The sequence below is a fragment of the Marinobacter sp. LM1 genome, assembly GCF_042763285.1.
In the GTDB taxonomy this organism is placed as follows: Bacteria; Pseudomonadota; Gammaproteobacteria; order Pseudomonadales; family Oleiphilaceae; genus Marinobacter; species Marinobacter nauticus.
In genome coordinates this window covers 459,676-517,346 of the sequence record NZ_CP114373.1, presented here as the reverse complement: position 1 = coordinate 517,346, position 57,671 = coordinate 459,676, and the positions used below count along the sequence as shown (strand labels likewise).

At 59.1% G+C, this 57,671-nt stretch carries 48 protein-coding genes and 1 pseudogene (2 of these 49 only partly in view); 24 read left to right on the top strand and 25 right to left on the bottom strand.

The window, feature by feature from the left end; translation table 11 throughout:
* From OZ656_RS02320 to OZ656_RS02310, 3 genes and pseudogenes are all read right to left on the bottom strand, one after another.
* Nucleotides 1-986, bottom strand: partial view of a hypothetical protein gene (locus OZ656_RS02320; protein ID WP_278350085.1) — the 5' portion only. 844 nt of this gene lie to the left of the window's left edge; only the first 986 of its 1,830 coding nucleotides appear in the window; the start codon lies at nucleotides 984-986; the stop codon falls past the left edge of the window.
* Between the two features lie 127 nt (nucleotides 987-1,113).
* Nucleotides 1,114-1,968, bottom strand: a pseudogene (locus tag OZ656_RS02315) (YifB family Mg chelatase-like AAA ATPase); the annotation flags it as partial.
* A gap of 66 nt (nucleotides 1,969-2,034) precedes the next feature.
* A complete protein-coding gene (locus tag OZ656_RS02310) occupies nucleotides 2,035-2,286 on the bottom strand; it encodes an accessory factor UbiK family protein (protein ID WP_011784069.1) in 252 nt (83 codons plus the stop codon).
* Nucleotides 2,287-2,664: 378 nt separating this feature from the next.
* Here OZ656_RS02310 and glnK point away from each other — a divergent pair, with 378 nt between their 5' ends.
* Nucleotides 2,665-3,003: a P-II family nitrogen regulator gene (gene glnK / locus OZ656_RS02305; RefSeq protein WP_011784068.1), complete on the top strand. Its 339-nt coding sequence runs from the start codon at nucleotides 2,665-2,667 to the stop codon at nucleotides 3,001-3,003.
* A gap of 66 nt (nucleotides 3,004-3,069) precedes the next feature.
* A complete protein-coding gene (locus tag OZ656_RS02300; protein WP_011784067.1) occupies nucleotides 3,070-4,341 on the top strand; it encodes an ammonium transporter in 1,272 nt (423 codons plus the stop codon).
* A gap of 63 nt (nucleotides 4,342-4,404) precedes the next feature.
* On the opposite strand, the gene speE is transcribed toward OZ656_RS02300, so the two are convergent.
* Complete coding sequence (gene speE, locus OZ656_RS02295) at nucleotides 4,405-5,286, bottom strand: polyamine aminopropyltransferase (protein WP_011784066.1); 882 nt, start codon at nucleotides 5,284-5,286, stop codon at nucleotides 4,405-4,407.
* Nucleotides 5,287-5,424: 138 nt separating this feature from the next.
* Between speE and speA the strand changes: the two genes are divergently transcribed.
* The gene (gene speA / locus OZ656_RS02290) at nucleotides 5,425-7,338 is read left to right on the top strand and encodes a biosynthetic arginine decarboxylase (protein ID WP_278350084.1); all 1,914 of its coding nucleotides are present in this window, start codon (nucleotides 5,425-5,427) and stop codon (nucleotides 7,336-7,338) included.
* Nucleotides 7,339-7,365: 27 nt separating this feature from the next.
* Here speA and OZ656_RS02285 read toward each other — a convergent pair whose 3' ends face one another.
* Nucleotides 7,366-8,403, bottom strand: coding sequence for an AraC family transcriptional regulator (locus OZ656_RS02285; RefSeq protein ID WP_278350083.1), 1,038 nt, complete (start codon nucleotides 8,401-8,403; stop codon nucleotides 7,366-7,368).
* A gap of 235 nt (nucleotides 8,404-8,638) precedes the next feature.
* Between OZ656_RS02285 and OZ656_RS02280 the strand changes: the two genes are divergently transcribed.
* Nucleotides 8,639-9,238 (top strand): sigma-70 family RNA polymerase sigma factor, encoded by a 600-nt coding sequence (locus OZ656_RS02280; RefSeq protein ID WP_014420382.1) that lies wholly within the window; start codon nucleotides 8,639-8,641, stop codon nucleotides 9,236-9,238.
* A complete protein-coding gene (locus tag OZ656_RS02275; protein WP_153740804.1) occupies nucleotides 9,235-9,873 on the top strand; it encodes a ChrR family anti-sigma-E factor in 639 nt (212 codons plus the stop codon). Before OZ656_RS02280 ends, OZ656_RS02275 begins: the two co-directional genes overlap by 4 nt.
* 34 nt (nucleotides 9,874-9,907) lie before the next feature.
* Here OZ656_RS02275 and OZ656_RS02270 read toward each other — a convergent pair whose 3' ends face one another.
* Entirely contained in the window at nucleotides 9,908-10,642 is a 735-nt protein-coding gene (locus OZ656_RS02270) for an SDR family NAD(P)-dependent oxidoreductase (RefSeq protein WP_153740805.1), read from the bottom strand.
* Between the two features lie 176 nt (nucleotides 10,643-10,818).
* Between OZ656_RS02270 and OZ656_RS02265 the strand changes: the two genes are divergently transcribed.
* Nucleotides 10,819-12,594 carry an acyl-CoA dehydrogenase C-terminal domain-containing protein gene (locus tag OZ656_RS02265; protein WP_278350082.1) on the top strand — a complete coding sequence of 592 codons (1,776 nt, stop codon included), beginning with the start codon at nucleotides 10,819-10,821 and terminating at the stop codon, nucleotides 12,592-12,594.
* 198 nt (nucleotides 12,595-12,792) lie between these two features.
* Here the strand turns inward: OZ656_RS02265 and OZ656_RS02260 are convergent, their stop codons facing one another.
* Nucleotides 12,793-13,950, bottom strand: coding sequence for a helix-turn-helix transcriptional regulator (locus tag OZ656_RS02260; protein ID WP_153740807.1), 1,158 nt, complete (start codon nucleotides 13,948-13,950; stop codon nucleotides 12,793-12,795).
* Nucleotides 13,951-14,183: 233 nt separating this feature from the next.
* Between OZ656_RS02260 and OZ656_RS02255 the strand changes: the two genes are divergently transcribed.
* The 3 genes from OZ656_RS02255 to OZ656_RS02245 all read left to right on the top strand — a co-directional run bounded on the left by OZ656_RS02255 (nucleotide 14,184) and on the right by OZ656_RS02245 (nucleotide 19,012).
* Entirely contained in the window at nucleotides 14,184-16,166 is a 1,983-nt protein-coding gene (locus tag OZ656_RS02255; protein ID WP_153740808.1) for a hypothetical protein, read from the top strand.
* Between the two features lie 149 nt (nucleotides 16,167-16,315).
* A complete protein-coding gene (gene tcdA, locus OZ656_RS02250) occupies nucleotides 16,316-17,122 on the top strand; it encodes a tRNA cyclic N6-threonylcarbamoyladenosine(37) synthase TcdA (protein WP_278350081.1) in 807 nt (268 codons plus the stop codon).
* A gap of 21 nt (nucleotides 17,123-17,143) precedes the next feature.
* Nucleotides 17,144-19,012, top strand: a complete 1,869-nt coding sequence (locus OZ656_RS02245; protein WP_011784056.1) for a sodium:proton antiporter — start codon at nucleotides 17,144-17,146, stop codon at nucleotides 19,010-19,012.
* A 15-nt stretch (nucleotides 19,013-19,027) separates the two neighbouring features.
* Here the strand turns inward: OZ656_RS02245 and OZ656_RS02240 are convergent, their stop codons facing one another.
* The 4 genes from OZ656_RS02240 to OZ656_RS02225 form a co-directional block, all read right to left on the bottom strand.
* The gene (locus OZ656_RS02240; RefSeq protein WP_379944910.1) at nucleotides 19,028-20,008 is read right to left on the bottom strand and encodes an NADP-dependent oxidoreductase; all 981 of its coding nucleotides are present in this window, start codon (nucleotides 20,006-20,008) and stop codon (nucleotides 19,028-19,030) included.
* Nucleotides 20,009-20,089: 81 nt separating this feature from the next.
* Entirely contained in the window at nucleotides 20,090-20,560 is a 471-nt protein-coding gene (locus tag OZ656_RS02235) for a thioesterase family protein (RefSeq protein ID WP_278350079.1), read from the bottom strand.
* Nucleotides 20,557-21,648 (bottom strand): SMP-30/gluconolactonase/LRE family protein, encoded by a 1,092-nt coding sequence (locus OZ656_RS02230; RefSeq protein WP_278350078.1) that lies wholly within the window; start codon nucleotides 21,646-21,648, stop codon nucleotides 20,557-20,559. Before OZ656_RS02230 ends, OZ656_RS02235 begins: the two co-directional genes overlap by 4 nt.
* A gap of 98 nt (nucleotides 21,649-21,746) precedes the next feature.
* Nucleotides 21,747-22,541, bottom strand: a complete 795-nt coding sequence (locus OZ656_RS02225; protein ID WP_278350077.1) for an alpha/beta fold hydrolase — start codon at nucleotides 22,539-22,541, stop codon at nucleotides 21,747-21,749.
* A 384-nt stretch (nucleotides 22,542-22,925) separates the two neighbouring features.
* Here OZ656_RS02225 and OZ656_RS02220 point away from each other — a divergent pair, with 384 nt between their 5' ends.
* From OZ656_RS02220 to OZ656_RS02210, 3 genes are all read left to right on the top strand, one after another.
* On the top strand, nucleotides 22,926-23,966 hold the full coding sequence (locus OZ656_RS02220) for an AraC family transcriptional regulator (RefSeq protein ID WP_278350076.1): 1,041 nt from the start codon (nucleotides 22,926-22,928) through the stop codon (nucleotides 23,964-23,966).
* Nucleotides 23,963-25,399 (top strand): cardiolipin synthase, encoded by a 1,437-nt coding sequence (cls, locus tag OZ656_RS02215; RefSeq protein WP_278350075.1) that lies wholly within the window; start codon nucleotides 23,963-23,965, stop codon nucleotides 25,397-25,399. The genes OZ656_RS02220 and cls overlap by 4 nt, the downstream gene beginning before the upstream one ends.
* 64 nt (nucleotides 25,400-25,463) lie before the next feature.
* Nucleotides 25,464-26,123, top strand: a complete 660-nt coding sequence (locus OZ656_RS02210; RefSeq protein WP_278350074.1) for a GntR family transcriptional regulator — start codon at nucleotides 25,464-25,466, stop codon at nucleotides 26,121-26,123.
* A gap of 12 nt (nucleotides 26,124-26,135) precedes the next feature.
* On the opposite strand, the gene OZ656_RS02205 is transcribed toward OZ656_RS02210, so the two are convergent.
* Both OZ656_RS02205 and OZ656_RS02200 read right to left on the bottom strand, forming a co-directional pair.
* Complete coding sequence (locus OZ656_RS02205; RefSeq protein WP_278350073.1) at nucleotides 26,136-28,382, bottom strand: patatin-like phospholipase family protein; 2,247 nt, start codon at nucleotides 28,380-28,382, stop codon at nucleotides 26,136-26,138.
* Nucleotides 28,360-28,968 carry a hypothetical protein gene (locus OZ656_RS02200; RefSeq protein WP_278350072.1) on the bottom strand — a complete coding sequence of 203 codons (609 nt, stop codon included), beginning with the start codon at nucleotides 28,966-28,968 and terminating at the stop codon, nucleotides 28,360-28,362. The genes OZ656_RS02205 and OZ656_RS02200 overlap by 23 nt, the downstream gene beginning before the upstream one ends.
* Before the next feature lie 239 nt (nucleotides 28,969-29,207).
* Between OZ656_RS02200 and OZ656_RS02195 the strand changes: the two genes are divergently transcribed.
* Complete coding sequence (locus tag OZ656_RS02195; RefSeq protein WP_278350071.1) at nucleotides 29,208-29,573, top strand: hypothetical protein; 366 nt, start codon at nucleotides 29,208-29,210, stop codon at nucleotides 29,571-29,573.
* Nucleotides 29,574-29,587: 14 nt separating this feature from the next.
* On the opposite strand, the gene OZ656_RS02190 is transcribed toward OZ656_RS02195, so the two are convergent.
* Nucleotides 29,588-32,335 (bottom strand): ATP-binding protein, encoded by a 2,748-nt coding sequence (locus OZ656_RS02190; protein ID WP_266100775.1) that lies wholly within the window; start codon nucleotides 32,333-32,335, stop codon nucleotides 29,588-29,590.
* A gap of 117 nt (nucleotides 32,336-32,452) precedes the next feature.
* On the opposite strand from OZ656_RS02190, the gene OZ656_RS02185 reads away from it, so the two are divergent.
* Nucleotides 32,453-32,686: a DUF2789 domain-containing protein gene (locus OZ656_RS02185; protein ID WP_011784044.1), complete on the top strand. Its 234-nt coding sequence runs from the start codon at nucleotides 32,453-32,455 to the stop codon at nucleotides 32,684-32,686.
* A gap of 9 nt (nucleotides 32,687-32,695) precedes the next feature.
* Here OZ656_RS02185 and OZ656_RS02180 read toward each other — a convergent pair whose 3' ends face one another.
* From OZ656_RS02180 to OZ656_RS02150, 7 genes are all read right to left on the bottom strand, one after another.
* Nucleotides 32,696-34,081, bottom strand: a complete 1,386-nt coding sequence (locus OZ656_RS02180; RefSeq protein WP_014420365.1) for a GGDEF domain-containing protein — start codon at nucleotides 34,079-34,081, stop codon at nucleotides 32,696-32,698.
* Nucleotides 34,082-34,092: 11 nt separating this feature from the next.
* Nucleotides 34,093-35,067 carry a tyrosine recombinase XerC gene (gene xerC / locus OZ656_RS02175; RefSeq protein WP_272999122.1) on the bottom strand — a complete coding sequence of 325 codons (975 nt, stop codon included), beginning with the start codon at nucleotides 35,065-35,067 and terminating at the stop codon, nucleotides 34,093-34,095.
* Nucleotides 35,064-35,813, bottom strand: a complete 750-nt coding sequence (locus tag OZ656_RS02170) for a DUF484 family protein (RefSeq protein ID WP_011784041.1) — start codon at nucleotides 35,811-35,813, stop codon at nucleotides 35,064-35,066. The genes xerC and OZ656_RS02170 overlap by 4 nt, the downstream gene beginning before the upstream one ends.
* Before the next feature lie 18 nt (nucleotides 35,814-35,831).
* On the bottom strand, nucleotides 35,832-36,758 hold the full coding sequence (dapF, locus tag OZ656_RS02165) for a diaminopimelate epimerase (protein WP_272999123.1): 927 nt from the start codon (nucleotides 36,756-36,758) through the stop codon (nucleotides 35,832-35,834).
* A 14-nt stretch (nucleotides 36,759-36,772) separates the two neighbouring features.
* Complete coding sequence (gene lysA, locus OZ656_RS02160; RefSeq protein ID WP_272999124.1) at nucleotides 36,773-38,023, bottom strand: diaminopimelate decarboxylase; 1,251 nt, start codon at nucleotides 38,021-38,023, stop codon at nucleotides 36,773-36,775.
* Nucleotides 38,024-38,058: 35 nt separating this feature from the next.
* Nucleotides 38,059-38,253, bottom strand: coding sequence for a lipoprotein (locus OZ656_RS02155; protein ID WP_272999125.1), 195 nt, complete (start codon nucleotides 38,251-38,253; stop codon nucleotides 38,059-38,061).
* A 71-nt stretch (nucleotides 38,254-38,324) separates the two neighbouring features.
* Nucleotides 38,325-41,174, bottom strand: coding sequence for a class I adenylate cyclase (locus OZ656_RS02150; RefSeq protein ID WP_278350070.1), 2,850 nt, complete (start codon nucleotides 41,172-41,174; stop codon nucleotides 38,325-38,327).
* Nucleotides 41,175-41,301: 127 nt separating this feature from the next.
* Here OZ656_RS02150 and OZ656_RS02145 point away from each other — a divergent pair, with 127 nt between their 5' ends.
* Nucleotides 41,302-43,746 (top strand): EAL domain-containing protein, encoded by a 2,445-nt coding sequence (locus OZ656_RS02145; RefSeq protein ID WP_278350069.1) that lies wholly within the window; start codon nucleotides 41,302-41,304, stop codon nucleotides 43,744-43,746.
* Nucleotides 43,747-43,796: 50 nt separating this feature from the next.
* On the opposite strand, the gene argH is transcribed toward OZ656_RS02145, so the two are convergent.
* On the bottom strand, nucleotides 43,797-45,206 hold the full coding sequence (gene argH, locus OZ656_RS02140; protein ID WP_011784035.1) for an argininosuccinate lyase: 1,410 nt from the start codon (nucleotides 45,204-45,206) through the stop codon (nucleotides 43,797-43,799).
* Nucleotides 45,207-45,325: 119 nt separating this feature from the next.
* Between argH and OZ656_RS02135 the strand changes: the two genes are divergently transcribed.
* The 6 genes from OZ656_RS02135 to OZ656_RS02110 all read left to right on the top strand — a co-directional run bounded on the left by OZ656_RS02135 (nucleotide 45,326) and on the right by OZ656_RS02110 (nucleotide 51,317).
* Nucleotides 45,326-46,384 carry a sensor histidine kinase gene (locus tag OZ656_RS02135; protein ID WP_023008376.1) on the top strand — a complete coding sequence of 353 codons (1,059 nt, stop codon included), beginning with the start codon at nucleotides 45,326-45,328 and terminating at the stop codon, nucleotides 46,382-46,384.
* Nucleotides 46,381-47,139 carry a LytTR family DNA-binding domain-containing protein gene (locus OZ656_RS02130; RefSeq protein ID WP_278350067.1) on the top strand — a complete coding sequence of 253 codons (759 nt, stop codon included), beginning with the start codon at nucleotides 46,381-46,383 and terminating at the stop codon, nucleotides 47,137-47,139. Before OZ656_RS02135 ends, OZ656_RS02130 begins: the two co-directional genes overlap by 4 nt.
* A gap of 85 nt (nucleotides 47,140-47,224) precedes the next feature.
* The gene (gene hemC / locus OZ656_RS02125; RefSeq protein ID WP_278350066.1) at nucleotides 47,225-48,166 is read left to right on the top strand and encodes a hydroxymethylbilane synthase; all 942 of its coding nucleotides are present in this window, start codon (nucleotides 47,225-47,227) and stop codon (nucleotides 48,164-48,166) included.
* Nucleotides 48,147-48,959 (top strand): uroporphyrinogen-III synthase, encoded by an 813-nt coding sequence (locus OZ656_RS02120; RefSeq protein ID WP_379944909.1) that lies wholly within the window; start codon nucleotides 48,147-48,149, stop codon nucleotides 48,957-48,959. Before hemC ends, OZ656_RS02120 begins: the two co-directional genes overlap by 20 nt.
* A 10-nt stretch (nucleotides 48,960-48,969) precedes the next feature.
* Complete coding sequence (locus tag OZ656_RS02115; RefSeq protein WP_278351193.1) at nucleotides 48,970-50,079, top strand: uroporphyrinogen-III C-methyltransferase; 1,110 nt, start codon at nucleotides 48,970-48,972, stop codon at nucleotides 50,077-50,079.
* On the top strand, nucleotides 50,076-51,317 hold the full coding sequence (locus OZ656_RS02110; protein WP_278351192.1) for a heme biosynthesis HemY N-terminal domain-containing protein: 1,242 nt from the start codon (nucleotides 50,076-50,078) through the stop codon (nucleotides 51,315-51,317). Before OZ656_RS02115 ends, OZ656_RS02110 begins: the two co-directional genes overlap by 4 nt.
* Nucleotides 51,318-51,398: 81 nt before the next feature.
* Here OZ656_RS02110 and OZ656_RS02105 read toward each other — a convergent pair whose 3' ends face one another.
* The 3 genes from OZ656_RS02105 to rho all read right to left on the bottom strand — a co-directional run bounded on the left by OZ656_RS02105 (nucleotide 51,399) and on the right by rho (nucleotide 55,319).
* Nucleotides 51,399-52,391 carry a 2Fe-2S iron-sulfur cluster-binding protein gene (locus OZ656_RS02105; RefSeq protein ID WP_278351191.1) on the bottom strand — a complete coding sequence of 331 codons (993 nt, stop codon included), beginning with the start codon at nucleotides 52,389-52,391 and terminating at the stop codon, nucleotides 51,399-51,401.
* A 12-nt stretch (nucleotides 52,392-52,403) separates the two neighbouring features.
* Entirely contained in the window at nucleotides 52,404-53,891 is a 1,488-nt protein-coding gene (gene ubiD / locus OZ656_RS02100) for a 4-hydroxy-3-polyprenylbenzoate decarboxylase (RefSeq protein ID WP_278351190.1), read from the bottom strand.
* A gap of 165 nt (nucleotides 53,892-54,056) precedes the next feature.
* Nucleotides 54,057-55,319: a transcription termination factor Rho gene (gene rho, locus OZ656_RS02095; RefSeq protein WP_014420346.1), complete on the bottom strand. Its 1,263-nt coding sequence runs from the start codon at nucleotides 55,317-55,319 to the stop codon at nucleotides 54,057-54,059.
* Between the two features lie 355 nt (nucleotides 55,320-55,674).
* Here rho and moaB point away from each other — a divergent pair, with 355 nt between their 5' ends.
* The 3 genes in view from moaB to moaD are tightly spaced (at most 12 nt apart) and all read left to right on the top strand, a layout consistent with a single transcriptional unit that may run on beyond the window.
* Nucleotides 55,675-56,247, top strand: coding sequence for a molybdenum cofactor biosynthesis protein B (gene moaB, locus OZ656_RS02090; protein ID WP_014420345.1), 573 nt, complete (start codon nucleotides 55,675-55,677; stop codon nucleotides 56,245-56,247).
* A 12-nt stretch (nucleotides 56,248-56,259) separates the two neighbouring features.
* Nucleotides 56,260-57,474, top strand: coding sequence for a gephyrin-like molybdotransferase Glp (glp, locus tag OZ656_RS02085; protein ID WP_228224354.1), 1,215 nt, complete (start codon nucleotides 56,260-56,262; stop codon nucleotides 57,472-57,474).
* 2 nt (nucleotides 57,475-57,476) lie between these two features.
* A protein-coding gene (gene moaD, locus OZ656_RS02080) for a molybdopterin converting factor subunit 1 (protein WP_222447609.1) crosses the window boundary here: on the top strand, nucleotides 57,477-57,671 show its 5' portion. 66 nt of this gene lie beyond the right edge of the window; only the first 195 of its 261 coding nucleotides appear in the window; it begins with the start codon at nucleotides 57,477-57,479; its stop codon lies beyond the right edge, outside the window.

The following is a 57,671-nucleotide window of genomic DNA, read 5'->3' as shown; positions in this document are numbered from 1 at the left end:
CGCTTTCCTCGGCCAGGATAAGATGCAGGTATTGTCTCAGCGCTCTCTGTCGCTTTCGCTCCAGAACCCCTTATCAACCTATGAAGTTTAATTTCCGGGCCTGCAGGTGGACTACATCCCAAAATATTCAATGCCAAGAACGAACGACCACTATCGAATGAAATCCCTTGAACCCGGATTCGGGCCCTTTGCTCGTGCCATGGCCGTACTTTAAGATGAACCAGTGGATACTTTCCAGACACGGATATACCTTCGATAGCCAAATCCATTTGCGCATAAATGTCTTTTGCTGATACCTTGGCGTACTTATTATATTTTAGCCACGCCAAAAACCTAGCATCTGCCTCTACAAGCTTTGAATTCCCCTTTATTGAAATATTCCAAACACCATCTGATTCAGACTCCAAAAAGTTTGAGAGCATATAATTGTATGGGTCATCCCAATCTCTAAACAGGTGCTTTGCCAATATCCTCTTTATTTCTTGGGAGGATCCATAACACCGGGAAAAGAATTCTAGGCACGGAACCAGAAGAGTTCGTTTTTCTCCATCTTTTAACTTAATAAAATAGTTCTTGTCTTTTGTGTACTTTAATGGATAAACATGGAGGGGATATGGAGCGTCGCAAATTCCATGGTAGTAGTCGTAAAAGGATACATGGTGCCATCCATCCCTATCAAAGCTTACTTCAAACTCTGCTGTTTCAAAATCCACTTCACCAATACAGCAGCCATTCTTCCATATAGTCCCAATCCTAGCTTGTCCTAATAGAGTTATTGGCACAGACCGCGTGAAATATTCACCCAACCTATTATCTGCCAGAAACTCACGCAGAACCAAGATAACTTTCGGTTGATTAAAATCATCATTTTTTGTGACCCCTCCATACCACCACACAACGAACGCGGCGTGACTGCTCGAAAACTGCTCACTAAGATTTACGGGGCTTTCTGCGGCTTTAACAGGGAAATTCAGCTTGTTTTTCATCAGGCACAGACAACAGGTATAAGCTTCTATCTATCGATCTGAGATGTCCCCAGATACGACACCAGTTAGGCACCATACCTCTGTCTCACCTATTTTAAAACCGTCTCACCTATTAAAAGAAATGACAGCCACCGCCCACCAGCGCCACTGCAGACGCCGTGTGATGAGGCGCCCTGAATGGTGGCTGACGCCAGCCACCTGGCTTTAGCGGCTGGCCAGCAACGGAATGCACGCTGGCCACCTCCATGGCTGCCTCATCTGGCAAACCTGGCAGAATGCCCGGTAACCGGCTCGCCAGCATACTTTTACCGGTTCCTGGCGGGCCGAAAAACAGCAGATTGTGACCGCCAGCTGCGGCCACCTCCAGCGCCCGACGGGGCACTTGCTGGCCTCGCACCTCTGAGAGATCGGCCACAGACACCGCTGCGGAACCGTCTCCCGGCGTTTCAGATCGAGGAACAGGAACCAGCCTGGCACGGCCCGTCAGATGCTCACACACTGTCAGCAGATGGCTCGCGGCAAGCACATCATCACGGCTGGCAAGGGCAGCTTCCTCGGCGTTGTCCTGAGGTAGCAACAGCGAACGGCCTGCTTCGCGAGCCGCCAGTACCGCGGGCAATATCCCCTTGAGGGGCCGAAGCGCACCATCCAGGGACAGTTCTCCGAGAAACTCGTGGCTTTCGAGGCTTTCGGGGGGAATCTGGCCGGAGGCGGCCAGGATGCCCAGGGCAATGGGCAAATCAAAACGGCCACCTTCTTTGGGCAGGTCAGCAGGCGCGAGGTTGATGGTGATTCTACGGGCGGGGAATTCGAAACCGGCATTCAGCAGTGCACTGCGAACCCGATCCTTGCTTTCCCTCACTCCGGTTTCCGGCAGCCCGACTATGGATAATGCCGGCAGGCCACCAGACAGGTGCACCTCAACGGTAACCGGGGGAGCAGACACGCCAATGCTGGCGCGCGAATGGACAATAGCGAGCATGACAACCTTCCATGGCACAGAACAATCAGTCGTTGCGGGCAGCGACCCTGCCGCCCGGGCAAACCATCAGGAACTCTGGCGTTGCTCCAGTTCGGCAACACGTTTTTCCAGGGCCTCAACCTTTTCACGGGTTTTCATCAGGACCGCCTGCTGGGCATCAAATTCTTCCCGGGTCACCAGCTCCAGCCGGGACAGAACCGACATCACCGTGGCCCGGGCCTGGGTTTCAAAATCTTCCCGTGCTGCCCGCGCCATATCGGGAACAAACTGGCCAAACTGACCCTGCAACTGAGAAAAAATTTCCTGGGGCCCTTTCATCAATCACCTCTCGAATCGGTTTTTCGGCGATATCAGACTATTTTCCGTGTCGCCGGGGTGTTTGCGGGAGTGTATCACACCCTACCCCCTGCCATACTGTACCCGGTCGGCATTATAATGGCCGCGGCCGATGGCCCGACTGCGCTGTTTTGAGACAATCGCAGGCACAATGCACCACAACGGTGCATCAAGCTGCGCCATTTCGGCACAGACAATAATTAAGAGTTTGTTTTAAAACATATTTTTTGCGTTGGCATACCCGATGCTAAAGCCCTCGTACGCAATCCGCACAATTGATGTGCGAGGTGGCAGCATCCCGAACTCAACAACCGGCCGACGGGCCCTCACTGTTGGGACGGCTTTACCAAGGAGAAAGCAATGAAACTTGTGACAGCGATCATCAAGCCTTTCAAATTGGATGATGTCCGTGAGGCACTATCCGAGATTGGCGTACAAGGCGTAACCGTCACTGAAGTCAAAGGCTTCGGTCGGCAGAAAGGCCACACAGAGCTCTATCGTGGCGCGGAATACGTGGTGGATTTCCTGCCCAAGGTCAAAGTGGAGATCGCCATTGGCGACAACCTGCTGGACCAGGTCATCGAAGCCATCACCAAGGCAGCCAACACCGGCAAGATCGGCGACGGCAAAATATTCGTGACTGAACTGGAACAGGCTATCCGGATCCGGACAGGCGAAACCGGCGAAGAAGCGGTCTGATCCAGAACTGACACCCAGCCAACGCAAAAACTTATAACCTGAAGAGCCTTGTGCGGAGGGCTTCCTATGGAAAGCAATCTCTTTCACCTGCAGTATGCAATAGATACCTTTTATTTCCTCGTGTGTGGCGCATTAGTCATGTGGATGGCCGCAGGCTTTGCCATGCTCGAGTCCGGCCTGGTGCGTGCTAAAAACACCACCGAAATCCTGACCAAGAACGTCGCGCTCTTTGCCGTGGCCTGCACCATGTACCTGGTGTGCGGTTACGCCATCATGTACGGCGGTAACGTCTTCCTCTCCGGCATCGCCGATGTGGACGTGGACGGCGTACTGGGTGACTTCGCCACCCGTGAAGACGGCTTCACCGGCGGCTCCATCTACTCGGCGGCCTCTGACTTCTTCTTCCAGGTCGTGTTCGTGGCCACCGCGATGTCCATCGTGTCCGGCGCCGTTGCTGAGCGCATGAAGCTGTGGGCGTTCCTGGTATTCGCCGTCTTCATGACTGGCTTTATCTACCCGCTGGAAGGCGCGTGGACCTGGGGTGGCGCCGATGTGTTCGGTATGTACAACCTCGGTGATCTTGGCTTCAGTGACTTCGCCGGCTCCGGCATCGTACACATGGCAGGTGCCGCTGCGGCCCTGGCTGGTGTACTGCTGCTTGGCCCGCGTAAAGGCAAATACGGCCCCAACGGTGAAATCCGTGCCTTCCCGGGCGCCAACATGCCACTGGCCGCTCTGGGTACCTTCATCCTGTGGATGGGCTGGTTCGGTTTCAACGGTGGTTCTGTACTGAAACTCGGCGACGTAGCCAGTGCCAACTCCGTGGCCATGGTGTTCCTGAACACCAACGCAGCCGCTGCCGGTGGCGCTATTGCCGCCCTGATCACCGCTCGCCTGATGTTTGGCAAGGCTGACCTGACCATGCTGCTGAACGGTGCGATCGCCGGTCTGGTGGTAATCACCGCCGAGCCATCCACCCCGAGCGCGCTGACAGCCACTATCTGGGGCGCCCTGGGCGGCATCCTGGTGGTACTGAGCATCGTCACTCTGGACAAGCTGCGCATCGACGATCCGGTCGGCGCCATCTCTGCCCACGGTGTCTGTGGTCTGCTGGGCCTGCTACTGGTACCGGTTACCAACGGCGATGTGAGCTTCAGCGGCCAGATCATCGGCGCCCTGACCATTTTTATCTGGGTATTCGTAGCCAGTCTGGTCGTCTGGGGTATCCTGAAGGCTGTCATGGGCATCCGTGTGACCGAAGAGGAAGAGTACGAAGGTGTCGACCTCTCCGAATGCGGTATGGAAGCCTATCCGGAGTTTGTCAGCGGCAAGCAGTAACACCGCTACCTACCGGAATAAAAAAGGGCGCCCTTGTGGCGCCCTTTTTCTTTAAGCTCTGGTTCAACCCTCTTCCGGGCGAACCTCATCTTCCAGCGCATCCACCATAAACTGCGGCATGGCCAAGGCACCGTGGTGCACCCCGGCATTATAGTAACGGGTGACAAAGGGGCGGTTGTTGGCATCTTCCTCGCGGAAATACTTCAGCGGGTTTTCCTTGCTGCCCATGGTGCAGCTCCACCAGCCCGTGGGGTATACCGGCTGGGGGAATGGCAATGTCTGCACATGGCCAAAACCGGCTTTGTGCATGTCATCGTGAATGTCCTTGATGATGGTATTGGTGTGCAGCAGGGGGGATTCGCTCTGCTGCACGATGATACCGCCCTCCCTCAGGGCCAACATGGCATCGCGATAGAAATCCAGTGCGAACAGGCCTTCCGCAGGACCCACCGGGTCGGTACTGTCGATAATCAGCACATCAATGCTGTTCGGCTCGATATCACGCATCCACTGGATGCCATCACCGAAAAAGAAGTTGGCACGGGGGTCGCCATTAGCTTCGCACAGTTCTGGAAAATACTTCTCAGACATGCGGGTTACCCGCTCATCGATCTCCACCTGCCAGGCTTCCTGCACTCCAGGGTGTTTCAGCACTTCTTTCAGGGTGCCGCAGTCGCCACCACCGACGATGACCACTTTTTTCGGGTCCTTGTGGGTGAACAGCGCAGGATGGGTCATCATTTCGTGGTACAGGAAATTGTCCCTGGTGGTCAGCATCACACAGCCGTCCAGAACCATCAGGTTGCCGAAGGTTTCGGTTTCATAGATTTCGAGTTTCTGAAATGGCGTCTGCTCTTCATGGAGCTTGCGCTTTACCTGCAGGGAAAAAGCGGTGCCCTGGTCCTGAAATACCTCGGTGAACCAGCCTTCGTTCAATGCGGTCATGTCTGTCTCCCACTGTGTGCCGCTGCAATGTGCCGGGGCATCTGAAAGGGGCGTATTGTAGGTGCAGTGGTCAGCTCCTACAATGCAGCCTGTTACCGGCCCGCCGGCCGCCCCGGGTTTCCTGACAGGATAGCAACAATGGCTGAAACCGCTGCATCACCAGCCCACAAGGTCTACAACATCGCTCACTGGAGTGACGGATACATTTCAGTCAACGGTCAGGGCGAGGTTGAAATCTGCCCGGACCGGGGCAGAAGCGACGCCCGCATCAACCTGCCGGCGCTGACTCGTTCGCTGGCCGAAGCCGGTGTGCCCCTGCCGGTTCTGATTCGCTTTACCGATATCCTGCATGACCGGGTCAACAAGCTCTGCAATGCCTTCAACAAAGTCACTCAGGAGCAGGGCTACCGGGGCCGCTATACGGCGGTTTACCCCATCAAGGTAAACCAGCAGCGCCGGGTGGTGGAAGAACTGCTGTCAGCCGAACCGGCCGCCTCGGCCAACCAGGTGGGCCTTGAAGCCGGCAGCAAACCGGAGTTGATGGCCGTACTGGCGCTGGCAAAGCAGGCCGGTTCGGTGATTGTCTGCAACGGCTACAAGGACCGGGAGTACATCCGCCTGGCACTGATCGGCCAGAAACTGGGTCACCGGGTGTTTATCGTGGTGGAAAAGCAGTCGGAACTGCCACTGATTCTGGAAGAAGCAAAAAAGCTGGGCATTTCCCCGCTGATTGGCGTGCGAGCCCGGCTGGCGACTATTGGCAAGGGCAACTGGCAGAATACCGGGGGCGAGAAGTCCAAGTTCGGTCTGTCTGCCAGCCAGGTGCTGGATGTGGTGGATACCCTGAAACAGGCCGGAGCCCTGGGCACCCTGCAACTGCTGCATTTCCATCTGGGCTCACAGATTGCCAATATCCGGGACATCCAGACCGGCTTGCGTGAGTGCGCTCGCTTCTACACGGAACTGCACGCTATGGGCGCCCCCATCGGTACCGTCGATATCGGCGGCGGCCTGGGTGTCGACTACGAAGGAACCCGTTCCCGCAGTAGCTGCTCCATGAACTACAGCGTATTCGAATACGCCTACAACGTGGTGCACGTGCTGCAGTCCGAGTGTGACCGCCAGGGTATCCCGCACCCGGACCTGATCAGTGAATCCGGCCGGGCGCTCACCGCCCATCATTCGGTACTGGTCACCAATGTGATTGACCGCGAATACCCGGACAACCGCGAGCCTACGGAACCCGCTGCTGAGGCCCCCGCGCCGCTGCAGGATCTCTGGCGAGACCTGGAAAGTCTTCAGGATGAAGGCTCGCCCCGCTCACTGGCGGAAATCTATCACGACATCCTGCACGCCATGGCCGATGTCCACGCCCAGTTTGCCCACGGTTTGCTGTCCCTGCAGGAGCGGGCCCAGGCCGAAACCCTGTACGTGCGCTGCTGCCGGATGCTCCGGGCCGAGCTGGACAGCGCCAACCGGGCGCACCGGGAAATCATCGACGAGCTGAACGAGAAGCTTGCGGAGAAACTGTTCGTGAACTTTTCCCTGTTCCAGTCCCTGCCCGATGTCTGGGGCATCGATCAGATTTTCCCGGTGATGCCGATCAACGGGCTTAACCGGTCACTGAACCGGCGGGCCGTGATCCAGGATATCACCTGTGACTCGGACGGCCGGATTGATCAGTACGTGGACGGCCAGGGCATCGAAACCACCTTGCCACTGCCCGAACACGACCCGGAGTCCCCTTTGCTGATGGGCTTCTTCATGACCGGCGCCTATCAGGAAATCCTTGGCGATATGCACAACCTGTTCGGGGATACCCACTCGGTGGACGTGAAGCTGGACCAACAGGGGCAATATCAGGTGGGGGAACCCATTACCGGGGACACCGTGGCGAAAGTACTGCGTTATGTGAATTTCGAGCCCGCCAACCTGCTTGAGGCCTACCGGCAGAAGTTCCGGCACAGCGGCCTGGCTGCAGAGCTGCAGCAAACGCTGCTGGCCGAGCTGTCCTCCGGGCTTGAGGGCTATACCTACCTGGAGGAAGGATAAATCGTCAGGACGGACGAAAAGGCGTGATCAGGTCTGATTGTCCCGGCGCCAGGCCGAGGGCGAGACTCCTTCCCACTTGCGAAAGGCCCGGCCAAAATTGGACGGGTCGCTGTAACCCAGATGCTCGGCGATCTCGTCAATGCTCATCGCCGAATGGCGCAACAGCAGCTCCCGGGCCCGCTGATGTCGCACACTCTCCTGAAGACCATGAAACCCGCCACCCTCGGCGGAGAGCTGCCGCCGAAGCGTTCGTGGCGACACCCCCATTTGCTGCGCCACATCCTCGAGGCCGGGCAAACGCCCATCCCGGGCAGACTCCAGCAAACGCAAGACCCGATCGCTCACCGAGGCAGAAGCTTCCATCTGGCGCATTTCTTCCTCGCACTGGGCTTCTGCCACCCGGCGGGCAACCGGATTGGACAGTGACATCGGTAACCCCAGAAACGACTTGCGAAAGCGCAACTGGTTTACTCCCGCCGAGAACGTGACCTTGCCGCCGAACAGATACTGGTAGCGCTCAACATCCTCGGGGCGAGGGTAATCCACCAGGCACCGCCCGCCATCCAGTAACTGAGTGCCGAATAACAGGTAATTCACGTCCATCAGGGTGGCCATCACCACTTCAATATTAAACCGATGAAGCTTCTCGGTGTCGTGGTGAATTTCCAGTTGAATCACTGCATCCTCATCCTCGACGAAGAACGCCAGCGACATATAGGCGAACCGGATCCGGAAATATTTGATCAACACCGCCAGCGCCTGCTCCAGGGTGTCGCAACTGATGGCAGCCTGGGACAGGGCTCCGTGCGCGGTGAACTTCAGACGTTTGCCGTATTCCAGCCCCAGGCATTCATCACCACAGCGGGTCAGTGCCTGCTGGCATAACGCCGTGAACTGATCGAGCGTAATGAAATTGTCGGGATGACTGAGCTGGCTGTTTCGAATACCGGCCACTGACACGAGTTCCGAACGACGCACCCCACGCTCCTCTGCCAATTGGCAGAGAATTTCAGCGTAATGCACCCGCATAACGGGCAAAGAGCCACTGGAGAGCGTTGCGTTCATGGTCTGGAATTTTTGATCGTTGTTTTACCGATCAGACTAGCCCCTGCCGGGGCAACCGGCAATAACCCCGGTGACGCAGTTCTTCCGGCCTTCTGGCCATCCCGACAATTTTTTCGGAATCCATGAATCCACCCGGTAATCCATTGCGTAAACACTCTCACTGACAAATCTGTGACGAGTGCATAGAATGATGACCATAGCCAGCTCAAATACGATAACTGTCAAGGAGCGCCCGGTGACAACACTGGAGCAGCAACCAACGAAAACCGAAGGGCGCAAAGACCCCTGGGGTGTTTTGTTGGAAAAAGTCGGCAAGCATCAGGATCGGGCGGCTTATCATGCTTTGTTCGAGCACTTTGCCCCGCAGATCAAGTACTACGCAATTTCGAACGGGCTGGCCAGCCACGCGGAAGAGCTGGTGCAGGAAGTCTTCGTCTCTATCTGGCGCCGATCCTGTCTTTACGACTGGCGCAAGGCGGCGGCATCCACCTGGATTTTCACCATTGCCCGGAACCAGCGCATTGATATGCTGCGCAAAATGCAGCGCACCAGTGCTGAGATGGCGGTGGAAACCGAGGATCTCTGGCAGATCCCGGGTGATAACGAAGACGAACCAGTCACCTCCCTGCATCGCCTGATGTCCGAGCGGCGCATCCGGGAGTCGCTGAGCCAGCTCCCGGAAGAGCAGATTACCGTAATCGCGAAGGTATATATGGAGCACAAATCCCACCAGATGGTGGCAGATGAGCTCAACATTCCTCTCGGCACCGTGAAAAGCCGGGTTCGCCTGGCACTGAACAAACTGAAAGTGATTTTGCAGGATCAAAACGTATGACACGGCACCATCCCGACAGCCTGAGTCTGATGGAGTACAGTGCGGGCAACCTGAGCGAGCCCCATGCACTGTGCATCCGCCTGCATCTGGAGCAGTGCCCCCACTGCCGTAGCCGGGTCGATACTCTGAACAGCCTGGGCGCTGTCATGATGGATCACCAGCCGAAGGTGACGGTGGCTGATTCGAGCTTTGAGCAACTGATGGCGCGTATCGATAGCTCCCCGCAAGCATCATCCCCGGTGGTTCCCCAGCCAAAGGTGAGCCCTCTGCAGAAACTGCTCGGGGATGACATCAATGCGCTGCCCTGGAAACGTCAGCTTGCGGACGTGAGTGTGCTCGACATTACCGACAAGTTTCCCGGCCAGAACGAGCGGGTCGTCCTGCAAAAACTGGTAGCGGGCGGCAAGGCGCCGGCCCATACCCACCGTGGCGATGAAACCACGATTGTGCTGCAAGGGGCATTTGCCGACCAGAAGGGCGTATTCAATCAGTGGGACTTTGTGGTTCTGAACGAACAGGACGAACATCGTCCGGTGGCCGTCGGTTGCGAAGACTGCATTACGCTGTCAGTGCTGAGCGCCCCCCTGAAGCTGACCGGGGCCTTCACCCGTCTGCTCAATCCGTTCCTGCGTTAACAGTGTGCTGCGGCACCGCCGCAGCATGACTTCGCTACCATGGCAGATCACTGCCATCCCAACTGATAAAACGCCCATTATCCCTGGCATCGAGGCTTTCCAGAACCGAAAACAGATTGCTTGCCGTCTGCTCTGGCTCGTGCACCGTTAACTGCTCCAGCGACTGCTGAAATGGTTGGCTCAGCGACGACAAGGTGGTGCCCGGGTGCAGGGAAACGCATGCCAGTGGCGCGTAACGCCTCGACAATTCAATAGAAAGGTTCTTCACCACCATATTCATCGCCGCCTTGGAGGCGCGATAGGCGTACCAGCCCCCTAACTGGTTGTCCGAAATAGACCCCACTTTCGCAGACACCGCTGCAATACGCTTGAAGTGCTTTCCCCTCAGCACCGGAGCCAGCCTCTGCATCAGCGAGACAAACCCGAAGCAGTTCACCTGGTAGCTCCGCATCATGCTTCGGCCATCGATATCCTCCAACCGTTTCTCCGGAAACATCTGGCCATCGTGCAGCAGGCCTGCGGCATAAATAACGGTTTGAACCGGACCAGAAGCTTCCAGCACAGCCTTGAACTCGGCGACATCAAGCCGTTGCTCGTCCTCTGCATCCCAGGCCATCAATCTCACGCCAGAGTGATTCTTCAAATCGTCCGGCGCCGTCTCCGGCCTCCGGCACAGCCCAATCAGGCTCCGGTCCGGATAGCTGCTCAGATAACGTCGGGCCAATGCCGCACCGATGGCACCGGACACCCCCGCAATAACGGTCGTCATTCACCGATCTCCCGATTATCAATCAAGCCCATGTCGTTGATACGAAAAATCAATGCGTTCGGGCCATCCTGAAGCAAACCAAATAATTCAAACGCCCGTATGAAGAAAGGCTTCCAGATCAGAACGACGATATCCGGCGGTCGTTTAGACCGTCAAATCAAAACAGGAGAGTATCCATGCAATACCAGGCACCAGCGAACGATCTTCGCTTTCTGTTGTTTGATGTGTTGGGTGCAGACAAGCTGCACGAGCTGGAAAAATATGCCGATGCCACACCGGACCTGATCTCCGCGGTCATTGATGAGGCCGGCAAGCTGGCGGCAGAGGTCATTCAGCCCACCAACCAGGTTGGCGACCGTCAGGGCTGCAGCTACGACCCCGAAACCAAACTGGTCAAGACTCCAGACGGCTTCAAAGAGGCCTACCAGAAGTTTGTCGAAGGTGGCTGGACCGCGCTGGACGCGCCCCTGGAGTTTGGCGGCCAGGGCCTGCCGCACACGCTGAAATTCGTGGTGGACGAGATGGTGTGCTCCACCAACCTGTCGCTGGGCATGTACCCCGGCCTGACGCATGGTGCCATCAGCGCCCTCTATGCCCACGGCTCGGAAGAGCTTAAGCAGACATATCTGGAAAAACTGATTTCCGGCGAATGGACAGGCACCATGTGCCTGACCGAGCCCCATTGTGGCACCGATCTGGGCCTGATTCGCACCAAAGCCACGCCGAATGATGATGGCAGCTACGCCATTGAGGGCACCAAAATCTGGATCACCGGCGGTGAGCACGATCTGGTGGACAACATTGTCCATCTGGTGCTGGCCAAGTTGCCGGGCGCGCCAGACACCACCAAAGGGATTTCCCTGTTTGTGGTACCCAAGTTCCTGCCAGACTCCGGTGAGCGCAACCCGGCCTTCTGTGGTGGCCTGGAGCACAAGATGGGCATCAAGGGTTCCGCCACCTGCGTCATGAACTTCGAAGGCGCCAAGGGCTGGCTGGTGGGCGAGCCCAACAAGGGCATGAGCGCCATGTTCACCATGATGAACGAAGCCCGTCTGATGGTGGGCATGCAGGGCCTGGGTCTGGCGGAAATGGCTTACCAGGAGAGCCTGGCATTCGCCAGGGAACGTCTGCAAAGCCGCTCCCTGAGTGGCCCGAAGAATCCCGACGGCCCGGCCGATCCGATCATTGTGCACCCGGATGTACGCCGCATGCTGATGCGCCAGAAAGTGCTGAACGAAGGCATGCGTGCACTGGCACTGTTTACCGGCCACCAGCTGGATCTCTCCGTGGCACACCCGGACGAAAAGGTGCGTGAAAACGCCGATGATCTGGTGCAACTGCTGACGCCGGTAGTCAAAGCCTTCCTGACCGATGAGGGCTACAACAATGCCAACTGGGGCCAGCAGGTGCTGGGTGGCTCCGGCTTCACCCAGGACTGGCCGCTGGAACAACTGGTACGCGACGGCCGTATCGCCCGTATCTACGAGGGCACCAACGGCATCCAGGCGATGGATCTGGTGGGCCGCAAACTGTCGCTGAAGGGCGGGCAACTGGTACGCGCCCTGTTTGCCGAGCTGACGGGTTACCTGAAAGACAATCCTGATGCGCCCTACCGGGAAGAACTGAAAGGCGCCGTCAAGGGTCTTGAGCAGGCCACTCTGTGGCTGGCCCAGAATGCCCCGAAAGACCCGGAGCAGGCTGGCGCTGCGGCAACGCCTTATCTGCGGCTGACGGCCCTGACCGTCATCGGCTATCTGTGGTCCCGCATGGCTGCCGTGGCTGGCCAGCAGCTCGAAGCCGGCGAAGGCAACAAGCCATTACTGGAAAGCAAACAGGCATCCGCCCGTTTCTATTTCGAGAAACTGATGCCTGAGGCGGACTGGCTGCTACGGGATATCCAGTCCGGCAAAGACAGCCTGATGGCCCTGGAAGATGAGCAGTGGATGGCCTAAGCGGCAGAGCTTCCGGTCAGGCCAAAAATCCTGGCCGGAAATGACCGGTAAATGGCAATTTGTGACCTTCATCAAGACAGATCAGAAATTGATAATGGTCACGTTGATTAGTGTCTCTGAACTAGTCCAACCCGCCTCCTTGCGAGGCTGGTACCTTCTTGAAGCCGCGCTATGCGCGGCTTTTTTTATGGCAAGGAATCAAACCGACACGCCGGCCCGAGACAACAAAGACACCAGCTCACCCTGGCGACGTGTGCGAGTTTTACGAAATATGCTGTTGAGATGGTATTTGACCGTTTCCCGTGACCGCCCCGAGCTCTGTGCAATGTCCGCCAGGCTCTGGCCATTGAGGAGTTCAGAAGCCACCGCAGCCTCAGCATCGGTCAAGTCAAACAAGCTGCGCAGCAGCTCTTCATTGACCTCCGGATTCCAACTCCAGTCATGCAGGGTAACCAGGGCACCGCGAGCCGTGCTGTCGGCGTTGGTCCGACCCAGTAATGGCGTGACGACCAGGGTAATACGCTGTTCGCCCTGCTCCAGGTTGAAAACCTGATCCTCCAGCTCTCTCCGGGCAATTGACGCCTCTACCGCCGATGACAGCAGGATGGCAAACTGCCGCGCACTTTCATTTCCCTGAGCCGTCAGTGTGCCCTCATCATTGATACGCAAACCTCCGTTTCCGGCCAGAATCTCTTCCGCTTTGGCATTGCGGAACGCCACCCGGAAAGAGGCATCACAAATGATGATACCTCGATTAAAACGTTCAAGTACCAATCGCTCAACCGCATCACCACATCGTTTCTGCATCAACCGAGTATAAAGACCGACAGCACGATGGAGGTGCGGCAGAAAGCCATCAAACACCGTCAGCTCTTCATAACTGAACGCAGGCTGTTCCGGCGACCGCTGCACTCCGAAAAAATTCAGGTAATGCCCTTCCATGTAGGCAACCGCGCCCGCCGCTTCACTGGCTCCATAGCTTTCCAGCCATTCTTCCGCCCGGGTATCGCGACGCAGGCGTTTCACATCGGGGCCAAGGTCCAGGTTGCTGGCTACGAAACGACATTCCCCCTGGTGGTACACCGACATCGCACGCTCCACCAGAACATCCTGATGGGAAACATGCTCAGAGTAAAAGCGCAGGGCTTCATCGGGGATGTTCACGGTCCAGGCACCCACCAGGGAGTTTTCCGCGGTGTCGTAGATGGCAAACGACGCGCTGTGGCCATGAAAGATCTGGATGAACCGATTCAGAAACGGGAAGAACCCGTGTTCCGAGGTGACCGCATCATAGATAAGGCCAATCAACTCATGGTAATCGTGGCTAAAAAAGTCTTCACTTTCAGGGAAATGCACGGCAGGCAAGCTCTTATATCGCTGTTTACTACGTAAATTAGTGTAGATCTCCGAAATAATCCAATCGGAAACCGTTACACATTACCTACAAAACGCCGCCGCTCACTCCCCAAACGGGTGGGGCGCCAGCCAGTTCGTCTTGCTATATCTCAATAACCCTTTGTCAGGGGGCCTTCGGGCAGAGCCGGGTTCGCACAGGGAACCGGAGCATTTCATTGAATCAAGGAGTTGTTATGAATGGTTTTAGAAAACTGGCGCTAGTGGCGGCCATCTCCTCAGTTATTGGTATTGCCGGGTGTGGAGGCAGCAGTGGTGGAAGCAGCAGTGACGGAGGAACAACTTCCGGGGAAACTATTTCTGGCACCGCAACCGCCCCTGCAGGGGCAGTGGCCAGCTTTGAGCAGCCGAGTGTCTTTGAAATTGCACTGAATTTTGTTGTAGCACCTGCTGCCGCAGCCATTACCGGGCTGGAGCCCATTGAAGGCGCTACGGTTGAGTTGATTCGGGTAGATGACGAAGGTGACCAGATCGGTGATGTGCTCGCAACGACCAGTACCTCCATCACCGGCAACTACACGCTCACACTCCCACAGGGCGTCAATCTCGCGGGCAACCTGATCGTTCGTATTCAGGGTCCCAATCAGGAATTACGCGCACAGGTCGTTGAAAAGGAAGTGGATATCAGTCCCGTTTCAGAATTTGTGCTCCGCAAATTCATCGAAACCGGAGCGGATCTGGATCAACTGGTTGTCACAGACGTAGTCAAGCTCAGCGGCAAAGTTGAAGAGTTCAATCTTGCTGCGGGCGCCAATCTTGACGCTATGTTCCAGAGCCTGGAAAACGAAGTTGGCGATTTCATTGAAAGCGAGGTCGCAGTGGCCGCCGGTGGTTTGGGCGATGCGGGCACAATCGCTGGCAATTATCGCAGTGCTGCCTTCGCGCTTGAGCTCCACGACTCTGAGAATAACAGCTGGGGTACTTATGCCCACAGTTTGTGGGCATCAACATTTGAGTTCGCAGACGGTGGCGAAAACGTCGTGAATGTTACGCTGGCTGATGAGGATGATCTTTATGGAAGCCGGGGCGGCCCATCACTGGTCAGCGCCGAATGGCTCAATCACGAATCCGAGTTCGAGGAGGTTAACGAGACCTTCGATGGCATTCTTACGCAGTCCGGCATCCTTGCTATCCAGGGTGAGTTTGAGGAGGAGATAGGCGAAGAAGATGGCTGGCGTTGGCCTGCTGTGACCTACAATCTGGTTCAGGCCGGTGACCGAGGTCTGTTTTTCGTGCAACCCAATGAAGCCAGTGTGCGTTATGCAGTTATCGATACCAACGGTGACAGCGTCCCTGATGCACTTGACCCGGACCAAAAACTGGGCGACGAGATTTCCCGATCTTTTGAAATCTTTGCAAGACAACCAACCAGCTTCCAGGACAGTGATCTGTCAGGTCAGTTCGGCCGGGTCTATATCGCTTCTGATATAACAACCGACGAGCTGAGACTGAAAACCGAAGTCAACACCATCACCTTTGATGGCAATGGAAACTTCAACTACGCAGCGGTCATGGAAGGACATGGTCACCAGATCAGTCTTTCCGCAAGTGGCCCCGGCTACACGCCACTTACGGACCCAGAGGACACAGGCACCTTTGTGATCGACAGCTCCGGTGATATCACAGAAGCTGGTGGCGAGCCTGCCGATGGCTTTATTAACGATGCTGGAGATTTCATTGTCATGTCAGGTGGCGATGGTGTGCTTGGCAGTTACTCCGAGCTCGATATGACGCTGATGACCAAGCTGACTTCAGGTCCGGCTCCCAGTGTCGAAGGCAAGGAGTACCGACTGCAGCTCATTTCCATGAAACTCGATACTCAGGAACGCTTCCTGCTCTCCAGCAGTAAGTTCAATACATTCCTGACCATGGGTAGCGAAACCGAAGGTACGATCAATGGCAGCTTCCTCGAAGTAGAGAAGGTCAGCCTGGGTGGCAACGTCTCGGTGACAACAGATGTCGTTGAAAGCGAAGCGGCCACTGTCAGCATCGGTGCCAACGGCGCAACAACCATAACAATCGGCAGCTCGGAGGGGTCAACAACTCTGGATGGTTTCTTCAATGCCGATGCCTCAATTGGCCTTTTTGCCCTGCGCTGGGCACCGACCGAGGGCGACCCGGATGAACTTGGACTCGTGATACTGACCGAGACCAAATAGATACCTTCTCAGAAACTGTAAGCGTCAAACCAGGCGGGCTCAGTCGAGCCCGCCTTTTTGTTTTCAGCCCCACATGGCCGCCAACAGGGCAGCTGCGGTACAATCTGCGCCGAATTCACGTTGAACGTTTTGTCTACCGGAAAGCCTCCATGGCATCAGATCCTGCAAACACCGACGACTACCATCTCCGCTTCGGAGGTATAGAGCGTCTGTACGGCCGCAAGGCCCTGCATGCTTTCCGCCATGCTCACATCGCCATTGTCGGTCTCGGCGGCGTCGGTTCCTGGGCGGCAGAAGCTCTGGCGCGTAGTGGTATCGGCACCATCACCCTGATTGATATGGACGACATCTGTGTCTCCAACACCAACCGGCAGCTGCATGCTCTGCAGGGCCAGTATGGTCGCACCAAAACCGACGCCATGGCGGAGCGGTTGCGGGCCATCAATCCCCAGGCGGACATTCGGGTGCACTTCGGCTTTCTCACGGTGAAGAACGTCGGGGAGCTGATCACAGAAGACATGACCGGCGTGGTGGATGCCATCGACAGCGTGAAGGCAAAAGCCGCGTTGATTGCGCATTGTCAGCGACGCAAGATTCCGATCATCTGTGCCGGTGGTGCCGGGGGCCAGATGGATCCGGCCCAGATCCAGGTTGCAGACCTGGCGAAAACCACACAGGATCCATTATTGGCCAAGGTCCGTAATATGTTGCGCCGGGAATACGGTTTTTCCCGAAACCCGAAACGGCGCTTCGGCGTAGAAGCTGTATACTCTCTGGAACAACTGACCTATCCCGCCCCGGACGGCGAGGTATGTCAACAGAAACCGACAAGCGACGGCCCGGTGCGGCTCGACTGCGCCACCGGTTTTGGTGCTGCCAGTCCGGTGACCGCGAGTTTCGGCTTTTTCGCAGCGTCCCGGCTGCTGAATCGCATCGCCCGCAAGGCCAACGCCTAATTCAACCATCGGGGCCCTTTTATGGCCGTAAGCACCACGTTAATTCTGGCCGGCATCGGCGTTTCTTCCCTGGTTTGCCAGTGGCTGGCATGGCGGGTACGCATGCCGGCTATTCTGTTCCTGCTCGCCGGTGGCATCCTCGCAGGCCCGGTGACCGGGTTCCTGCAACCGGAAGCCATTTTTGACGACCTGCTGTTTCCTGTTATCTCCCTGGCAGTGGCCATCATCCTGTTCGAGGGCAGCCTTACCCTGCGCTACGAGGAAATCAAAGGCCACGGCAAGATGGTGCGCAATCTTATTCCTGTGGGCACCATCGTCACCTGCATTATCGGCACCCTGGCCGCCCGCTGGATTCTCCAGGTATCCTGGGAAGTCGCCCTGTTGTTCGGTGCTATCTCCGTCGTCACCGGGCCTACCGTGATTGCGCCCCTGCTCCGGGCAGTGCGCCCCACCTCCAAGCTGGCGAACATCCTCACCTGGGAAGGCATCATCATTGACCCGGTAGGCGCGCTGCTGGCCGTTCTGGTGTTCGAGGGCATCGTTTCCTGGGGCCAGGGCAATGTTTTCAGCCACTCCCTCTACATTTTCGGCAAGACTCTGCTGGTTGGCTTTGCCATCGGTGCCGCCGCCGGCTACCTGAACGGCCTGGTCCTCAGAAAGCACTGGATTCCCCAGTACCTGCATAACGCCGGCACACTCACCTTCATGCTCGGTGTCTTTGCCATTTCCAATGAACTGGCCCACGAATCGGGGCTGCTCACCGTGACCGTGATGGGCATCTGGATGGCCAACATGAAGCAGGTTCCGGTCGACAGCATTCTGGAATTCAAGGAATCCCTCAGTGTGTTGCTCATTTCGGCCCTGTTTATCATTCTGGCCGCCCGTGTAGAGTTTGCAGCCATCGCCGAACTGGGCTGGGGCCTGGTTGCTGTGCTGGCCATCCTCATGCTGATTGCACGCCCCGCGAGCATTTTCCTCTCGGCCATTGGCACCACACTGAACTGGCGCGAAAAGCTGTACCTGAGCTGGATTGCTCCACGTGGCATTGTCGCTGCGGCGGTCTCAGCGCTGTTCGCATTCCAGCTTGAGCGAATCGGCTATGAGAGTGCCGGCGTACTGGTACCACTGGTGTTTATGCTCATCATCACCACCGTTACCCTGCAAAGCCTCACTGCCCGACCCGTGGCAAAACTGCTGGGGGTTCAGGAACCGCCCGCGCACGGCTTCCTGATTCTGGGCGCCAACCCGGTGGCCCGGCTGGTGGCCCAGGCCCTGAAAAAGCATGACATTCCCACCATGCTGACCGACACCAACTGGGAGAACGTGCGCCAGGCGCGCATGGAAAACCTGCCGGTGTATTTCGGCAACCCGGTGTCGGAACATGCCGCCACACATATGGACCTGACCGGGATCGGCAACCTCCTGATACTGTCGCCATACAAGCAGATGAACAGTCTGGCCACCTACCATTTTCTGGACTGGTTCGGAGATGATTCGGTGTTTGGCCTGGTGGAAGGCGACCAGGATCAGCGGGCGCGGCTTCAGACCGCAGGTAAGGTCCAGCGGACCCGGGGTCTGTTCGATGGTGTCAGCTATGCCAAGCTGGCGAGCCTGGTCAGCCAGGGCTACACCGTGAAAACCACGCAGCTAAGCGAAGAGTTCAGCTACCAGCAGTTTCTGAACCAGTATCAGAACCAGGCCCTGGTGTTGTTCGTACGCGACAGTCGGGACCATATTCACCCGGTCAAGGACATGGAAACCCTCGAGCCCGGTGACGACTGGGTACTGATCAGCCTGGTTCCCCCACAACCCCAGAAGGAACGTCGGGACCGGGAAGAACCTGCCGGTGAGAAGGGCGACAAAACGGCAAGCGGTGCCGCTCCAGCCTGACGCTATTCGCCTCCGTCAGCGGCAGTCGAGCACCAGCTTGCCACGGACGTGGCCGCCCTCCAGCAATGCGTGGGCGGCCTGCACCTGATCCAGCGGGAAAGCCTGGTCAATGTGGACCCGCACATCGCCGTCTTCAATGAGCTCGGCAATTTCGTCCAGGTGAAACACGTCCGGCCTTACGGTCATGCCGTGGGCCCTAAGCCCCATGGCCTCGGCGGCGCTGACAATGTCATCTGCAGTCACAGTGGGAATGGTCACCAGCACGCCGGTTTCTGACAGGGTATGCAGGGAGCGTTTGCCGGCTTCCCCTCCCACCAGGTCCAGCACCACATCCAGGCCATAGCACTCCTCAGCCACGTCGGTAGTGTGGTAATCAATCACTTCGTGCACGCCGAGCTCTGCCAGAAAATCCCGGTTGGCCGGTGAGGCTGTTGCCACCACATGGGCACCACGCTCCAGCGCAAACTGAACCGCAAAATGGCCGACACCGCCAGCCCCGGCGTGAATCAGTATCTTCTGACCGGATTCCAGCCTGGCCACCTCAAACAGAGCCTGCCAGGCCGTTAATGCCGCCAGGGGCACCGCGCCGGCAGTCACCAGATCAAGCTCATCAGGGACGATGGCCAACTCGTCAGCACGAGCCAGTGTGAACTCCGCATAAGCACCACCGCCGGCCGGAAAGCCCACCATACCCATTACCCGGTCCCCCGGGGCCAGGGTGGTTACGCCCTCAGCAACGGCGACGACCTCACCGGCAACGTCGTACCCCGGCGTCCAGGGCAGCCGGTTTTCGATCTGTCGGGCGGCGAACCCCAGCCCCTTCCGGGTCTTCCAGTCAATCGGGTTTAAACCGGCGCCATGCACTCGGACGACCACTTCACCTTCCCGGGGCTCAGGCACCGGAGCCTGCGCCACCTGAAGCACCTCCCGCTCACCAAACTCGCCGTAGATCACGTGCTGCATGAGGATTGATTCACTAACGTCGGTAGGTTCCATGGTTGCCTCCGGAGTGCATGGGGTCAGATGTCCCTCGAAGGGCATCAAGGATGAGACTAGCAGATATTTCCGGCGACGGCCCTAGCGCGGCAGGCCCCGGCCGCCGGGCACCAGGGCGCCGGACAGAATATCGACAAAGGCTTTCGGAGCCCGAGCCGGGCGCTGGGATTTCATATCAACGCAGGCGTGAGTGGACATGCCCCGCAACAGGGTTTTGCCATCGGCCCTGCGAATCAACTGGAATTGTCGGGCCGAGCGAAAACGACCATCCCAGCCCGTCAGCCAGGTGCCCAGCACCAGCTGGTCGCCGGCATTAGCCGACATCAGGTAGTCAACATCGGTGTGGGTAATGGCCATGGCCTTGCCGGTTTCCTCGTGCAGGGCCCAGGTCATGCCCAGACTCTCGATGTGGGCCCAGCTCACTTCCTCCAGCCAACGGATGTACACCACGTTATTGGCATGGCCAAGTCGATCGGTATCTTCGGCCTGAACCGTGATTTCCAGGGTGAACGGGCCGGGCAAATCCCAGCTCAGGGCGGGGGCATCAGTCATGGGGTTGCTTCTCCAAGGCCAGGGATGGCCTGCAACGGTAGCCGGCCAATACGGTCGTTGTGAAGTGAACCAAAGTATAGAACACCGTCGTGGGGATTAACTGAGGTAATCTCCTGCAGATGAGTACCGCGAGTGTCGTGCAGGCTGGTCAGCATCTGGCCCTTGCTATTGAAGGCGACGACCAGACCGTAGTTCTGGGGCTTGGGCTTCAGGCTGTCCGGCAACTTGGCAACCAGATCCTTCAGCCAGGGGGACTTGTGCATGGCATCGACCCGGGGATTACGCAGGGTCGGGAAGGCGACCCAGTAACGGCCCTCACCGTCCACCGCCAGGTTGTCCGGAAAACCCGGCAGGTTGTCGGCAAATACCTCAGCCCGGCCAGCCTTGGGACCGCTGATCCAGTACCGGAGAATGCGGTATTTCCAGGTCTCGTTCACCAGTACATAATCGCCCTGAGGGGATACTGCCACGCCATTGGCAAAATGCAGGTTACCCAGCAACACCTCGGTTTTCCGGGTTTTCGGGTTGTACCTCAACAACCGGCCGTGAGGACGCATCTCCAGCAAGTCGAGTACGTAATCGGGCTGCTGGAAGCGGGAACTGGCGTCGGTGAAATAAATTCGGCCATCGGGGGCGATCACCACATCATCCGTGAACCGGAAGGGGGTGCCCTCGGCCTCTCGGGTAAGCACCGTGATGTCACCCTGAGGGGTAATGGATAACAGGCCTTTCCAGGCGTCGGCGACAATCAGATTGCCGTTGCTGTCAAACACAAGTCCAAGCGGCCTGCCACCGGTTTCCAGCCAGTGTTCCACCGTTCCATCAGGGTGAACACGAACAATCCACCCATCCTGGGTACCGGTGTAGAGCACACCATCAGGGCCGATGGTGGTGTCTTCCGGGCCGTACACCTCACCACGGGCAAGCAGATCCGCCAGCCGCAACCGTTCATTGGGCGCCAGCACACCGGTCATGGCCGGTGGAGAGGGCGCATCCCAGGCTTTACTGTCAATCGGGGACGGGGTCAGCAGAAAGCTGCCAAGCAACAAAAAGACAACCAGCAAGCCAACCAGCAACCATTTCATCATGTGCGCCCGTTCCCTTTTATGATTCTTTGTCCGCAGGCGACCCGGCGGATAACCCCGTGAGCCTAACCTTAGCAGACATCACAGGGTTTCTGACAAGATCAGGCCTGCTCCAGAAAACGCCGGCACAGCATGGCGAAAGCGTCCGGTTTTTCTGCGTGCAGCCAGTGCCCGGTACCTTCAATAATTTTCAGCTCGGCGCCCGGAAACAGGGTACGAATGGTGTCCCGGTGTTTCTCCTGGATGTAGGCGGAATCCGCACCCTTGATAAAAAGCACCGGTCCCTCAAAAGGTCCCTGCCCTTCCGGCGCTGCCGCCAGCTTGTCATAACAGGCATCAATGACAGACAGGTTCAGCCGCCAGCGGAAGGCCACCTCATCGTCGGCCTGTTCCTGGGCCGGAATACGCTCCAGGTTTTTCAGCAGGAACTGGCGCACACCCGCCACTTCGACAAACCTGGCCAGGCGGGCATCCGCCTCGCTCCGGGATGTCACGCCACGAAGGTCCATCTGCTGCATGCCTTCAAGGATGGCGTCGTGGTGGGCCTTGTAGGTAACCGGCGAGATATCCGCCACAATCAATGACCGCACCCGCTCAGGGTGCTTAAGGGCAACCTGCATGGCGACCTTGCCGCCCATGGAGTGGCCCAGAAGGCTGGCTTTTTCAATACCCTGGGCATCCAGATAGGCAATGACATCCTCGGCCATGGCCGGATAGTCCATGTCGTCGGTATGGGGAGAGCTGCCGTGATTGCGTTCATCCAGAGCATGGATCTGCCAGCCGTCCTCAAGCCGGCGGGCAATACCACCCAGGTTTTCCAGGGAACCAAATAGTCCGTGCAGCAGGATCAAGGGATCTCCCTGACCGGAAATACGGTGATTCAGTGCAACACTCATGGTCTGGCAGCCTCCGGTTGTCGGATCAAACCGGATACACTACCACTGCCAGTTTACGGGGCAAGGGGAATTTGGTGCCAACCCGACAGGCAGAAAAAAGCCGGGCATGGCCCGGCTAGAAGGTCACAGACATACGCCTGAAAGATCAGCAATAGAAAATGCTGTCCAGGTATTCAGCGAGTGCCAGAACGTTTTTGCGCTCCATTTCGCTATGGGGTACAAAGATTTCCTGTTCCATACAACACCTCCACTTTGCAACGCATTACTTCAACCTGGTAGCCAACATGCTATCGTTGAAGCAGTGGCAACCCGTTGACTTGCTGTCCCAATCATTTGACATTTTGTATCAGTCCACCAGATAACAACCGGGAGCAGAACCCAGGCATGCAGCCCCAGACCGAATATCCGGAATCGCCCCAGGTGGCGGCATCCAGCACACTGGCGCTGGTGCATTATCTGGAAACACGAGGTCTTCTGGATCGTGTCCGGGTGGAACAGGCTACCGGGCTGACACTGGCGACTCTGAAAGATCCGGACCTACGGGTACCCGCTTCTGCCCATTACCGTTTGTGGGAACTGGCCGAGCAGTTGACCGCCGATCCGGGCGTCGGCCTGCATGCCGGCCAGGTCATCGACCCCGAGCGCATGGGACTGGTCGGCCATGTGTTCTTCAACTGCGACACTCTGGGCGAAGCCGTGGTGCAGTATGTCCGGCTGCACCGACTGATCAACGAGTCGGTCACCCTGAGTTTTGAGCAAACCCCGGATCAGGCCATCCTGACCTGGCAGCCGGATCATCCGGATCATTACTGTCGCCAGGACATGGACCGCACCCTGGCCGCTGCCCTGTGCCGGACCCGCCATTTTATCCATCGCGGGATCGAGGCTGATTGGCTGGAAATTGCCCACCCGGAGCCGGCGTACGCCGATGAATATCGCAAACTGTTCGGTGGTACCGTCCATTTCGGCTGTGGCGTTACCCGCATGGCGTTTGACAGCAAGCATCTGGGCCACCCCATCCCGCACCGGAATCCCTATGTTTACTCAGCGGTGCTGAAACAGGTCAATGCGGTCATGGCCCGGCTACAGACCCGCCGCTCGTTCAGCCGAAAGGTGCGGCGCCTGATTTCCCGTCAGATGGCCACCGACCGGATTGACGCCGACACCCTGGCCCGGCAGTGTCATATGAGCCGCCAGACCCTGTACCGAAAACTCAAGAAAGAAGGCATGAGTTTCCACGACCTGGTGGAGCAGGTCCGCAAGGACAAGGCCCTGCGCTATGTCGCCGACGACCAGTACGCGCTTGGCGAAATCGCCTTTCTCCTGGGGTTCTCCGAGCTGAGTGCCTTCAGCCGTGCGTTCAAGCGCTGGACCGGTGTTGCACCGGCCCAGTTCCGGGCCAGTCATCAGGGACATGAGTCATGATTACAGAGAACCTTTCGCTACTGGCCATTCCGCTGATAGCGCTGTACCTGGCGGCGCTGGCCTGTATTTACCGCATCCTGCTCACCTATCGGACGGCCCAGGGAGCCATAGCCTGGATTCTCGCGCTGGTGGGCCTGCCCTACATTGCCGTGCCCATGTTCCTGTTGTTTGGTCGTTATCGCTTTGGTGGTTACGTCAAGGCCCGCCGCATGGGCGATGAATCCCTCACCAACCTGTTGGATCAGTTTGAAAGCCAGACCACCTCCATCACCAATCCGGGCCAGGAGCATTTCAGCGATGAGCTACAGGTGCTGTGCAAACTCGGCCGGCAACCGTTCACCAGCGGCAACCGGTGCACGCTGCTGAAAGACGGCGAGGCCACCTTCGAAGCCTTGTTCGATGCCATGGAGGACGCCCGCCACTACCTGCTGCTGGAGTTCTATATTGTCCGCTCAGACCGCGTCGGCCAGCGCATCAAGGCCATCCTTGAACGCAAGCTGGCCCAGGGCGTGGAGGTCTGGTTCCTCTACGACGATATTGGCAGCGCGTTTCTGTCCCGCAAATGGCTGAATGAACTCTCTGCCGCCGGCGCCCGCATTGCCTCGTTTGGTGACGGTAACATCCGGCGCCGGCGCTTCCAGATCAACTTCCGCAATCACCGTAAGCTCCTGGTCTGCGATGGTAAGGTGGGGTTTGTCGGCGGCATCAACCTGGGCGACGAATACCTGGGCACCGCCATGGACCAGGAGCCCTGGCGCGACACTCATTGCCGAATAGAAGGGCCGGCGGTCACCGGCCTCCAGCTGGCCTGGCTGGAAGACTGGAACTGGGCCAGCAATACCCGGCCGGAACTGAACTGGGCGTCCGTGTCGCAGCCTCCCGGCGACCAGGAAGTACTGGTATTGCCCACCGGCCCGGCAGACACCTGGGAAACCTGCACGCTGTTCTTCCTGAACTGCATCAACAACGCCCGCACCCGGATCTGGATTGCCTCGCCCTATTTCGTGCCGGATTTCCAGATCATGAATGCCCTGCAGTTGGCGGCGCTCAGGGGGGTGGATGTTCGCATCCTGATACCGGAGAAAACCGACAGCCCACTGGTCCGGCTGGCCGCCTATTCCTATCTGGTACAGGCCAGTCAGGCCGGTATCGGTATCTATCGTTACCAGCCCGGCTTCATGCACCAGAAAGTGGTTCTGGTGGACAGCCGCTACGCCGCCATCGGCACCGCCAACCTCGACAACCGGTCCATGCGCCTGAACTTCGAGATTACCGCCGTCAACACCAGCCCGACGTTCATCCAGCAGGTGGAAACCATGCTGGAGGAAGATCTGGGCGCCAGCCGGCCCATGACCGAAAACGACTATCGCCAGCGCTCCATCCTGTTCCGGCTGGGCTGCCGGGCGGTACGACTATTGGCGCCCCTGCTTTGATCTGGCCCCGGGCGGGCGCTTGTGCGAACATGAGCGCTCGACTGATGCTGTAAACGACCATTTCATGAACGCATTCAAACCCAGAGAAACCCTGACCGAACAGGTCGCTCGTCACATTGAAAACCTGATTGCCTTCGAGCAACTCCGTTCCGGCGAGCGCATCTATGAAAGTGCCATGGCCAAGCAGATGGATGTCAGCCACGGCTCCATCCGGGAAGGCCTGCTGCTGCTGGAGAAGCGCCATCTGGTGCGTAACGTCCCCCGCAAAGGCGCGTTCGTCACGCCGCTGGATGAACACTTTGTCCGCAGTCTCTATGAGACTCTGGAACTGTACCTGACTCACACCGGACGGAAGCTGGTGCGTCAGTGGCAACCGAATGACATGCAGCGGCTGGAATCCCTGTACGAGCAGATGCGTGACCGTTTTCAGAACAACGATCTGATGGCGTTTCTGGAGCTGGGTATTGAATACACCAAAGCCTCACTGGTGTACGCCGACAATTACTTTATTGTCTCGGCCATCGAGGACCTCTGGCCCTCTGCCAAGCGTTGCGCCTTTGTCGCCTTCCGCCATGGCGGCAAACAGGTTCTGGAAGACAACCTGGCGCATATGGAAGAGTCCATCCAGGTGATACGGGAACGGGACGAACAGGCCCTGGCCGATATCCTGTACCGTTATGCCGTGCAGCAGTGTGAGCAGGTGCTGTCCGCTCTGAATCACTGATACCGCGAAAACTCAGTAGAACAGCTGGGTGAATGAGAAGCCGATATTGAGGTATGCGGTCCATTCATCTTCGTTGTTATAGGCGGCCGAGAGCTGTACCGGCCCCAGGAAGGTATCCACCCCGGCGAAAACACTCCAGGATCGCACCAGCCCGGACCAGGTGGCATCATCCATCTGCTCCCAGGCATTGCCGGTCTCAAATCCTACGCCGGTGAACCAGGGCAGCACCGGCCCGCCGAATTCACGCCGGGCCCAGGCCGCCAGTAAAACGGCATCATTTCCTGTGATCTCGCCCGGGGCGTAGGCTGACAACTGCCGAAAGCCGCCAAGGCGCGCTGCGTTCTCAACGCCCGGTTCACCGCTGATGACCTGCCGGGTATACAGCAAGCCGGTGAGATTGAAACGTTGCCAGGTGCCGGTTCCCAGCAACATGCCGGTGAGGGCATCGAACTCCCGGTCACTGCCGAGTTCTTCTCGCTCTACTCTGGCCCGGATACCGGCAAAAGCACCGGATTTCGGATAGAAGGCATCACTCAGGGAATCATGCACCAGTTGCAGGCTGCCGTAGCCCTGATGCACCTTACCGGAAGGTGCAACCGGAACGCCCACTTCGTCATCCACGGTGGCATAGCCACGGACATAACCCAATCGGATCTCGCCATCGCCACCCAGTTCCATGCCAAGGGCCAGATCCACTTCCCGAAAGGTCACATCTATCTCGGAAATACGGTCGCCGTTGTCGTAGACACTGTAATCATCACGGCGATATTCAACCCCAACCACCGCAAACCGGTCATAACCATAATCCAGAGGTTGGTACCATTGGCTGCGCACCCAGGGCTGGGTGCCTAACTGAAGCCCGGTCTGCCATTCCGCCCCGAGGCGATTGAGCTCGGTCATCCGCAACCCGGAGGCCAGATTGAATCGGGTATCGCCGTCGAAGTTGTCCTCATAATTCAGGCCAAACGACAGATAGTTGGGCCCCCAGCTCTTCTCCCTGGCTTGAATGATCAGTACCGGGCCGGCCTCGGAAGGCCGCATGGACCAGGACACCGTCTCATAGTAGCCCAGGCCATAGATGCGCTTTAGGTCGGCTTCCAGTTGCTCGACATCAAGCGGCTCACCCTCTTTCTGCCGGATGCGCTCGCGCAGAAAATCACTGGCCAGGCGGTCGCCTTTACGGAATTCGATCCGGGCGACCGGCCCCGGCGCCAGTTCCTCGGCCCGGAGCCGGGCACGGTAATCCCGCCACTCCGAGTCAGACACCGCCAACTGGTTAAGGGCCACGGCATGATCACGGGCCCCACTGGCCCCCAACTCAAACAGCACCGGCGCGTCGTAGAAATCGGCAGAGGTGTGTCCTTGCAGATCCGGCTGGATCAGAATGTCGCGATCGGTTAGCAAGCCCAGCTGGAATTCGGTGTTGCGTCGGGTCATCAGCGTGGTGAGTTGCCCGACCACTGAAAAGGCCTCACGCATTTCCTCTGTGGTCATGAGCGGATCGGTGATATCCACGGCAATGACCACATCAGCGCCCATGTCCCGGGCCACGCTGACCGGCAGGTTGTTGGCTACCCCACCATCCACCAGTAATCGCCCGCCTCTTTCCACCGGGGCGTAGACGCCGGGAATGCTCATACTGGCACGAATCGCGTCGGCCAGGTTGCCGTCGCCAATCACCACTTCAACGCCGGTTTCCAGATCAGTGGTCACAGCCCGAAACGGGATGGGTAGCTGATCAAAGTCATCCACCAGCGCGGCATTACGGGTCAGCTCATTGAGAATAAAACCGAGATTCTGGCCGGTAACCAGTCCGCCACCAAACCGAACGCCCTCGGAACCGACGCCAATACCCGGCACCAGAGGCAGGCGCCAATCGTCCTGCTTTCGGCGCACCGGCTTGTAGGCCCGGCCCGGGTCATCGCGAAAGCTGGACAGCCAGTCCAGCCCGATAAAGCGCTTTTCAATTTCTTCCACCGGCATCCCGGTGGCGTACAGGGCGGCAACGGCCGATCCGGCACTGGTACCGACCACCACATCAACCGGCACCTGCATTTCTTCCAGTACCCGCAGTACCCCGACATGAGCCATGCCTTTGGCACCACCGCCACTGAGCACCAGACCTATGGTTGGTCGAGCATTACTCGCATCAGCATCGGCCAAAGCATGAGGGAACCCGGGCAGGACAAGCAGAATGCACAGCAACCAGGACGGCGAGCGAGTACTCACGATCCCGTCACGAGGTCTGTTTTTTGTCATCGTCGGCCAGTGACAGATGGGAGGTATCCGGCACAACCGGTGGGGGAAGATCCCGTTTTATACCCAGATCACTGCCGGCAGGGGCCAGTGTCCAGTCATCAAGATGCTCAAACATCGGTGCCTCAGCCTCCTGATGCTCAACCAGAGTCACCCCGACCGGGTCCAGGCTCAGGCCGGAACCGGCCAGAATATCATCCACCTTTTCGCCGGCCACCGGTAGGCGATCGCCCGGCTCAACCGCTGGAGTCTCACCGGATTTCGTCGCCGGTTGCTCTGGTTTCGGTGCCGGGGCCTGAGGCGGGGCAGGCGTTGACGCTTGAGCCTGAGCTGATGACGCCGGTGCGGGTTGGGCCGGCCCGGCTCCGGGCATGAGCTGAACATACGCCACCATCCCGTGTTTTTTCAGCACTGCCAGGTACTTCTCGGCCTGAACCTGCTCAAGTTTGTTACGAATGACCACCGGTTGCCCACTGAACATGCGGTCCAGCTGCTCGACGCTGGCCTTGAACAGAGCCCGGGCATTATTGCGAGCGGTTTCCAGATCGGTGCCTGGCGTGCACTCTCCTTTAAACACGAGCTGGTACATGGCTATCCCTCTGCTTTTACAACAACTGTTGGTCAATGATAGCTGAAATCACAGGCTACAACAGGCATTAACCAACGCCGGGCCTTACCATCCGGAAATCATTTCAGCATTGCAAACAATTGAAAAATCCAGCGCCCACAGGAGGAAAAGTACGCCACACTCTGCAACAATCAACTGTAACCAAACTTTACACTTGGTTACACTAACAAGAATCGCAGATTACCTTTCGGGAGCCTCACATGCGCACCTTTACTACCGCCCTTCTCTCTGGTCTGGTGCTCGGCTTGTCATCGGCGCAGGTAGCCGCCGAAAATCTGGATGTATTGATGAGCCAGGTTTTTCAGGCCAATGAAGCCACCTACATCGGCTACGAAAGTATCGAGCGCGAGGACATTCCCGCCCGGGCCAGCGTAGACCGGAAATACCTGATTGTGGATTTCCGCTTTCCGAACCAGCAACCGGCCGCCAAACAACTTCAGGCCAGCGTACACAAAGTGTGCATGACCCTGCTGAAAGATCGCGAACTGATCCGCTCGCTGTCGGATTCCGGCTACGACATGGTGGCCGTTGCCTTTGACCGCCAGTCCCAGTTCGACTGCCTCTGAGCAAGCCGCCCGTGCTATTCCTGCCCCAGTAGTCGGGGGAACGCATCCAGGGCAGTATTGACCGCGTCCAGGTTGAAAGCCTCCACATCCGCCAGCAGCTTCTCCCCGTAACGCGTGACCGACGATGACCGGTGCCGCTGGCCCCATTCGACAATGCGGGCAGCAAAATCCTTCATCTGTTCCGGGTCGCCGCTCTCCCGCACTTCCTGCCATTCGTTACCGAAGTCCTCAGCCAGTTTTTCCCGCAGCCAGCCCCGCTCATGCATACTCATGGTCTGGGCCAGCAGGCGTTCGGATTCCTCCGGCGCGCCATCGTCATCAGCCTGCTCCACCGTCGCTTCTACTCTGGGCAGTACCACCTTGAACGTCGAGCCCACATTGGCTTCACTTTTCACGGTCAGTCTGCCGCCCATCATTTCCACCAGTTTACGACTGATCGCAAGCCCCAGCCCGGTACCGCCATAACGCCGGGAACTCTGGCCTTCCTGCTGCTCGAAGGCTTCAAAAATCCGCTCCTGCTGGTCCGGGGCTATGCCGATACCGGTGTCAGCTACGGTCACCACCAGCCGGTAGTAACAAACCTCGGAATCGGCATCCGCCGGCTCGCCCAGCGGCTTGGCGACCGCTCGCACGGTAACCCCGCCGTCGTGGGTGAATTTGATGGCATTGCCCACCAGATTAAACAACACCTGTCGCAAGCGGGTTTCGTCCAGCATCATCGCCGAGGGCATACCCGATCCCACGCTCACTTCCAGGGTAATGCCCTGCTCCGTCGCCCGCAGGTCAAAGATGTGGCGGACATCACTGAGCAGCCGGCGCACGGAAACAGGGCCGAAATCCAGGCGCATCTTGCCGGCCTCGATCCGCGACAGGTCCAGAATGTCATTGATCAGCATCAGCAGGCTTCGACTGCCCGCCCGGATGGCATTGAGGTAATTGCGCTGTTGGGGATCTGTGACCGAATTGTAGAGCAGATCGCTGTAGCCAATCACCGCGTTCATAGGCGTTCGGATTTCATGGGACATGTTGGCCAGGAATTCGCTCTTGGCACGGCTCGCAGCCTCCGCCTCCCGGGCCAGCCGCTCCGCCTCAAGCTTGGCGGCACGGAGTTCATCCTCACTCCGGCGCAGCGCGTTCTCGGACCGGATTCGCTCATCCACTTCCAGTGAAAGTTTGCGGTTCCAGTACAGGAAGATCAGCACCACCACGATGGCTATCAGAATGATCCGCCGAACCACGGTGTAATCGGCTTCCTGTTCGATATCCAGATGAATCCAGCGATTATAGATGGCTTCGGTTTCGGACGTCGGCAGACTGCCCAGCGCCTTGTTCAGAATGCGGTGGAGCTCAGGCTGGGCCGGGCTGACCGCCAGTCTCAGATCGTACTGGTAAGGGGTAATACTGGTAATCCTCAGGTTCGACAGACCGAGCCGTGCCACCGTGTAGCTTACCGCCGGGATATGCGTCACCATCACATCCAGATCGCCGTTGGAAAGCGCAAGCAGCCCGTCTTCCACGGTCTGCTGGGGATAGAGGTCGAGATTCGGATGATTAATCAGCAGATAGTCATGACTGGCCTGGCGGTTTACCACGCCGACCCGCTCATCCCGAAGTTCACGCAGGTCTCCGATAAAGCGACCGGTGTCGCGGATCGCCAGCGCAATGGGCACGTTGACATAGGCCCGGGTGAACAGGAATTCCTGCTCGGTACGAGGCGTGCGGGACATGCCGGGAAGCACGTCCAGCTCACCGGATTTCAGTTTTTCCTCGGCGCCGGCCCGACTGTCTACCGTCACTCGCTGGAAGCGAATCCCCAGATCCTTCTCCAGCCGGCTGAGCAAGTCGGCGACCAGCCCCGTGGGCCGGCCATCCTGTTCAAACTCGAACGGCGGCCAGTCCGGCCTCAGTCCGACGGTAATCTCCGAGTTACTGGCCAGCCATTCCAGTTCACCGGCGGTCAGGGCCACGTTTCGGGTCTCGACTTCGGGCAGCTCCCCCGCCAACCAGGACTGGCGAATATTGCGATGTTCCTGATGGGTCAGTGACGATACGGTGCGATCAAACACCCGAAACATGCGCTCCTGCTCAATGGGAACCTGCAGCACCACATCCACAGGTCGCCGATCCAGCAACACCGCCAGCCCGACACCATTGATCATCGCCGATTCGAGGTAGTCAGACACCACCGGAACCGGCCCGAGAAAAGCATCTGCCTCGCCCGACATAACCCGGCTGACCGCCTCACCCAGGCTGGAAACCGGTACCGGCGTAAAGCTTTCCACCGGGTCCAGCAGCGGAAACTGATTGGGGTCGTCGCCGACAATGACAACCTTCGCTGCCTCCAGATCAGACAGAGTCCGGATTGCCGGGTCGCCGGCATTCACAAACACCCCGTAGGTGAGTGACATCAAGGGCGCTGTGTGTCGCACGCCGGGAATAACCGGGGCGCCGGGCAGTCGGGTGGTCAGGATCAGGTCCGGCTCTGGCCGCTCAGTGCCCAGCATCTGGTTCATCAGAAAGGGCTCAATGGGCAATCCCAGCTTGGAGGACAGGCGGTTGAGGTAGTCCACCCAGATGCCCGCCATGCGCCCCTCCCCGGTATCGAACACCAGCGGCACCTGGGTATGCCTGACCCCCACATTGAAGCCATCCTGTTCTGCAAGCCAACGCAGATCTTCAACGCCCAGCACGGGCGCCGGCGAATTCTGGGGTGGATCCGCCAACACGGCCCCTTGAAAAAGCAGCAACAGGAGGCAAAACATGAACTGTGAACGAGACTTCACTGGATATCCTCGGCGGGTCCACTACATTTCAGGAAAACCATACCTGCAAACGGGCAGGATTGCATTTTGCCAATGAGCTGATGGAGGTACGTAACCATGGACACCAGCAAACACAGCCTGAGCACCCTGTTCGAACAACTGGGTCTGCCCTCCGGTCAATCGGAAGTCGAGCATTTCATCGCCCGACATTCACCATTACCCAGTGAAGTCGCTATCCAGGATGCGCCCTTCTGGTCAGAGAGCCAATCCCATTTTCTGGAGGAAGGGCTGGAAGATGACAGCGACTGGGCGGAGGTGATTGATGAACTGGATGCCCTGCTAAGGCACTGATTGGCGGCGTCAGAGCACCGACACCCGATTTCGGCCCTCATCCTTGGCCTGATAGAGGGCCCGATCAGCCCGGTCAAACACCGACTCTTCGGTGTCGTCGTCCTGAAAACCGGTCAGCCCCGCTGAAAAGGTAATGCTTACCGGCTCGCCGCTGAAATGGAACGGCAGGCCGGATACATGTTCGCGCAGGGAATCCAATACCTTGCGGGCTTCATCTGTGGGCGTTTCCGGCAGAAGCACCACAAACTCCTCGCCACCGAACCGGGCGATAAAATCCGTCGACCGCAGGCGAGTGCTCATCTCCCGGGCCACCAACTGCAGCACGCGATCCCCTGCCTTGTGGCCATAGGAATCGTTGATGCGCTTGAACAGATCCACGTCCAGCACAGCCACCGTGAGCGGGTGCCGGTAGCGCAACCAGCGATTGTATTCAAACGACAGCCGTTCCTGCCAGGCTTCACGGTTGGGCAGCTGGGTGAGCAGATCGGTCAGGGCTCGCTGACGCTCTTCACGCACCTGGGCCTGCATCTGTTCCGAATGGGCCTCCATGGCCGCGACTTTCTCCTGCATGGCTTCCAGTTGGTTCGCCAGCAGTTTTTCACGCTCGCTTTCCGACGTCCGGAACCGCTCCAGCGCACTGCCAATAAATTCCAGGCGTTGACTGACCGACTGCTTCAAAGCTTGAATATCCTCGCTGGCGCGGATGTCATCCCCCACCTTGTCCAGCTCGGCACGGATTTCCCGGTCCAGCGTTGCTGTGGCGTCCTGCCGGCCAGTCTGGGCGTCACTCTGCTGGGCAAAATGCTCCCGCAACGCCTGCAAGCGTTCATCCAGACGTTTCAGGAAGGCCTCGAATTCGCGCTGGCTGCGGGTAATGGCGGCAATCACCAGATCGGCGACCCGGTTCAGCCCCTCCCGGAGCACTTCCCAGTCGTTGCTGGTCAGCAAGGTCTGCTGTAATTCCCGGGCTTCTGCTTCTGCGGCCGGCTCCAGGGAAGCCTGTTGCAACAGTTGCCCCAGTAACTGGCCGATGCGGCGTGCAATTCTCAGTCGCTGGGTGGTATCCGCCAGATCCACACCTTCTGCCGGGGCTTGCGGTTCCGGTGTGGGCGACACAGCCTGAGGCCCGGCCTGCTCGTCCAGCAGGGTAATCTGCCGGTCAATCTGGTCCTGCAGTTCCCGCCAGTGCTGCAGGTTGATCTGCTTCTTACGGATATCCTCCCGCAACCGACCCAACAATTCGTCCAGCTCCGGTCGCTGTCCTTCAGAGGCCAGACTGGTTCGTACCAGCATTCGTTCCAGCAGATTACGTTCGGATTCCCACTGTTTTTCCCGATGCTCTGCTTCTTCCAGTTCCCTGAGATATTTCTCTTTCCAGGAATCTTCAGATGCCATGAACTACTCCCTTACTGGCCGGCACGATGCTCTTCCTCTTCACACCCGGTGCGATCGGTCGTTCGGCGGCGCGCCCGGGGATGGCTCTGATCATAAACCCGGGCAAGATGTTGAAAGTCAAGATGAGTATAGACCTGGGTTGTGGCAATGTCCGCATGACCCAGCAATTCCTGAACCGCGCGCAGGTCGCCACTGGATTCCAGCATGTGACTGGCAAAGGAATGCCTGAGCAGGTGGGGGTGCAAACGCTGGTCCGCGCCGTGCAGAATACCCCAGCGAGACAGGCGACTCTGGATACTGCGCCGGCTCAGGCGGGTGCCCCGCTGGCTGACAAACAGTGCCTTCTCACCCTCGGTGACCAGTGCCCGCCGGCAGGACAACCACTGTTGCAACGCCGCCACGGCCTTACGGCCGACCGGCAGCACGCGCTCCTTGTTACCTTTACCGAGAACGCGGATTTCTGGGCCCTTCAGATCCAGAGCCGACAGATCGGCCCCGGCCAGCTCCGCCAGCCGAAGGCCGGAGGAATACATCAGTTCGAACATGGCCAGATCACGGATTTCGAGGGGGTCTTCGGGGGTGGCATCCAGTAACTGGCCAATCTGATCAACATCCGCAACGCGGGGCAAACGCCGACCACTTTTCGGCGCCCTGATGTCCAGAGCCGGATTATCGATGGCAAGCCCTTCGCGAAGCAGGTACTGGTAGAAACGCCGAATCGACGACAGGTGCCGGGCAATGCTGCGTCCGCTCAGTCCATCCCGGCTGAGCCGGGCTACGTAGCGCCGAACATCGTGGGCAGACAGCTCTGACCAGTCGTTGAGGCCGTTATCTGCGAGCCAGGCGACCAGCCGCTGAAGGTCGCGCTGATAGTGTTCGCAGGTACGGGGTGAATGCCGTTTCTCGGATTGCAGATGACGAATGAAGCCGGTCAGCGCCGCCAATTGGCTCGCTGATCCTTTTTGGTCACTCGCCGCCACGCTCACCCCTGGCCGGTCTCCGCGGTCAGGTCCGTCACCGGAGCGCCGGTACCGTGGCGCTTGAGCATGGGCGGCAAAAGCCGGCTCAGGGTGTCACTGATGTAGCTCAGGAACAGCGAGCCCATGCTCTGATCAAAGTAACCGGGTTCACAACTGCCGACAGCAAACACACCCACCAGACCTTCGTGGCGCAGGGGCACAAGGGCAACGGAGGCGATGGGCTCGTCACGGTCCGGGAACAGGAATTCACGCTCATTCTCGCGGAACTGGCCACAAACGGCCCGCTCCCCTTCCAGCAAGCTTCCCAACCGTTCGCGTGCCGCGGCCGCATCCACCATATGCAGGGCACCCTGTGACTGAAGCTGACCGGTTTCACTGAACAGAAGTACCGACGCGGCATCCAGACCAAAATCACCCCGGATACTGTCATCAATGGCAGCCGCCATATCCTGCAGGTTACGGGCTTCAATCACCTGCATCAGCAGGCGTTTGCTTTTCTCGAACAACCGGTCGTTGTGGCGGGCGATGGACACCAGTTCCACCAGCTCCCGGCGTAACGTGTCCCGCTGTTCCCGGAACAGGTGCACCTGACGCTCCACCAGGGAAATCGCCCGGCCGCTGTCATGGGGCAGAGTCAAACTGCGCAGCAGCTCGTCCTGGCCGATAAAAAAGTCCGGATTGGCCCTCAGATATTCTGCGACCTGTTCCCTGGTGAGTTCGCCGGCCTTCTGGCGGGCCGTTTGTTCTGTCATCGTGTTCTCCTGATCGGTTCAGGCCCCGTTTTTATGAGGTCGGGTGTTCGGGCGGGCATTCCTGCGGCGCCGGGGCTGGGGTTCGCCAGGCAGCCGCAACTGGCCTTCAAATACCGTGGTTGCAGGACCTTCCATCATAACAGGGGTACCTTCCCCCTGCCATTCAATGACCAGCCTGCCGCCACGCAACTCGACTTCGACCCGGCTGTCCAGCAAGCCGCGGAGACAACCGGCCACCACCGCTGCACAGGCACCGCTGCCGCAGGCGAGTGTTTCGCCGGAGCCCCGTTCAAACACCCGCAACCGGGCATGGCGGCGATCAATCACCTGCAGAAAACCAATGTTGGCCCTGGCCGGAAACCGGGGATGCTTTTCCAACTGCGGGCCAAGGCTTTCTACCGGCGCCGTATCGACATTGTCCACCACCAGCACTCCGTGGGGATTACCCATGGAGATGGCTGACAGCTCGACCGTCTGACCATTCACGTCGACGGTATAAACATCCTTGCGCTGATCCGCTGCAAAGGGGATCGCGGGGGGGTTGAGCTCCGGCACCCCCATGTTGACCGCTACCAGGCCATCCCGACCCACTTTGAGCTCAATCACACCCTTGGCAGTCTGGACCCGGATAACACGCTTGTTGGTCAGGCGCTGATCGCGCACAAAGCGGGCGAAGCAGCGGGCTCCGTTGCCGCACTGTTCCACCTCCGAGCCATCGGCATTGAAAATGCGGTAGCGAAAATCCACATCCGGAAGCCCCGGTGGCTCCACCACCAGCAGCTGATCAAAACCGATCCCGAAATTGCGATCCGCCAGCTCCCGGATCGTGTCCGGGGCCAGCCGGAATGGCTGGCTGATGGCGTCGACCACCATGAAGTCGTTACCCAGCCCGTGCATCTTGGTAAAGCGCAGGACCGGACCCTGGCCACGTCGTTGCTGAGACATCTCGTTCCCCCCGCTCATTCCGGCAGGCAACTTTCCGGCGCCAGCTGGTCGTCCAGAGTCTCCCGGCGCCGAACCACATGCACCTGATCTCCGTCCACCATCAACTCCGGGGGCCGGTTGCGGGTGTTGTAGTTGGAGGCCATAACAAATCCGTAGGCCCCGGCCGAGCGTACCGCCAGCAAATCGCCGGCTTTCAGGCGCAGAGCGCGATCCTTGCCGAGAAAATCGCCGGTTTCGCACACCGGGCCCACCAGATCCCAGGGCCTTTCCTCACTGTCCTGATGGGGCTGAACCGGAATAATGGCCTGCCACGCACTGTAGAGCGCCGGCCGGATCAGATCATTCATGGCCGCATCGATGATGGCAAAATTCCGGTGTTCGGTGCACTTCAGGAATTCCACCCGGGTCACCAGAATGCCCGCATTCGCGGCAATGGAGCGGCCCGGCTCGAGCACCAGCTCCAGCTCTCGATCACCCATGCGTTCATTAAGGGCTTTCACATAATCTGCCGGTTGCGGCGGGGTTTCCTGGATGTAGGTCACACCCAGACCGCCCCCCATATCCAGATGGCGGATACGGATACCCTGCTCTGCCAGGGTGTCGATCAGGGAAAGCACCCGGCCCAGGGCATCCAGGAACGGCGAAACCGACGTCAGCTGTGAGCCGATGTGGCAGTCCACCCCGTGGATATCCAGGTTGGGCAGGCTGGCCGCCCGGGCATAGACTGCCGGCGCCTCGGCGATATCGATGCCGAACTTGTTTTCCTTCAGGCCGGTCGAGATATAAGGATGAGTGCCCGCATCCACGTCCGGATTCACTCGCAGGGAAATGGGCGCTTTCACTCCCAGTTCGCCAGCCACCTTGTTCAGGCGATCAAGCTCGGTGTCGGATTCGACATTGAAACAGCGAACGCCGGCCTCCAGGGCCCGCTTCATTTCCCATTCCTGCTTGCCAACGCCGGAAAAAACCACTTTACCGGCATCCCCGCCGGCACGAAGCACACGTTCAAGCTCTCCGGCCGAGACTATGTCAAAACCGGCCCCCAGACGAGCCAGCACATTGAGCACGGCCAGATTGCTGTTCGCCTTGACCGCATAACACACCAGATGAGGGCGATTCTTCAGGGCCTCATCGTAAGCACGGTAATGGCGCTCCAGCGTCGCCCGGGAATAGATGTAGGCTGGCGTACCAAAGCGCTCGGCGATATCGGCAACGGCAACGTCTTCGGCGTAGAGTTCGCCGTTACGGTAATTGAAGTGATCCATGCTGTTCCTGAAAGCTTAAGGTCGGGTGGTCTGGCTCAGGGCTGTTCATTGTCCTCATCGGCATTTTCGCCCGCCTCCGCAGCTACCTCGGTGTCACCAGTCTGCGATGGTACGGCGTCGGGCACCGGCGCGTTCCGGTACAGCGGCCCTTTCTGGCCACAACCGGATACCATCAAAACCACAAACACCGAGAGCGCGACGGCCAGGCGGCGCACAAGCCCAAGCTGCATACCCAATCCCCTGAGTGAATAATGGCCGAAGTATACCCGACACCCGGGCCGCACCGCGAGGATTCACATGTTCAGGACAGGTGCTGGTTTAGGGCATCTTCCAACTGCGCCCGGTAGAACAGGTACTGGCTGGTCTGGATATCGCGCTGATACAGCTGTGGATCGAGATCGTGGGGCAGATGCAGGTCAGTCAGATACACCGGATAGGGGTCCGGACTCTGCCGCAGGGAGCGGATGTAATGGGCCACCGCCGGAATCAACCGGTCGCCATATTCCTGCACGGTAAACTCCTGATCGTTGCAATACAGATCAAAGCGCAGAATGCTGTCACCCTGTTGCACGCCCACCGCCTGCACTTCGAGGCCGGACAAGGGCATTCCGGCGACCAGTTCTGGCCGCGGATCGGCCAGCCATCGGCCATCCCTGCGTACCAGTTCGTAACACCGGATACCGGCGACCGGCTCCAGATTATCTGCCTGGCGCAACTGTCGGCGCTCAATAACACTGTCCAGAAATCGCAATAACGGTGCCAGTAGATGACGGCGTTGCTGGGCCTTCAGCTGGCGATGCCACAGACTGCCATACTCATCCACCACCCAGAGCTGGCCCTGGTCTCCCTGCAGCTGCCAGAATACCTGGATGTTACCGGCTTCGGAGGCTTCACATACCGCTTTCAATAGGGGAGCATCCTGCAAAGCATAGCGATCCGGCACCACCGGCAGAAAACTGTCCTGGGGCTGGAACAAGGCATCCATCAATGCCGCGCGGCTATCCAGGGCAACAAACCCCGGCTCCTGGCCATTGAACTGGAGCAGAAAATAACGCTGATCCATCTCGATGATATAACGCAAGGGATGGGGGCCGGTGCCGCCTGCAAAAAACTGTCGGAGCACATCGGCAAACAACTCACTCACACGCCGGGCAATGGCCTGTCCGTGCCCCCGGCTGGGCGCCATCACTCGGATATCCGGCAATTCCGCAGGGTTGATCGCCACCTGAGCGAGCACATTCTTCAAACACTGGATCAGGGTATCCCCAGCCGCGTAATGCTGCAGACTGACTTCGTGCCAGCTGTTCAGGGTAATCTGGTCGATGGTCACCACCAGGTTGTCCCGGGCCCCACTGAACCCGAGCGAGTCGTTGCGGGCGCTGAGTTTATGCAGCCCCCGCTCGGTCAGATGAGCCTGTGGGTCCACCGCCACATTCAGCAACAACAGGTTGCGTAACGGCCGTACTGCACGGGACAGGGCCTGCCGGGGCGCCGGGGGCATAGGCACCGGCAGGAAACCAGCCAGCACATCCAGTATTTCCTTCAACTCGCTGACCGACGCCACGCTCTGGCCCGCTCGCACATTCAACCGTGTACTGCGACTGAGCAGCCCGTTGCAGTAACACCAGACAAGCAACTCAGCCAGGTTGCCGGCGCGGCGAATAACCGGCTGCCAGAAGGCGTCGGACGGATCTTCAAGATCCCGGTACAACAACCAGCCGTCTCCGGCTGCCCCCTGTTCACTGCGATGGTGAAACGACAGATTCTCTTCTGCCAGCGAGGGCACCAGCCCAGGATTGATCAGCTCGACCTTACCGGCCTTGCGCTGGAAGGCGGCATAGAGCTTGCGGCCCAGCAGGTTGATGTCATTGGCGCTGATCGACGCCTGTGCATCCTGTTCCCGGGCCAATCTGGCCAGCAAGCGGTAACTGTGGGTAAGCTCGGCAACCACCCGCCGGCGTAGTCCCATCACTTCCTCGGCACACCAGCGCTGACGATCATCCAGCCGGCCCAGATCCTCCGACGACCAGCCCCAGGTTTCAACCAGACTGCGCAACAACTGGACCCGCCAGGGATCACCCACCATACCCGCCCGGCTGAGCGGCAAGCCGGATTTCAGGTACAGGCTTCGGCGTACCAGCTCCAGCCGGTCTGCGCCGTCACGGGCCAGCAACCACTGCTCCAGTCTCTGGTACAAAAGCACGTAGGGGTCCAGGGCATCGGCGCTGATCACACCATTGTGAACCGCCTGCTTGAAGCTGGCCGAGAGCAGTGGTCGCTCCCGGTCGGTGGCGTAACATTCAATCAACAGTAGCTTGAGGATGGCTTTCCAGGGCGCATCGATTCCTTTGTAGAGCTGCCAGATACCAGCGCCAGGCAGTTCTGCGGGAGGAATGTCCGGCACCGCGCCAAAGTCGATGTAATCCCTGGCCTGGATAAACCGACACTCCACCAGCTGTCGCCGGCAGTGGTCGTAATCGGCCTCCCGGTCTACCGGGATCAGCCACCACAACGGATATTGGCCGGCGAGGTGAATGCTGGTGCGGTAGAACTCATCCAGCAACAGAAAATGCTGGGCGCTGCCGCAGTTTTCCCCGGTGACTTCCACGCGCTGTCGCCCGGCCCGCCAATCGGCGGCAGAGAACACAAACACGTGCAGCTCCACCCCCAGGCCACCGGCCCATTCCGACAGTTTTTCGGCTTTTCGCTCCAGGCACCGAATGCCCGACGCCGGCAAATCCTGACGGTGGCAGAGCCAGACATCCAGATCACTGGCCACCGAGTGCCCGAGGGTGCCAGGGCTTCCCATCAGGAACAGACTGTCCAGATCAGGCTTTCGAGTGCCCTTATCACGATAGTGAAAGCTACGGGCGTAACGGCGGGCCGCATCCAGCACTTCCGGGCCGGGCGTGTAACCATTGAAGCCGTCCGGGCAGTTACCATCCAGATAGCCAGGCAAGGCCGGATGGTTGCGGTGAAAAACCAGCGGCAACAACTCCAGCACCATCTGCTGCCGGTAAGTCAGTGCCGAGCACGCCCGCCGCCAGCGCTGCTCGTTAACCAGCAGAAACCGGTCCCGCAGGCGCCTGAGCGTCTTGCGGTCGATTCCATCCTCGAAATCGAGAACTATGGGCGCGGCGTGAACGGTCAAGAGAGCTCCGGCAAGAGGTTATTTTCGGCAAGATAGTCAGTATGATGAATGAATCGTGGCAAAACCTGTAAAAAAATAAAAGCACAGGCAGTGAACACGCTGCCAGCCCGAGCGAGGCACCCGAGCTGTGAAAGAATTTCTGATCCAACGCTACCGGCCCGATCCGACGGGCCCCGTTATCCGGCCCACCCTGCTTCGGGTGGATGACGATGGCCGGATCATCCAGGCTGATCGCCATGCAGAAACCATGTTTGGCTACGACATCAGCGATCTGACCGGGCAGAAAGTCCAGCATATTCTGGCTTCCCGCCAGGACGATCCCTTCGCCCCCGCCCACCGACACCGGCTGGACAATGGCCAGACAGTGCTGGTGACGTTCCGCCACAAGGATGGCTTTTTCTTTACTGCCCTGCTCGGGCTGCGAATGGAGATCCGGGATTCAGACCAGGCCGCTACCGCCTCGATTACCCTCAGGGACAGCGATGCCATGGATAGCCGGATTCAACGACTGGCGGAACAGAGTGCCGGCTTTGGTCTCTGGGAACTGGACATGCCCAGCAACGAGATCAGCTGGTCCGAAGGTATGTACCGCCTGCTGGAACTCAAAGCCGGCAGCGAGCTGACACCGGAACAGGCGCTGTTTTATTGCCAGACAGGCCAGAACCGGGTACGAGCGATGTTCAGGCGCTGTATGCGCACCGGCCAGCCGTTCAGCATGGACCTGACCATTCTCACCAGCCGGCAACGGCCACAACGGGTTACTCTGGCCGGTCGTGCTCTGAAGAACGGCGGCCGGGTGCAAAAACTCGGCGGCGTGATGGTCAACCACAGCGAGGCCATGGTCCACGATCTGGAAAAACAACAGGCTCAGCAGATTCTTCAAGCCACGACCGCCGCATCCTCTGATCTGGTGGTAGCCATCGACACCGAGTTCAGACTGTTGCATTTCAACACCCCCTGGTGCCAGCAGTTTCAACACGCCTTTGACCTGACGCCAAAGACCGGAGACAACCTGCGCAGCCTTTTGAAGGACTTCCCCAATGAGCGGAGACTGATCGAACGGCTATGGCAACGGGCCTTCGACCGTGAGCATTTTGTGGCAGAAATGCCCCTGAACCGCCAGGGAGAGGGACTGCCGATTTACGAATTTCACTTCCAGAGCATCCGCGGAGACCGGGGTGAGGTCACCGGGGCCGTTCATGTCGCACGGGATATCAGCAACCGGATCCAGCACACCAGCAACAGCGATTACCGCATGCGACACGATCCGGTCACCGGGCTGATGAATCGCCGTTCCTTCATCGAACACCTGGAACGGGCCATGGGCCATCGCCACAAACGCCAGAGCACCGACGGCCTGCTGTTTCTGGACCTGGACAACTTCGAACAGTTCAACGAGGACGCTGGCAGCGGCACCTGCGACCGCTACCTGCGGGAGCTGGCCGCCATGCTCGGGCTGCGCGTACGACAGCGTGATGCTCTGGCACGACTGGCGGGCGATACCTTTGCGCTGTTCATCGAGAATTGCCCGGAACCCAGAGCGAGAAAGATCGCCGAGGAAATCCGCGAACAGATTGCCCAGTTCAAGTTTGAATGGCAGGGGCAAACGCTGCAGACCAGCACCAGCGGTGGTCTGCTGATTCTGGACAGTGAGTTGCCGGAGCGGGCCGACACGCTGCTCACACAGGCTGCAGACCTGTGCCATACCGCCAAGACCTCAGGCCGGAACCGGATCCACACTGCCCATGCGCTACCGGATGCCGCCGGCGATACCGGCACAGACAAGCAGATGGAACAGCTGCGCCAGGCTCTGGACCAGCATCGACTGATCCTTGAGTTCCAGGCCCTGAAGCCGGTGGCGAGTGTGACCTGGGGCGACCATATTGAAATACTGTGCCGCATTCCCGGCCAGGAACCGGACGACACCACACTCCTGCCCGGACAGTTCCTGCCCCTGGCCGAGCGCTTTGACCTGGCCAAACGGCTGGACCGTCAGGTCATCCGTCAGACCCTGGACTGGCTGGGGCAGCACCGACTGCTGGAACCAAGGCTGAAATACTGCGGCTTCAACCTGTCTCTGGCCTCGGTACTGGATGACACCTTTGCCGACTTCATGGAACAGCTACTGGCACCCTCACCGTTCCGGGCGGAGTGCTTCTGCCTGGAGATCCGGGAAGCCCATGCCACCCAGTATCCGGACGAAGTGGCCGTGCTCTGCGATGCCCTGCATCGAATCGGTTGCCGGGTGGCGTTGGAGGGCGCTGGCGCCTCCGTGGAAAGCTACAGCCTGGCCGCCCAGCTGCCGGTGGATATCATCAAACTGGATAGACGGGTGATGGATCATCTGGAGGATGACCCGGTTCAGCAAGTAATGGTGGATGCCCTGCATCGTATTGCAGAAGCCGCAGGCAAGGAGACCGTTGCCACCTTTATCGAGAGCGACGAGACCCTGAGAAAGGTCCGTACCCTGGGCATCCATTTTGGCCAGGGTTACCGGTTATCCAAGCCCAGCCCGCTGGAACAGCTTAAACCTGCAGCGGTGGAGCTGAGTACCGGACGCATCGGAGGCTGAACACCGCCGGCACCGGGGGTTCCGGTGCCGGCGAGACGATTGAGGCAGGATTACTTCAGTGCAGACCGGGCACGGGCGACAGCGGCACGTACCTGGTTTGGCGCAGTTCCACCCAGATGATCACGGGCCTGCACGGAACCTTCCAGGGTCAGCACGTCGAACACATCCTCGCCGATCACATCGGAGAACTGTTGAAGTTCCTCCAGCGTCATGTCTGACAGGTCACGACCTTCGGCGACACCGAAAGCAACTGACTTGCCGACAATCTCATGGGCATCACGGAACGGCACGCCTTTCTTGACCAGGTAATCGGCCAGATCCGTGGCGGTGGAGAAGCCCCGCTTGGCGGCTACCCGCATGTTGTCGGCCTTGGCCCTGATGGCCGGGATCATGTCGGCGTAAGCCTTCAGGCAGCCCTTGATGGTATCGACCGTGTCGAACAGCGGCTCTTTGTCTTCCTGGTTGTCCTTGTTGTAGGCCAGCGGCTGGCTCTTCATCAGGGTCAGCAGGCTGATCAGATGGCCATTGACCCGGCCGGTCTTGCCACGCACCAGCTCGGGTACATCCGGGTTTTTCTTCTGGGGCATGATCGAGGAACCGGTGCAGAACCGGTCCGGCAGGTCGATGAAATCGAACTGGGCGGAGGTCCAGAGCACCAACTCTTCGCTGAACCGGGACAGGTGGGTCATCAGCAGCGCGGCGAAACTGCAGAATTCAATGGCGAAATCCCGGTCGGAGACCGAATCCAGGCTGTTTTCAGTGGGCCGGTCAAAGCCCAGCAGTTCGGCGGTCAGATTGCGGTCAATCGGGTAAGTGGTGCCGGCCAGGGCAGCAGCACCCAGAGGCATCACGTTCACCCGCTTGCGGCAATCCTGCAGACGATCGGCATCACGCACCAACATTTCGTACCAGGCCAGCAAATGGTGGCCGAAGGTAACCGGCTGGGCGGTCTGCAGGTGGGTAAAGCCGGGCATGATGGTGTCTGCCTCGCGCTCGGCCAGGTCCAGCAAGCCAGCCTGCAGGCGGGCCAGTTCCTCGGCAATCACGTCGATTTCATCGCGCAGGTACAGGCGGATATCGGTGGCCACCTGATCATTCCGGCTGCGGCCGGTATGCAGTTTCTTGCCGGTGATGCCGATGCGGTCGGTCAGCCGGGCTTCGATGTTCATGTGCACGTCTTCCAGGCTGACGGACCACTCGAAGCGACCGGCCTCGATGTCTTCCTTCACGCCTTTCAGGCCGTCGATGATCTGGTCGCGCTCGGCGTCAGTCAGCACACCCACTTTCGCCAGCATGGTGGCATGGGCGATCGAGCCGGTAATATCATGGTGATACAGGCGCTGATCAAAACCCACCGAGGCGGTGAAGCGTTCAACAAAGGCATCGGTAGGCTCGCTGAAGCGGCCACCCCAGGGTTTTTCGGAGGATGTGGTCTGGTCAGACTTTTTCTGATCCGTCATGGTCTATCTTTCCTGCTGACAGCCCGGCATCATCATGCCGGCAATGGATAAGTGAAAAGTTGCGGCAGTATAGCATTCCGGCCCCGGTTAAGGAGACTCCCCTGAAACCCGACAAAGGCATGAACCACAAGGACACCGACAGCTTCTACGTGCCCGATCTGTGTCGTGTGCGGGCCGTGTTCATGCTGTTGATTACCAGCGAACTGCTGGTTCTGGTGCTGGCCATCGTGCAGGCACAGAACAGCTGGATCGACTGGAACTACTTCGGTCTGCTGTCCCTGTTCGTGCAATGGACCACCCTCACCAGCGCCGCACTGATCTGTCTGTTGCGCCCCCGCCTGGCCCGCATGAGCAACAGCCGCGCCACGATGACCATCGCCGCCATTGTCTTGCTGGACGTACTGGCGTTCAGCCTGTTTGCCGACAGCGTATTGCACCCGCAGCCGGGCGTGGCGCTCTGGCAGGGCATTGCCAAGAAGCTGTTACTGGCACTGCTGATTGTCCTGATGGTGCTGCGTTATTTTTACCTTCAGCACCAGTGGCAGCAACAGCGTGAGGCGGAAATGCAGGCCCGGCTGACCTCCTTGCAGGCCCGGATCCAGCCACACTTTCTGTTTAACAGCATGAACACCATTGCCAGCCTGATTGCCACCAATCCGGAGCAGGCGGAAGAAGCAGTGCTGGATCTGTCGGAACTGTTCCGGGCCAGCCTGCGCACCGACGACCAGCTCATTCCCCTGAACCGTGAGCTGGAACTGTGCCAGCGCTACCTGGCGATTGAGTCTCTGAGACTGGGGGAACGCCTGCAACTGGAGTGGGATATTCAACCCGGGCTCGGGCAACAGGTAATACCACCCCTGACACTGCAGCCGCTGGTGGAAAATGCCATCTATCACGGCATTCAGCCGCGGCCGGAAGGCGGTGTCGTCCGGGTCGAAGTATCGGCCAAGGATCACTTTGTCTACCTTCTGGTGCAGAATCCCGCGCCGGAATCTACGGAACGCCAGCATCAGGGCAACCGGGTCGCCCTGAGTAACACCCAGGCCAGACTACAGGCACTGTTTGGCGAACCGGCCGTGCTCAAACACAGTCGCCAGGGCAATACCTACACCGTCACCCTTCGCCTGCCCCGGCGCAGCATCAACACCAGCAACCGTCAGTCACGAAACAGGCCATGAATACCGAAGACAGCAAACGCGTACTGATTGCCGATGACGAACCCCTCGCCCGCCAGCGCATCCAGCGCTTGCTGGAAGCCTTGCCGGATTACCGGGTTTGTGGCGAAGCGGTGGATGGCAACGACACTTTGCGCAAAGTGGCCGAACTGGAACCGGACATCCTGCTGCTGGACATCCGTATGCCCGGCATGGATGGCATGGAGGCAGCCGACCAGCTCAGCAAGCTCCAGAATCCGCCCGCAGTGATTTTTTGTACCGCCTATGACCACTATGCCATCCAGGCGTTCGAGGTTCGCGCCGTCGCCTACCTGCTCAAACCGGTCCGGCGTGAGGCGTTGGCCGATGCCCTGGCCCGGGCCGGCAAGCTGAACCGGGTACAACGGCAAGCTCTGGCGCAAAATAGCGATGCCGGCAACGACCAGCTGGCGGTGCGCACGCACCGAGGTACCGAACTGATCGACCTGGCAGATCTGTACTACTGCGAGGCCGACCAGAAATACGTGACCCTGCACCACAGCCACGGCGAGACGGTGTGCGACTACACTCTGAAAGAACTGGAGCAGGCTTACCCGGATCACCTTCTGCGCATCCACCGACACACACTGGTTGGCGTGCGCTTTATCCAGGGGCTGCGGCGGTCGTCCGATGGCCAGAATCAGTTGGCACTGAAAGGCAATGCCACCCTGCTGCCGGTCAGCCGCCGCCATGCCAGCCACGTCCGCCAGTGGCTGCAGGAACACCAACCCTCCCCCTGACGGGGTAGGCGGGGGTTCACCGCGGGACTTTTTTTCTGCCACAAGGTAACCTTGGGGCACATTTTCCCGAACGACAGTGAGTGACATGTCCAAACGTACCCTTCGCATTGCAACCCGCAGCAGCGCACTGGCGCTGTGGCAGGCGGAATTCATCAAGGCCGAGCTGGAAAGGCTGCATGACAACGTTGACGTTGAACTGATCAAGATAAAGACCCAGGGCGACAAGATCCTGGACGTCCCCCTGGCCAAGATCGGCGGCAAGGGCCTGTTCGTGAAGGAACTGGAAGAAGCCATGCTGGACGGCCGTGCCGATCTGGCCGTGCATTCCATGAAAGACGTGCCCATGGAATTCCCCGAGGGCCTGGGGCTGGTCGCCATTTGCGAGCGCGAAGACCCCACCGATGCCTTCGTCAGCAACCAGTATGAACACATCGACCAGCTGCCTGAGGGCGCGGTAGTAGGCACCGCCAGCCTGCGTCGGGAAGCCCAGCTGCGGGCCAACCGCCCGGATCTTCAGATCAAGGTACTGCGTGGCAACGTGAATACCCGGTTGGCAAAACTGGATGCCGGTGAATACGACGCCATTGTGCTGGCCAGCTCCGGCCTGAAGCGTCTCGGCTTCCATGACCGTATCCGTTACTGTCTGCCAGACACGTTTTCCCTGCCCGCCGTTGGCCAGGGTGCTTTAGGCATCGAATGCCGGGTCGACGACACGGAACTTCTGGAGCTGATTGCCCCGCTCAATCACACCGACACCTGGGACCGCGTCAGCGCAGAGCGGGCGCTGAACCGTCGCCTTGAAGGCGGTTGCCAGGTACCCATTGCCGCCTATGCCCTGCTGGAAGACGATAACACCCTGTGGCTGCGGGGCCTGGTTGGCGCAGTCGATGGTACCCAGATTTTCCGGGTGGAAGGCCGTGCCCCGCGCGCCGAAGGTGAACGCCTGGGCCGTGAACTGGCAGAACAGCTGCTGTCCATGGGGGCCGACAAGGTGCTGGCTGAAATCTATGGCCACACCCCGCGCTGAGTTTCAGCAACCGCCTGAACTCCAGGGCCGGCGTGTATTGATCTGCCGGCCCGAGCCCGAAGCCAGCCGCCTCGCCGAGGCCTTTCGCAAGGCCGGTGCCGAGGCCCGGGTGATGCCGATGATGGCGCGCGAGCCTTTACCGGAAACCCCGGAGCAGCGCGGCATCCTGCAGCAGCTGGACAACTTTTCCCACATCATCGCGGTCAGCCCCTATGCCGCCCGCCGGCTGATGGAGGAAATCGACCACTGGTGGCCACAACTTCCCACCGGCCTGCAGTGGTACGGGGTGGGCGCCGGCACCGCAGCGGTCTTTCGCGAACACGGCCTGAAACCGAGAATGCCCTCCGAAGGCTGGACCAGCGAGGCTTTGCTGGCACTGCCATCGTTGCAGCACCTTGACGGAGAGAAAGTTTTGCTGGCTCGAGGTGAGCATGGCCGGGAACTGATTCGTCAGACCCTGGCGCAACGGGGCGCACGGATTACCACCCTGCCCCTGTACCGGCGCGCGCTGCCGTACTATTCTGCAGAACAGGTGAAGGCTCTGGTTGCCGATTTCCGCCCCGAGGTGGTGATTGCGCTTTCCGGCGAAACGCTGAACAATCTGGTGGAACTGGGCCACAGATACCAGCTGGCCCTGACGCCCAAGATAATCGTAGTACCTGCGGAGCGTGTGGCGGAACAGGCACGCGCGCTGGGCTTCCGCAAGCCACTCGTGCCCGGTAGCCTGAACGATGACGACCTGGTCATCAGTGTTGCTTCCTGCCTGTCGCAGGAGGCCGGTGACAACGGATAACCAAGTAAGGATGCCCGTGACTGAAACAACAAAACAACTCCCTGCTCCCGTACAACCCGCCAGGCCGGAACGCCCCCGTCTTTGGCCGGTGTGGCTTGTGGCGGTTCTGGCGCTGATTCTGGCGATTGCCCTGGGGCTCTGGAACTGGCACCAGTGGCAGAACCACCAGGCCACCCTGCAAGTGATTCAGGACCTCCGGCAGGATACCAACCAGCTGGAAAACCTTTACGGCAACCGCGGCAGCGAACAGAGCGAGCGGCTTCAGGCACTGGAAACCCGGCTGGCGGAACAGCGGGAGCTGATTGCCACCCAGCAACGCCAGATCGATCACAACGCCCGCGAATTGCTGGAAGCCGGCAACCGCACCCGCACTGACTGGCTACTTGCAGAAGCCGAATATCTGCTGCGTATTGCCAACCAGCGCCTGCTGATCGAAAAGGACATCCGCGGTTCGCTGTCCGCCCTGGAATCGGCCGACGAGGTGTTGCGGGAATCCGACGATATCGGGGTTTATCTGGTGCGCCAGCAACTGGCCCGGGAAATCCAGTCGCTGAAGGGCATTCAGGGTGTCGACCGCACCGGGCTCTACCTGCGGCTGGAGGCCGCCATTGCCAGCGTCAACGACCTCACCGACCAGGCACTGATCAGTGATCAGGCGCCGGGGTTCGACATGATCGAAGACCAGAATGCGCCGTCCGACGGCAGCAATATGTTCACCCGGGGCTGGAACCGGTTCCTGGGCACCCTCAAAGAAGTCGTCGTCATCCGTCGCATGGACGAACCAGTGAAACCCCTGTTGTCTCCGGACCAGAGTGCCTGGGCCCGACTCAACCTGCAATTAATGCTGGAAGAAGCTGAAATGGCGGTCTTGCGGGGCAACCAGCCCCTGTATGAACGGGCGCTGAACAAGGCCATCACCACCATCAACGACTGGTACGATGGCACTAACCCGGCCATTCGTGGGCTCAACGAGACCCTGACCGAGCTGGCCGAGCGCAACGTAGACCCGGAACTGCCGGATATCAGCCAGTCCCTAAACCTGCTGAAAGAGCGGCTGGCGGGTCGCCTGGCCACCGGCGACAATGACAGCAACGCGGGCAATGGGGGCAATGAGTCATGATCCGCGTATTGCTGATCCTGCTGATCGCCCTTTTGGTGGGCACCGGGCTATCCCTGGGGCTGACCTACGACCTCGGCTATATCCGCATCAGCCTGGGCAACTACCTGATTGAAACCAATTTCTGGGTCGGGCTGGGCCTGATACTGGTCATCATTCTGTTAGCCGTCACCATCATCAATACGGTTCGCCGATTCCGCCAGGGTACCGGCGTGATGGCGGGTTGGATTGCCCGCGGTAATGAGCGCCGGGCCCGGCGCCGGACCACACGAGGCCTGCTGGCTCTGGCCGAAGGTAACTGGCCCCGCGCCCGCAAACTGCTGACCAGCTCCGCCAGCCATGCCGACACCCCCCTGATCAACTATCTCGCGGCGGCCCAGGCCGCGTTCGAGTCCGGTGACTATGAAGCGGTCGATGAACTGCTGCGCAAGGCCTTTGAAAGTACACCGGGCTCCAGCATGGCGGTGGGCTTGACCCAGGCCCAACTGCAACTGGCCGGTAACCGGCCCGAGCAGGCTTTAGCGACCCTGTTGCGCCTGCGCAAGGAATCTCCGCATCATCCGTTTGTCCTCAAGCTGCTGAAGAATGCCTATCTGCGCCTGGAAGACTGGCGCGAGCTGTCCCGGCTTATCCCGGAACTGCGCAAGCGCAGCGTGGTGCCGGAGAGCGAACTGAACGAGCTGGAACGCCAGGTCTGGCACAACCTGCTGGAGCGGGCCGCTGAGGAATGCCAGCGCAGCCGCAAAGAGAATCCCGAAGCCAGCCTGGAACCGCTGACCCGCCTGTGGGACGAGCTGCCAGGCTTTGTGCGCCGGGACGAATACACCATCCGCGACTACGCCAGGCTGCTGGCGGGATTGGGCGATGAGGCCCAGGCAGAAATCCTGCTGAGAAAGGTCTTGCGCAATCACTGGAGTGACGAGCTGATCAACCTCTATGGCCGGATTCAGGGCCATGACCTGGAGGAACAGTTACTGATTGCCGAGCAGTGGCTGAAACATCGCACCAACAACCCCGAGCTGCTGCTGGCACTGGGCCGGCTCAGCCTGCGTAATGAGCTGTGGGGAAAAGCGCGGGAATATTTTGAAACCAGCCTGAAACTGCGCCGCAACCGGGAAACCCTGGCGGAACTTAGCCGGCTGAATGCCCATATGGGTGAGGAAGAGGCCAGCATCAAGCTGCTGATGCAGGGCCTGGAAACCGACCATGGCCTGCCCGACCTGCCCATGCCCCGAGCCTGAGACTTCCCAGACCTTTTGATTCAGTCAAACAACAAGGGCCGGCAAATTGCCGGCCCTTGTTGTTTGCGCCCACTGAAATTGTCAGCTGCGGGGGGCGTACTCCAGAACATCCGAGAAAAAGGCCTGCTCCGGAAGGCCAGCCTCAACCAGCGCATCCATCAGGGTATACACCATGGTGGGCGAGCCACTGGCATGAACTTCCACGTCCTGCCAGTCGAATCCTGAGGCCAGTACCGCCCTGACCAGCTGGTCGTGGTGGCCGCCCCAGTCATTGTCTTCATCGTCACCCACTACCGGCAGAAAGCTGAACGGCGCCCACTCCTCCTGCCACTGCTGCGCGAGAGAACGCAGGTACATATCCTCGTGCTTGCGCACGCCCCAGAACAGTTTGACTGGCTTCTGGTAACGGGTTTCCCGCAGGTAATCCACCAGGCTTTTCATCTGGGCAAAACCGGTACCAGCCGCCACCAGTAGCAGGGGTTTGTCCGGCATACTGGCCAGGCAGGCCTTGCCATGGGGCAATTCCACCGTCACATCCTGGCCGGAAGTCAGCGCATCGATGACTTTCTGGGCCGAGATCCAGTCGGGCGACGCCTGGATGTGCAGTTCGATCTGCTCTGCAAAGGGGCTGCTGGCAATCGAGAAATAGCAGGGGTCAGCTCCGGGCAGAATCACCGACAGATACTGTCCGGCATGGAAAGCCACATCCCTCCGCCGGGGAAGCTGCAAGGCCACCCGGTACACATCGTGACTGATGGAACGTACGTCGATTACCTTCGCCTGGTACTGGCGGGGCTGGTAATTTCCTGATGCCATAACGGCAGGTATCTCCAGTTCAAGGTCGGCGAGCGGCCGAGTCCGACACATCATCAGTGGCTCGCCAACCGCGATAGAATGTTGATTTCGGGTATTCAGCGCCCGACCTTTCAACAACCGGGCCTCACAGATTTCGCACACACCATTTCGGCAGGCTGCCGGCACCCGTATTCCGGCTGCGGCCGCTGCAAACAACAGGTCTTCAGCCTTATCAGCACCATAACAAAGCCCCGATGGCTGCAGACGTATCCGAAACACTCTCTGCCCCTGTCAGTCGGGGCGGGCACCGGGAACTTCAATCCCCAGGCTGTCCCAGATGTCATCCACCCGCTGTTTGACCTGGTCGGTCATGGCGATGGCGGTGCCCCACTCCCGGTCAGTCTCTCCGGGCCATTTGTTGGTGGCGTCCATCCCCATTTTCGAGCCGAGCCCAGACACCGGGGAGGCAAAGTCCAGATAGTCGATCGGGGTGTTTTCCACCAGCGTCGTGTCCCGGACCGGGTCCATTCGCGTGGTGATGGCCCAGATCACATCTTCCCAGTTACGGGCATCCACGTCGTCATCAGTAACAATAACGAACTTGGTGTACATGAATTGCCGCAGGAACGACCATACCCCCATCATCACCCGTTTGGCATGGCCGGGATACTGCTTCTTCATAGTGACTACGGCAAGCCGGTAGGAACAGCCTTCCGGCGGCAGATAGAAATCGACAATTTCCGGGAATTGCTTCTGCAGGATTGGAATGAACACCTCGTTCAGCGCCACTCCGAGAATAGCCGGCTCGTCCGGTGGACGGCCAGTGTAGGTGCTGTGATAGATCGGATCCCGACGGTGGGTAATGCGCTCCACGGTAAACACCGGGAACTGATCCACTTCGTTGTAATACCCGGTGTGATCACCAAACGGCCCTTCCGGCGCCATATCGTCCGGGTAGATAAAGCCTTCCAGTACAATCTCGGCACTGGCCGGCACCTGAAGATCGCTCAGGCCAGCATTCACCAGTTCCGTTCGACTACCCCGCAGCAAACCTGCAAAAGCATATTCAGACAGCGTATCTGGCACCGGGGTAACGGCACCCAGAATGGTGGCCGGATCAGCACCCAGTGCGACCGCAACCGGATAGGGCTTGTCCGGGTTGGCCTTACGGAACTCCTGGTAATCCAGGGCGCCACCCCGATGGCTGAGCCAGCGCATAATCAGACGATTACGACCAATCACCTGCTGCCGGTAGATACCCAGGTTCTGACGTTCCTTGTTGGGGCCACGGGTAATCACCAGCGGCCAGGTCACCAGAGGACCGGCGTCACCCGGCCAGCAGTGCTGGACCGGGATCTGGTACAGATCCACCTTGTCTTTTTCAATCACTACATCCTGGCAGGGTGCCGAGCGCAACACCTTGGGGCTCATGCGCATGACCTGCCGGAACAATGGCAGTTTTTCGATAGCGTCCTTGAAGCCCTTGGGGGGATCCGGTTCTTTCAGAAACGCCAGCAGCTTGCCAATCTCCCGCAACGCAGCCACATCGTCCTGCCCCATGCCCAGTGCCACCCGTTTCGGTGTTCCGAACAGGTTGGCCAACACCGGCATATCGTAGCCTTTCGGATTCTCGAACAACAACGCCGGACCACCGGCACGCAGGGTGCGGTCGCAGATTTCGGTCATTTCCAGGTGGGGGTCAACTTCGGCGGTAATGCGCTTGAGCTCACCCAGCTTTTCCAGCTGGCTGACAAAGTCCCGAAGGTCGTTGTATTTCATGGTGTGCTCCGTTTCTGGTCTACGGTACTACGGAGTTTTTTCTGGTCTGGATTCAGACCTGAGTTCAGGTATTGGCCTGAGCAGCTTGAATGCTGGGGAGGGAATCCGCCCCGACCACCCGGACATTCCATAAGAACGCCCGCCGGTCGGGAATCGGAGTCAGTATCACCGACGCTTCATGGACTGGAAGAACTCGTCGTTAGTCTTGGTGTCCTTGAGCTTGTCCAGCAGGAACTCGATGGCGGCGGTATCGTCGTCCATGGAGTGCAGCAATTTGCGCAGAATCCACACACGCTGGATGTCGGCTTCGGACATCAACAGGTCTTCTCGGCGAGTGCCGGAGCTACGAATGTTGATGGCCGGGTACACCCGTTTCTCCGCAATCCGTCGGTCCAGATGCACCTCCATGTTACCGGTGCCCTTGAACTCCTCGTAGATCACTTCGTCCATTTTGGAACCGGTGTTCACCAGCGCCGTGGCGAGAATGGTCAGGCTTCCGCCTTCTTCCACGTTACGGGCAGCACCAAAGAAACGCTTGGGCTTTTCCAGCGCGTGGGCATCAACACCGCCGGTCAGTACCTTGCCGGAGGACGGAATCACCGTGTTGTAGGCCCGGGCCAGACGGGTGATGGAGTCCAGCAGAATGACCACATCTTTCTTGTGCTCGACCAGGCGCTTGGCCTTTTCGATCACCATCTCGGCCACCTGCACGTGACGGGCCGGCGGCTCATCAAAGGTGGAGGCCACCACTTCGCCGCGCACGGTACGCTGCATTTCAGTCACTTCTTCCGGGCGCTCATCAATCAGCAGCACCATCAGGTGGCATTCCGGGTTATTGCGGGTAATCGACTGGGCGATACCCTGCATCAGCAGCGTTTTACCAGCCTTGGGCGGGGATACGATCAGCCCCCGCTGGCCTTTACCTATCGGCGCTACCAGATCCAGAACCCGGGATGAGAGATCCTCGGTGCTGCCGTTACCGGCTTCCAGCATCAACCGTTCCTGAGGGAACAGCGGTGTCAGGTTCTCGAACAGAATCTTGTTGCGGGCGTTGTCCGGCTTGTCAAAGTTGATCTCGTTGACTTTCAGCAGGGCAAAATAACGTTCGCCGTCTTTCGGAGGACGGATCTTGCCCGCGATGGTGTCGCCGGTACGCAGGTTGAACCGACGAATCTGGCTGGGGGAAACGTAAATATCGTCCGGCCCGGCCAGGTATGAGGCATCGGCGGAGCGGAGGAAGCCGAAACCATCCTGCAGAATCTCCAGTACACCGTCACCGTAAATGTCTTCGCCGCTTTTGGCGTGTTTTTTCAGGATGGTGAAGATCACATCCTGTTTGCGCGAACGAGCCAGGTTGTCGAGGCCCATTTCTTGCGCGATATCGAGCAATTCGGGCACGGATTTCTGCTTGAGTTCAGTAAGATTCATAGTTTGTTGGATTTTCAGGAATGGAAGTAAACGACTGTTGGAATGACAGGGGCGCCCCTGAACGTGTTGATCGAATCAAAAATGAAACAAAGGTGCTGGCAGATGGAGCAACCGGTGTAGATGGAAGCCGGATATTAAATGCCGAAGCCAGAGAGTGGGAACAACTGTTCGCCGGGCAACGGCATCATCGGCCACCTTTAGCGCGAATGTCAAGCCCCTGAATAAAATTAAGCCGTTTTTTGGCATGGGGTTCACTGGTTCTGGAGCTCCCTCTGATGGGTTACTCCCTTCCCAACCACGCAGCAGATCAGGATACTGAGCCTATGATTGATGACAGACTTCCGGAGCCTACCCCATGAGCAGTGATCGCACCAGCGAACTGAAGCCCCTGAACATCGCCCTTCTGACCGTCTCGGACACCCGAGGCCCGGATGAAGACACGTCTGGCCAGTTTCTCGAGGACAGCGTTGTCGAGGCCGGTCACCGGCTGGTGGCCCGCCGCATCCTGCCGGATGACATCTACCTGGTCCGGGCCCTGATGTCACAATGGATTGCCGATCCGGAGATTCACGCCGTCATCATTACCGGCGGCACCGGCTTCCACGAACGTGACAGTACGCCGGAAGCGGTAGCGCCCCTGCTGGATAAAACCATCGACGGATTTGGTGAGGAGTTCCGGCGACTGTCCGCCTCTGAGATCGGCACCTCCACTATTCAGTCCCGGGCCTTTGGCGGCCTGGCCAACCATACGGTTATTTTCTGCCTGCCCGGCTCAACCGGGGCTTGCCGAACCGGCTGGAACGGCATTCTGGCAACCCAGCTGGACAGTCGCCATGGCCCCTGTAATTTCTCTGCTCTGGCCCTGCGCAAGCCGGACCGCCCCTACCAGCGGGTTCAGGAAGTGATTGGCCAGCGTGCCGAGCGGTAATCAGGAGGACACATGATGGCTAACGATCTGACATCGGTTGACGATGCACTGCAACATATTCTTGACCGGGCGCCGGCCATCACCCGCACCGAAGCCGTTGCTCTGACGGACAGCCTCGGCCGGATTCTGGCAGAGAACCAGTATGTTCCCGCGGATGTACCGCCGGCAGATAACAGCGCCGTGGACGGCTACGCGGTATGTCTGGCCGATGTCGCCGCGGGCAGACCGATGTCCGTATCCGCCCGAATCCCGGCCGGCGTTGCCCCCGGAACACTGGCACCCGGCACAGCGGCACGGATTTTTACCGGCTCAGAGATTCCCGAAGGGGCGGATGCGGTCGTGATGCAGGAACGGGTGGAACGCACCGACGACATGATTCTGATCCAGGCGGAGGTTTCGGAGGGCCAGAACATTCGCAGGCGGGGCCAGGATCTTGCCCGGGGCGATCTGGCGCTGGCGAAGGGCAAGCGCATTCGCCCCCAGGAAATGGGCCTGCTGGCCTCCATGGGGATGAGCCAGGTTCCGGTCATGGGTCGACTAAGAGTCGCGGTATTGACCACCGGTGATGAACTAGTGGAGCCGGGCCAGCCACTTGATCCCGGCCAGATATACAACACCAACCGGTTTACCCTTATGGGCCTGTTGGCCGAGGCAGGCTGCGAGCTGGTGTTGTGCGAAACCCTTGAAGATACCCGGGAAGCCACCCGCAGCACGCTCGAGTCTGCTGCTGCCAAGGCCGACCTGATCATCACCAGCGGCGGCGTATCGGTCGGCGAGGAGGACCACGTTCGCGCGGTACTGGAGGAATCCGGCAAGCTGTCACTTTGGCGCATGGCAATCAAGCCCGGCAAACCACTGGCGTTTGGCGAAGTGGCAGGCATACCGGTACTCGGTTTGCCGGGCAATCCGGCAGCGGTCCTGGTCACTTTTCTGGTGGTAGCGATGCCTTACATTCGCAAACGCCAGGGCCGGCAGGACCTCCTTCCCGTGGGCGAATATCTGCCGGCGGGGTTTGACGTAACCTCCACATCTGTCCGCCGCGAGTTTGTACGGGCCCGGAAGCAGGGTTCAGCAGCGGGTCTGGAGGTTGTCGCCTATCCAAACCAGAGCTCCGGCGTACTGAGTTCCGCCTGCTGGGGCGACGGCCTGGCTGTAGTGCCGGAACATACGGCGATCCGCGCCGGCGATTTGATTACATACTATCCGTTCACCGAATTACTGAGTTAACGATGACAGAACCAACACTGACTGTGCGTTTTTTCGCGCGACTGCGAGAAGAGCTTGGTACCGAAAGCCTGACCCTGCCGGCCTCCGAGCACCACACGGTCGCGGACCTGCTTACCTACCTGGCCAGCCGGGGCGGTGCCTGGGCCCAGCTGACCGGTGGCCAACCGGTGATGGTGGCCATCAATCAGTCCATGGCA

What these genes read in the sequence shown, in the direction of transcription:
- OZ656_RS02245 (WP_011784056.1), top strand. Translation starts at nt 17,144, where the DNA reads ATGGCCGTAAGCACCACGTTAATTCTGGCCGGCATCGGCGTTTCTTCC.
- OZ656_RS02180 (WP_014420365.1), bottom strand. Translation starts at nt 34,081, where the DNA reads ATGGCATCTGAAGATTCCTGGAAAGAGAAATATCTCAGGGAACTGGAA.
- OZ656_RS02220 (WP_278350076.1), top strand. Translation starts at nt 22,926, where the DNA reads ATGCAGCCCCAGACCGAATATCCGGAATCGCCCCAGGTGGCGGCATCC.
- cls (WP_278350075.1), top strand. Translation starts at nt 23,963, where the DNA reads ATGATTACAGAGAACCTTTCGCTACTGGCCATTCCGCTGATAGCGCTG.
- OZ656_RS02205 (WP_278350073.1), bottom strand. Translation starts at nt 28,382, where the DNA reads ATGACAAAAAACAGACCTCGTGACGGGATCGTGAGTACTCGCTCGCCG.
- dapF (WP_272999123.1), bottom strand. Translation starts at nt 36,758, where the DNA reads ATGTCTCAGCAACGACGTGGCCAGGGTCCGGTCCTGCGCTTTACCAAG.
- OZ656_RS02195 (WP_278350071.1), top strand. Translation starts at nt 29,208, where the DNA reads ATGCGCACCTTTACTACCGCCCTTCTCTCTGGTCTGGTGCTCGGCTTG.
- hemC (WP_278350066.1), top strand. Translation starts at nt 47,225, where the DNA reads ATGTCCAAACGTACCCTTCGCATTGCAACCCGCAGCAGCGCACTGGCG.
- OZ656_RS02120 (WP_379944909.1), top strand. Translation starts at nt 48,147, where the DNA reads ATGGCCACACCCCGCGCTGAGTTTCAGCAACCGCCTGAACTCCAGGGC.
- speE (WP_011784066.1), bottom strand. Translation starts at nt 5,286, where the DNA reads ATGACCGCATTGAACGAAGGCTGGTTCACCGAGGTATTTCAGGACCAG.
- OZ656_RS02285 (WP_278350083.1), bottom strand. Translation starts at nt 8,403, where the DNA reads ATGAACGCAACGCTCTCCAGTGGCTCTTTGCCCGTTATGCGGGTGCAT.
- glp (WP_228224354.1), top strand. Translation starts at nt 56,260, where the DNA reads ATGATGGCTAACGATCTGACATCGGTTGACGATGCACTGCAACATATT.
- OZ656_RS02300 (WP_011784067.1), top strand. Translation starts at nt 3,070, where the DNA reads ATGGAAAGCAATCTCTTTCACCTGCAGTATGCAATAGATACCTTTTAT.
- OZ656_RS02235 (WP_278350079.1), bottom strand. Translation starts at nt 20,560, where the DNA reads ATGACTGATGCCCCCGCCCTGAGCTGGGATTTGCCCGGCCCGTTCACC.
- OZ656_RS02255 (WP_153740808.1), top strand. Translation starts at nt 14,184, where the DNA reads ATGAATGGTTTTAGAAAACTGGCGCTAGTGGCGGCCATCTCCTCAGTT.
- OZ656_RS02270 (WP_153740805.1), bottom strand. Translation starts at nt 10,642, where the DNA reads ATGACGACCGTTATTGCGGGGGTGTCCGGTGCCATCGGTGCGGCATTG.
- OZ656_RS02210 (WP_278350074.1), top strand. Translation starts at nt 25,464, where the DNA reads ATGAACGCATTCAAACCCAGAGAAACCCTGACCGAACAGGTCGCTCGT.
- OZ656_RS02170 (WP_011784041.1), bottom strand. Translation starts at nt 35,813, where the DNA reads ATGACAGAACAAACGGCCCGCCAGAAGGCCGGCGAACTCACCAGGGAA.
- OZ656_RS02135 (WP_023008376.1), top strand. Translation starts at nt 45,326, where the DNA reads ATGAACCACAAGGACACCGACAGCTTCTACGTGCCCGATCTGTGTCGT.
- OZ656_RS02130 (WP_278350067.1), top strand. Translation starts at nt 46,381, where the DNA reads ATGAATACCGAAGACAGCAAACGCGTACTGATTGCCGATGACGAACCC.
- OZ656_RS02190 (WP_266100775.1), bottom strand. Translation starts at nt 32,335, where the DNA reads ATGTTTTGCCTCCTGTTGCTGCTTTTTCAAGGGGCCGTGTTGGCGGAT.
- OZ656_RS02155 (WP_272999125.1), bottom strand. Translation starts at nt 38,253, where the DNA reads ATGCAGCTTGGGCTTGTGCGCCGCCTGGCCGTCGCGCTCTCGGTGTTT.
- OZ656_RS02310 (WP_011784069.1), bottom strand. Translation starts at nt 2,286, where the DNA reads ATGAAAGGGCCCCAGGAAATTTTTTCTCAGTTGCAGGGTCAGTTTGGC.
- argH (WP_011784035.1), bottom strand. Translation starts at nt 45,206, where the DNA reads ATGACGGATCAGAAAAAGTCTGACCAGACCACATCCTCCGAAAAACCC.
- moaB (WP_014420345.1), top strand. Translation starts at nt 55,675, where the DNA reads ATGAGCAGTGATCGCACCAGCGAACTGAAGCCCCTGAACATCGCCCTT.
- rho (WP_014420346.1), bottom strand. Translation starts at nt 55,319, where the DNA reads ATGAATCTTACTGAACTCAAGCAGAAATCCGTGCCCGAATTGCTCGAT.
- OZ656_RS02185 (WP_011784044.1), top strand. Translation starts at nt 32,453, where the DNA reads ATGGACACCAGCAAACACAGCCTGAGCACCCTGTTCGAACAACTGGGT.
- OZ656_RS02265 (WP_278350082.1), top strand. Translation starts at nt 10,819, where the DNA reads ATGCAATACCAGGCACCAGCGAACGATCTTCGCTTTCTGTTGTTTGAT.
- OZ656_RS02240 (WP_379944910.1), bottom strand. Translation starts at nt 20,008, where the DNA reads ATGGAACCTACCGACGTTAGTGAATCAATCCTCATGCAGCACGTGATC.
- OZ656_RS02225 (WP_278350077.1), bottom strand. Translation starts at nt 22,541, where the DNA reads ATGAGTGTTGCACTGAATCACCGTATTTCCGGTCAGGGAGATCCCTTG.
- OZ656_RS02110 (WP_278351192.1), top strand. Translation starts at nt 50,076, where the DNA reads ATGATCCGCGTATTGCTGATCCTGCTGATCGCCCTTTTGGTGGGCACC.
- glnK (WP_011784068.1), top strand. Translation starts at nt 2,665, where the DNA reads ATGAAACTTGTGACAGCGATCATCAAGCCTTTCAAATTGGATGATGTC.
- speA (WP_278350084.1), top strand. Translation starts at nt 5,425, where the DNA reads ATGGCTGAAACCGCTGCATCACCAGCCCACAAGGTCTACAACATCGCT.
- ubiD (WP_278351190.1), bottom strand. Translation starts at nt 53,891, where the DNA reads ATGAAATACAACGACCTTCGGGACTTTGTCAGCCAGCTGGAAAAGCTG.
- OZ656_RS02200 (WP_278350072.1), bottom strand. Translation starts at nt 28,968, where the DNA reads ATGTACCAGCTCGTGTTTAAAGGAGAGTGCACGCCAGGCACCGATCTG.
- tcdA (WP_278350081.1), top strand. Translation starts at nt 16,316, where the DNA reads ATGGCATCAGATCCTGCAAACACCGACGACTACCATCTCCGCTTCGGA.
- OZ656_RS02230 (WP_278350078.1), bottom strand. Translation starts at nt 21,648, where the DNA reads ATGATGAAATGGTTGCTGGTTGGCTTGCTGGTTGTCTTTTTGTTGCTT.
- OZ656_RS02115 (WP_278351193.1), top strand. Translation starts at nt 48,970, where the DNA reads ATGCCCGTGACTGAAACAACAAAACAACTCCCTGCTCCCGTACAACCC.
- lysA (WP_272999124.1), bottom strand. Translation starts at nt 38,023, where the DNA reads ATGGATCACTTCAATTACCGTAACGGCGAACTCTACGCCGAAGACGTT.
- OZ656_RS02275 (WP_153740804.1), top strand. Translation starts at nt 9,235, where the DNA reads ATGACACGGCACCATCCCGACAGCCTGAGTCTGATGGAGTACAGTGCG.